Source organism: Zoogloea sp. GDB6, assembly GCF_056724105.1.
Genome location: NZ_CM161497.1, coordinates 1,887,738 through 1,945,408, shown reverse-complemented (window position 1 = coordinate 1,945,408; position 57,671 = coordinate 1,887,738). Strand labels below are relative to the sequence as shown.

The window sequence follows — 57,671 nt, the reverse complement described above, 5'->3', positions numbered from 1 at the left end:
TTGCCGGTGGTGGTCGGCGTCGGTCACGAGACCGACGTGAGCATCGCCGACTTCGCCGCCGACCTGCGCGCCGCCACACCGACCGCGGCGGCCGAACTGGTCAGCGCCGGCTACGTGGAAGCACAGGAGGGACTGGAACAACTGGCGCGCCGTCTCAAGCGGGCCATGGAGCGGCGCATAGAGAACGCGGCCCAGCGCGTCGACCGGGCCGCCGCGCGCCTGATCCACCCCCGCCAGCGGCTGCACGCCAGCCGGCTGCAACTGGAAAATCTGCAGCAACGCCTGCAGGCCCGCATCACCCAGCGGATTGCTGCCCAGCGGACACGGGTCACCACACTGGAACTACGCCTGGCCGCCCGCAGACCCGATCTGACCAGCCGGCAACAAAAGCTGAACATGCTGGAGCAAGGGCTGCAGCGGGCCATGCACAAGCTGCTCGCCGATCGCCGGACGCAACTCAACACCCTGGGCCAGCACCTGACCCACCTCGATCCTCGCGGCGTCCTGTCCCGCGGCTACAGCATCACACGGGATGCCTCGGGTCAGATCATCCGCTCCGCCAACGGGCTCGTTCCGGGAGATCTCATCCACGTCGAATTCCACGACGGCGTCGTAGATGCAAAGGTAGACAAGCATTCCGGCTAGTTGCGGTGCAAAATAGCGGGTGGAACCGGCGACCGGATGAGGTACGCCGAGGCCGATTGTGCAGAGAATCCAATCCCGACTAGAATAGTCGGACAATTTCCTATACCCCGGAGAAACAAATGGCTCATACCCTGCCCGAACTGCCCTACGCCAAGAACGCCCTGGTGCCCCACATTTCCGAAGAAACCTTCGAATACCACTACGGCAAGCACCACCAAGCCTATGTGACCAACCTGAACAACCTCATCCCGGGCACCGAGTACGAAAACCTGTCCGTCGAAGAGACCTTCCTGAAGGCCCCGGCCGGTGGCGTCTACAACAACGCCGCCCAAGTCTGGAACCACACCTTCTTCTGGAGCTCCCTCAAGCCGAACGGCGGCGGCGCTCCCGCCGGCGCGCTGGCTGACGCCATCAACGCCAAGTGGGGCTCCTTCGACGAGTTCAAGAAGGCCTTCCAGGCTTCCGCCGTCGGCAACTTCGGTTCCGGCTGGACCTGGCTGGTCAAGAAGGCCGACGGCTCCGTCGACATCGTCAACACCGGTGCTGCCGGCAACCCGCTGAAGAGCGGCGAAGGCAAGCCCCTGCTGACCATCGACGTGTGGGAACACGCCTACTACATCGACTACCGCAACGCCCGTCCCAAGTTCGTGGAAACCTTCCTGAACAGCCTGGCCAACTGGGACTTCGCTGCCGCCAACTTCGCCTGATCGCGAAGCGGCTGCAGCCACCGGGAGCCCGGCGGCCTCACGGTCGCTGCTCCCGAAACAGCCCCGACATCGGTTCACGCCGTGTCGGGGCTGTTCTTTTTGAGCACGTCTTGAAGCACGGAAACATGGCTTGTTGAGCTATCTGTATTTATATACAGTCAACTCATGCCCCAACAGGATCCTCCCGCTTTTGCCGAACTCTGTGCCCGCTCCAACTTCAGTTTCCAGACCGGCGCTTCGCATCCGGAGGAGCTCGTCGAGCAGGCTGTGGCCCTCGGCTATACCGCACTGGCGCTGGCCGACGAATGCTCCATGGCCGGCGTCGTGCGAGCTTACGCGGCCTGGCAGACGCACAAGAAACGGCTGCAGCTGATCGTCGGCACCCGCATCCAGCTCGAGGACGGCCCGCAGCTCGTATTGCTGGCCGAGAACCGGGAAGGTTACGGCCAGCTGTGCCGCCTCATCAGCCAGGGCCGGCTGGCGACGGAGAAGGGCCAGTACCACTTGCACCGGCACGATCTGAACGGCGGTCTCGACCACTGCCTGGCCCTGCTGATTCCGCCGGACACCACCTCCATCACGCTCATGGATGACGCCCGCTGGCTGGCCTCTCTCTTCCCTGGCAGTGCCTGGATCGCCGCCCTCCTCCCGATGGGCGCCGACGACCGCAGCCGGCAAGCGTGGATCGCCGAAGCAGCGCATACCGCCAACATCCCTATCGCCAGCACCTGCGCACCGTTGATGCACCACCCGTCGCGCCAGCCCGTAGCCGATGTGCTGAGCGCCCTGCGCCATCATTGCAGCCTCGACGAGGCCGGCTACCGACTAGGCGCCAACGCCGAACTCCACCTGCAGAGCCGACAACGCCTGGCCCGCCGCCACCCGCCGGAGTGGCTGGCCGAAACATTGGTGATCGCCGCCCGCTGCCACAGCCCGCTCGGCGAACTGGGCTATGAATACCCGGAGGAAATCGTGCCCCCCGACGCCACGGCGGGATCCCATCTGCGTGCGCTGGTGGACGCCGGCCTGCGGCGCCGCTACCCGCCAGCCGCGCATGAGCGGGATCGGGTTCCGGCCGACATCCGCGCCCAAGCTGACAAGGAGCTCGCGCTGATCATCGAACTCGGGTACGAGGCCTTCTTCCTCACCGTCGAGGACATCGTCCGCTTCGCCCGCAGCAAGACCATTCTGTGCCAGGGCCGCGGCTCGGCGGCCAACTCGGTGGTGTGCTACGCGCTGGGCATCACCGAGGTCAAGCCGGAGGAAGGGCATCTGCTCTTCGAGCGCTTCGTGTCCAAAGAGCGCCAGGAGCCACCCGACATCGACGTGGACTTCGAGCACGACCGGCGTGAAGAGATCATCCAGTACATCTACAACAAGTACGGTCGGGACCGGGCCGCCCTGGCCGCCACGGTGATCCGCTACCGTCCCCGCAGCGCCCTGCGCGACGTCGGCCGAGCCCTCGGCTTCGACCTCGGCCAACTGGAACAGCTCAGCCGCCGCCTGGCCTGGTGGGACGGCAGCCGGGTGGCACCGGAACGCCTGCGCGAAGCCGGCCTCGATCCGGACGCGCCGCGCACGCAGTTGCTGCTCGAACTCGCCAACACGCTGGTCGGCTTCCCCCGCCACCTGTCCCAGCACGTGGGCGGCTTCGTGATTTCCCGCGGCCCGCTGGCTGAACTAGTCCCGGTGGAAAACGCCGCCATGGCCGAGCGCACCGTCATCCAGTGGGACAAGGACGACCTGGAAACCCTCGGGCTGCTGAAGGTGGACGTGCTGGCCCTCGGTATGCTGTCGGCGATCCGCCGCAGCCTGGACCTCATCTCACGCTGGCGTGGCCAGCCCTTCACGGTAGCCGACATCCCGCGGGAGCAGGCGCCCGTCTACGACATGCTGTGCGAAGCCGACGCCATGGGCGTCTTCCAGGTGGAGTCCCGGGCCCAGATGAGCATGCTGCCGCGCCTGAGGCCCCGCACCTACTACGACCTGGTCGTCGAGGTGGCCATCGTCCGGCCCGGGCCGATCCAGGGCGGCATGGTCCATCCCTACCTGCAGGCGCGGGAAAAAATCGCCCGCCAGGAGCCCATAGAGTATCCCCGCCCGGAGATCAAGCCGGTTCTGTCTCGTACCTACGGCGTGCCGATCTTCCAGGAACAGGTCATGCAGCTGGCGATGGTCGCCGCCGGCTTCAGCCCCGGCGACGCCGACCAACTGCGCCGTTCCATGGGCGCCTGGGGCCGCCAGGGCGACCTGCAGCACTACCAGCAGCGCCTGACAGCCGGCATGCTCGATCGCGAGTACCCCCTGGAATTCGCCGAGGCGCTATGCCGACAGATCCAAGGCTTCGGCAGCTACGGCTTCCCAGAATCCCACGCCGCCAGCTTCGCACTGCTGGTCTATGTCTCCGCCTGGCTCAAGCGTTTCGAGCCGGCGGCCTTCCTGTGCGGTCTTCTCAACAGCCAGCCGATGGGCTTCTACGGGCCATCCCAGCTGATCCAGGATGCCCGGCGTCACGGGGTCGAAGTCCGCCCGGTCGATGTCAGCACCAGCGAATGGGAATGCACGCAGGAAGCCTCCAGCAGCGCCCCGGACATCCCCGCCGCCCGCCTCGGTCTGCGCCTCGTCAAGGGCTTCAATGCCGCCGCCGCAGAGCGCATCGTCGCCACCAGGCGGGACGGCGCCTTTCTGTCGGTGGACGACCTCACGCGCCGTGCTGGACTCGATCCCGGAGAGCTCCGCGCACTGGCGTCCTCCGGCGCCCTCGCCAGCCTGGCCGGCCACCGGCGCCAGGCCTGGTGGGCCGCCAGTGGCGCCCAGGCGGCTCCCGGCCTGCTCCACCAGGCGCCGCTGGCCGACGACAGCCTCGCCCTGCCCTCCCCCAGCGAAACCCAGGATCTGATCGCCGACTACGCGCGCCTGGGTTTCAGCCTGGGCCGGCATCCACTGCTCTTCCTACGTTCTCGCTTACGGGCCGAGCGCTTCCTGACCGCAGCAGAGATTTCCAACTGCCCGGACCGCAAGCTGGCCCGGGCCGCCGGCATCGTCACCTGTCGCCAGCGTCCGGGCACGGCCAAGGGCACGATGTTCGTCACCATCGAAGACGAAACCGGCTGGATCAACGTCATCGTCCGGCCCGAACTCCTGGAGGCCGAAAGACGAATCCTGCTGGGCACCAGCCTGCTTGGCGTCTATGGACAGATCGTCCGCCAGGACAAGGTGGTGCACCTGCACGCCAAACGGGTCGTAGACCGCTCCGCGCTGCTTGGCCAACTGGCCCCCAAGAGCCGGGACTTTCATTGAATCCCGCCGCCTTTCCGCGGTCTCACTCACACGAAGATTCCAACTCGCCCGGAGTGCCCATGCGTTTCAGCCCCCTGTCCGTAGTGACATTTCTCGTATCCTTCACGCTCCTCCTAACGGGCTGCGCGACCAGCACCATCAAGTCCAGCTGGCGGGATACCAGCGCGCCCGCCATCGTGCCCCACAGGATTGCCGTCTTCGTCTCAGTGAAGGACGACGAAAACCTGCGTAAGATGGCCGAGAACCGGATCGTCCAGCGCATGCCCAAGAGCGTACAGGCCACCGCCGGACACCTGCTCGGTCTCGAACCCCGGCCAGAAACCGACAGCGTCCGCCGGCGCCTGATCGAAGGCGGATTCGACAGTGCCCTCGTCGCCCGCCTGGTGTCCGTGGACAAGACACAGACCGTCGTTCCCCCCCAGACCCAATTCGGGCCCGACCCCTTCTTCTGGCGGATGGGGCCTTACTATCGGCCCTACTACAACCCCTTCTTCACCTACTACCCTTACACCTACGACACTCCCGGCTACACCGTCGACACCACCCGCGTCGTCGTCGAGACCCTGCTGTACCGCCTAGCGGACGCCAAGCCGGTGTGGTCCGCGGTCACAGAATCCATCAATCCGGAATCGTCCATCCGCCTCGTGGATGAGCTGATCGACCTGCTCGGCAAGCGCCTCAGGGACGAAAGACTGCTACCACCAGACTGAGAGCGATCCACTTTTTTCTCCCCGAGCAGCACAAAACACCCCTATTCAGGTCAGGGGCATTGACCATTTCGGGTTCCAGCTTTAACATAGGATTAATTCTCATTTGCGAATGAATCCTGTTTTACATTCGCAAACGCAAGCCAGCCAAGCGATTGGACCCGCCCAGCCAGCCAGCGAAGAGGACACAGCCTGCCCGGCCATCAGGCCGCCCAGGTCACTGCCGACGCCGACTGACTGGAGCCCTTCGATGCACCGCCTCGCCCGGATTACCCTATCCCTGTCCATGACCCTGCTGCTTGCGGCCTGTGGTGGAGGCGGAGGAGGAGGCAGCGGGGGAAGCGGCACAGACACTGCGGCGAGCAACCTGTCCGCAGCCGCCCAACTCGGCGAAAAGCTGTTCAATGACCCGATCCTGTCGAGCACCGGCGCCATGTCCTGCGCCACCTGCCACGTCAAGGCCAACCACTACGCCGCCGCCGACAGCCGCTCGGTGCCCGCCGGTGCGGATGCCGGCCATGAGGCCGGACGTCAGGCTCCGTCGCTCAAGTATCTCAAATTCAACACGGCTTTCTACTTCGCCAAAGACGGCACGCCCACTGGCGGCTTCACTTGGGATGGCCGCGCCAACACGCTCGGCGACCAGGCTTCAGGCCCCCTCCTCAATCCGAACGAGATGGCCAACACCAGCGCCGACGACGTCGTGGCCAAGCTCAAGCGTTCAGCCAATGCAGCGGAATTCATGAAGGTCTTCGGCAGTGACATATTCAGTCGCCCCGCCGACGCCTTCGCCCGCCTGCAGTACGCGCTCCAGCAGTACCAACTGGAAGACACCGATTTCGCACCATTCAGCAGCAAGTTCGACCTCTGGCTCGCCGGCAAGGCCCAGCTCACCGACGCGGAGATGCGCGGCTGGGCCCTGTTCAACGACCCGAACAAGGGCAACTGCACCGCCTGCCACGTGGGCACCGCGGCGGACGGTCATCCTCCGTTGTTCACCGACTTCACCTACGACACGCTCGGTGTGCCACGCAACATGGACATCACGGCCAACGCCGATGCCAGCTACTACGACCTCGGCCTATGCGGCCCGGTACGCACCGATCTGTCCGCCCGCACCGACCTGTGCGGCGCCTTCCGCGTGCCGACCCTGCGCAACATCGCCAAGACCGGCCCCTACTTCCACAACGGCGCCATCAAGACCCTCACCGACGCAGTCCGCTTCTACGTTCGTCGCGACACCAACCCCGAAGAGTGGTACCCCACGGACGCCAGCGGCACGGTGCAGAAGTTCAACGACCTGCCCGTCGCCTACCGCAAGAACGTGAATACCCTTGAGGTGCCGTACAACCGGAAGCCCGGCGACTCCCCCGCCCTCACGGAGAGCGAGATCGCCGACTTGGTGACCTTCCTGAACACCCTGACCGACGGCTACGCCCCCTGAACCAATACCGATTTCCACATTGAAGCCTGCTTGCTGATTCCGGAGAAACGACGATGAAGAGCACCCCGATCTGTCTGGCCCTCGCGGCCCTGTTCGCCACCGGCAGCGCTCATGCCGCAACCGACACCGAGCTGATGGCCAGACTCGACCGCCTTGCGGCCGAACTCGAAGCCGTCAAGGCTGAACTGAAGACCGTCAAGGCCCAGGCAACGGCCACCCAGGCCCCTGTGGCAGCCACCACCCCTACTGCAGCTCCGGCACCGGTTGTCGTCCCGAGCCCTGCCGCAGCACCCGCCCAGGCCTATCAGGCGCCCCTGGCCGTCAGCAGCTCCAGCGGCCAGACCAGCTTCTTCGGTTACGGCGAAGTCAATTACAACCGCCCCTTCCGCGACCAGAGCAACACCCAGATGGACGTCCGCCGCGCCGTGCTCGGCGTGACCCACCAGGCCTCCGAACGCACCCGCATCGTTGCCGAATTCGAGTTCGAGCACGCCATCGCCTCCTCCTCCGATCAAGGCGAAGCCGAAGTCGAACAGCTCTATGTCGAGCACCGCCTCAATGACAACGTCGGCCTGAAGGGCGGCCTGTTCCTGATCCCCCTCGGCTTCATGAATCTGAGCCACGAACCCACCTCCTACTACGGCGTGGAACGCAACTTCGTCGAGACGGCCATCATCCCGACCACCTGGCGCGAGGTCGGCATGTCCGCCTTCGGCGTGACCGATGCTGGCCTGCGCTGGGACTTCGGCATCACCAGCGGCTTCGACCTCAACAAGTGGGATGGCACCAGCTCCGAAGGCAAGGAATCGCCCCTCGGCGCCCTCCACCAGGAAGGCCAGCTCGCCAAGGCCAACAACCTGTCGGCTTACGGCGCCGTCAGCTGGCGCGGCACGCCCGGCCTGGACGTGGGCGCTGGCGTGTTCTCCGGCAAGGTCTCCCACAAGAACACCGCCGCCGACAGCACCAAGGCCGGCCTGTACGCCCCCGACGCCCGCGTGACCCTGTGGGATACCCACGCGCGCTGGACGCCCGGCAAGTGGGACCTGTCCGCCCTCTATACCCGCGGCACCATCACCGACACCAGCGAGTTCAACCTACAGTTTGCCGGCGGCACCCTGGTACCCAAGACCTTCTACGGCTGGTACACCCAGGCTGCCTACAAACTGTGGGAAGGCGGCGAATACCGTCTGAGCCCCTTCGCACGCTACGAGGTATTCAACACGGCGGCCAACTACGCGGCCATGCCGGCCGGCCTGGAAACCGACTCCCAGCGTGACGAGAAGGTCGTCACGCTGGGTGCCAACCTGCGTGTCGGCGACAACGTTGTGCTGAAGGCCGACGTGCAGCGCTTCCAACTGGAGCGTACCCGCGATCGCCTGAATCTGGGCATCGGCTACCAGTTCTGATCCGGAGACGAACGCGGTATCCTCCCACCCTGCCCGGCGGCTCTCCCCGACCCGCCGGGCTTTGTGCTTTCAACGAAGGAACAATGATGAGCAAGTCCTGTGACAGCTGGAGCACGGTCTCCCTGGTCAGTCTGGCCAGCGCCGGCCTGAGCGCTCTCTGTCCGCCCGCCGCCGAGGCCGCCCAGTACATGAGCGTCGAGCAGGCCGAAAAGGCGGCCTTTCCCGAGGCCGACCGTTTCGACGCACGCGTGCTGCGCCTGACGCCCGAGCAACTCCACAGCCTCGACGCGGTGGCCAGCGTGCGCCAGCGCGGCGAAGTCCGGCAGATCGACGCCTGGGCGGGCAACAAGCTGCTCGGCACGCTCTACGTGGACGATGTGCTGGGCAAGGTCGAGTGGGTGACCTACGCGGTGGCGATCGGTGCCGATGGCGCCGTCCGCTCGCTTGAGATTCTCGAGTACCGCGAGACCCACGGCTATGAGGTCCGCACGCCCAGCTGGCGCAAGCAGTTCGCAGGGCGTCGCCTGGACACGCCCTTCCACTTTGGCGACGACATCAAGAACATCAGCGGCGCCACCCTGTCCTGCTCCCACCTGACCGCCGGCGTTCAGCGCCTGCTGGCACTGCACGCCCAGCTCGCCAAATCTCGATGACCACCTGCACCTTGCGACGGATCCGTCCGTGGCTGGGAACTTATGTACATATCGACGTAACGGCGGCAGATGAGCATGTCGCCGAGACGGCGCTACAGGCAGCATTCGAGGAAATCGCCGCCGTTCACCAGGCAATGAGCTTCCACTCGCCGGACAGCGACGTGTCCCGGCTGAACCGGAAAGCCCATCTTCACCCCGTGGCCGTGGGCACCGGCACACGGGCCGTGCTCCTTGCCGCCCGCCGCTTCGCACAACTGTCCGGCGGCCTCTTCGACCCGACGATCGCTTCGGCGCTGGTCCAGCGCGAGATGCTGCCCAGCCCCTCGGCCCCCGATGCCGACAAGGGAGCGAGTTGGGAAGACATCGAAATCGACGACGACAGCGTACGCTTCCGACGCCCCCTATGGATCGACCTGGGCGGCATCGCCAAGGGCTACGCCGTCGACCGGGCGATCGACGCCCTGGAACGCCTCGGCGTGCAGGATGCCTGCGTGAATGCCGGCGGCGATCTCCGCCATTTCAGCCGCCTGGGACAACGCCATCCGCTTGCGGTCCGGCATCCCGGCGACGCATCCCAGTCCATCCCCCTCGGCCATATTGCGAACAAGGCGGTTGCCAGTTCGGGCGACTTCCTCCTCGGGCGCCGCGGCGACCAAGCGAACGCATCGCCCATTGTTCATCCCCGGCGTGGCGTTGCACAATCCCGCCCGCGCAGCGTGACGGTGATTGCCGGTACCTGCTGCGAAGCCGATGCGCTGGCCAAGATCGTCAGCCTGCTTGGCCGGGATGCCAGCCCCTTGCTGGTCGAACTGGGCGCCAGCGCCGCCATCATCGAGGCGCCGGATACCCTCCAGGCCAGCCCCGGCTTCTGGTCGGCGCTGGGCCATGACGCCCCCTTAGGACGACAGCCACTTCATGCATGAACATCCGCACTCACGCCCCCGGAAAGCCGTTCGACCGGGGCGCCGTCAACGCCACGCCGTCCACCTGAGCACACTGCTGCTACTGGGCAGCGGCATCGCCTGGATGTTGGCCCATTACCTGCTCCCGCTGCCGGAAGATGCCGCGCGCCATCCCGTTGAACCCTGGGCCATGCGTGCGCATGGCGCCGCCGCCATGTTCGGTCTGGCTGTGCTGGGCAGCATCTGGACGACCCACGTGCAGCCCGCCTGGCACCGGGGTATCCATCGGCTGTCAGGCGGCGGCCTGTTCCTGCTGTGGTGCGCCCTGACCCTGAGCGGCTATGGCCTGTACTACCTGGCCGACGAAGCGCAACGGGCGACGACCAGCTGGATCCATATGAGCTGCGGAATGCTCCTCCCCTTCGGGCTGCTGCTTCACATCGTGCAAGCAGTCAGGGCACGCAAGCGCCTGGTTTGATCAGCCCTGCTCAGTTGCCATCGGCCGCGGCCTGCTCGCGCCGGCGGTAGTGGATCACCGCGGGCGCAACAAGGAGCGCCCCCAGAGCCACGACGAGAAGCAAGGGCCACAACACGGGAGTATTCCACTCGCCGCGTTTCTGCTCCCTGGCAGCCACATCGATGCGCTGGTACTTCAGCGTATTGCGGATGATCTTGCCGGGCTTGCGGTTGTAGACCCAGCCGTGCTGCAGCGTGTAAGCCTTTTCGTAAAAGCCCCAGACCCAGGGTGCGTCATGCTGCAGGATAGCCAGCATGCGCTCGATGATGGCCGTCCGCTCGGGGCCGTCCGGCATCGCCTTCATGCGCTCGAACAGGCGATCGTACTCAGGGTTCTCGTAGTTCGACGCATTCTCCCCCTGGCTCTTGACCTTACCTTGGGCGCCATGGAGCAGAAACAGGAAATTCTCCGGATCCGGATAATCGGCGTTCCAACCCCAGTAGAAGAGCTGGGCATTGCCCTTGCGGATCTTGTCCTGGAAACGGTTGTAATCGGTCGCCCTGACCACCAATTGGATATCCAGTTTCTTCAGTTGCTTGGAGAGCCAGTCAACGGAGGACTTGTCTCCCAGGCCAGTACCGGTGGTGTCGAGGTTGATCACCAGCGGTTCGCCAGTCTTCTCATCCCGCCCGCCCGGATACCCCGCCTCGACGAGCAGGCGGCGGGCCTCATCCACAGACTTGCGGCTGGGTTTGCCATCGACCCAGTCATAGACATACGGGTTGATCCCGGCCTTGCCCTCCCGATACCCAGAAATACCGGGCGGAATCGGATGCATGGCCGGCAAGCCGCGCCCATTGAGGAATACGGAGATGAACTCCTCTTGGTCGATGGCGATCGACAGGGCCAGCCGAAGCTTGCGGGCCCGTTCGCTATTGCCGCCCACGACCGGGTCGAGCATGTTGAAGCCCATGTACATCACGGTCGGCGCCACCGATGTATTGAGCTTGATGCCCTTGGCCACCATGTCGTCGGACAAGGTCACATCGCCTTGCCCCCCCATCTGTACCGCCTGATCGAAGTTGTCCGACGAAACGCCGGATGCGTCGTAGTAGCCCTGCAGGAATTTGTTCCAGTACGGAATACTCTCCTTCTCCCGGGTAAACACCACCTTATCGACGAACGGCATCGCCTTGCCACAGTCGACAAGCAAACCCGCTTCTCGGTCTCCCCGCTCTCCCTCACAGGGATAGGTTTCCCCATGGAAATTCGGATTTCGAGCCAACACCATGCGTGCATTGGGATTGTTCTCCATCAGCATGTAAGGCCCAGTTCCAACCGGCCACCAATCCAGCGTCAGATTGCGTTCCGCCATACCAGGCTGGGAGAAGAAGCGATCAGCCTCATACGGAAGCGGTGCAAAGAAACTCATGGCCAGCCAGTAGGGAAACTGGGGGTATGTTCCCTTGATGCCGATCCGATAGGTGTAACGATCAACCACCTCGATGCCGCTCAACGGGTAGCGGCGCAGATCGATCCATCCCCCTTGCGGAGAAACCCGGCCCGCCTTCTCATCGGCCAGCAGGCGCGCCTGCAGATCCTTCAAACCAATAATGTAATCGCTCATCAACTCGAGCACTGGCGAATGCAGGCGAGGGTGAGCCAGACGCTTGATCTGATACACGAAATCATCGGAGGTAAGCTCACGCGTTCCCGTCTCTGGAAAATCACCGAGCCCGCGCTTCTCGGCAAGGTCCCTTTCTTGTAGCTTCCAATACACAGGCTCACCTTTTGCATCCACCGCAAAAGCCGGATGAGGTTGGTAATGAATCCCAGGCCGGATGTGGATCTCGTACTCACTGCGCGCAATCCTGGCCGGATCGCTGCCCTTTGGCAAAAGATGCCCCTCTGCATCGTATTCGCGAAGCAATGGCATCTGTACGGCCGCCATCGGTTCCAACTGGAAGGGGCGCTTCAAATAGTGGTACTGCAGCGGCGGCTCGTAGATCTGGCTCAGAAAAATCGCTTCGTCTTCACTGTAGGACTGCACCGGATCCAGATGCTTGGGACGCTGGGTGAAAGCCGTATAGAGGATGTTCTGCCCCCGCTCCGCCGCGGGGTAAGGATCGTTCCACACCTGGCCGCAACCAGCCACGAGCAGGGTGAAAGCAACCAGCCAAGAGTGATGAAGTGTCGCGCGCATGGACCTAAGTCTAACGGATCACCCCATCGTCCGCGGCAAAGCACACGCCGGACGCATCCGTTATAATCGTGCGGTTATTCACTGGAGACACCTTACATGGGCTTTCTCGCCGGCAAACGCATCCTCATCACTGGATTGCTGTCCAACCGCTCGATTTCCTACGGGATCGCCAAAGCCATGCACCGGGAAGGTGCCGAACTGGCGTTCACCTATCAGAACGAACGCTTTGTCGACCGCGTTTCCAAGATGGCTGCCGAATTCGGGACTTCACTGGTATATCCTTGCGATGTCCAGAACGATGATGAAATTGCCAAGCTGTTCGCCGAACTCGGCGCGCAATGGGACGGTCTGGACGGCCTCGTTCACTCCATCGCCTTCGCACCCAGTGAAGCCCTAGAGGGAGACTTTCTGGACAACGCCAGCCGCGAGGCCTTCCGGATCTCCCAGGAAGTCAGCGCCTACAGCTTCCCGGCACTGGCCAAGGCCGCCCGGCCGTTGATGAAAGGACGCAATGGGTCGCTGCTCACCCTGTCCTATCTGGGCGCGGTGCGCACCATGCCCAACTACAACATCATGGGTCTGGCCAAAGCCAGCCTCGAAGCCGCAGTTCGCTACATGGCCGTAAGCCTCGGACCTGAAGGCACGCGCGTCAATGCCATTTCCGCAGGCCCGATCAAGACGCTTGCAGCCTCCGGTATCGGCAGTTTCGGCAAGCTGCTGGCCTTCAATGAACGCAACGCACCGCTACGCCGCAACGTGACCATCGAAGAAGTCGGCAACGTCGCTGCATTCCTGTGCTCCGACCTGGCGAGCGGCGTCACCGGGGAAATCATGTACGTGGATGGTGGCTTCAACACAACGGCTTTGGGGAATCCGGACCAAGGCTGATCACCACTGACAGATGAAAAAAGCCCTTGTTAAACAAGGGCTTTTTATTTCTACAGCACGGACGTCCGATTACTTCTCTTTCGCTGGCTCCAGCGCTGCTGTGTTGATCTTCACGTCATAGCGCTTGCGCAGGGCAGCAACGTACGCAGAGAAGTCCTGCTCAGCCAGAATCCGCGAATACTGCTGACGCAAGGCATCGAGACGCGGGTCACTCTCAGCCAGGGTTGGACGACTGACCTTCTCGATGCGGAAGATGGTATATCCAGCTCCCGGCACCTGGGCTCCGACGTAGCTCGGGAGCTTGTCTACCGGGGCACGGAACACCGCTCTTACTGCATCCGGCGGCAAGTCCTGAGCTCCCCGCAGCAAGGCATGCGGCACTCCCCACGCCAGTTCAAGCGAATCGCCCTTAACGAGTTTGGCAAGCTTGGCAGCACCATCCGCCTCCGCCAGCTTGCTGGCCTCCTCGCTGATGAGCGCCTTGGCGATATCGGCCTTCACTTCTTCAAACGGGCGAATGGACGACGGCTTGAACTCCAGCACCCGGGCAGCCACCATGGTTCCGCTGCCAACATCAACGGCTTCCGTATTACGCTTGTTCTTGACGCTGTCTTCGGAAAAGAGTGCCGCGGCAAGCTTAGGATTATCAAACGGCGGCACCACCTTGCCTTCCCGCGCGAACCAGTCGGTAGTACGGATCTGTAGCTTGAACTTCTCGGCCGCCGGCTTGAGACTATCCGCCTGCTCATAGACCGTATTGCTGAACCCATCGACCAACTCGGCAAACTTCTTCGCAGCCTCCGTACGCTTGAGCTCTGCCGCAATCTCGGCTTTGACCTCGTCAAAGGCGCGCACCTTTTCCGCCTTCACACCAGTCAGCCGAATGATGTGAAAACCGAAATCCGACTGCACGACACCCGACAAATCGCCTTCCTTGGCCAGCGCAAAAACCGCCTCCTCGAAGGGCTTGACCATTGCACCGCGGGCGAAATAGCCGAGATCTCCACCCTTGTCTGCCGACCCCGGATCCTGGGAATTATCCTTGGCCAGCTTCGCAAACTCAGCGGGGTTCGCCTTGAGCTGCTTCAGCACCCCTTCCGCTTTGTCCTTGGCTGCCTTCAAAGCGGCTTCGCCGGCTGCTTTATCGGCCTTAATCAGAATGTGACTCGCACGACGCTCCTCACCCTGGCGGAAACGCTCGGGATGGGCGTCATACTCCTTACGGAGATCTGCATCACTGGGAAGCAGTTGGGAGGCCAGTTCGTCCTGGTTGAGAACAATGTACTCAGCCCGGACTTGGGCCGGCACTTCAAAACGCTTCCGGTTCGCTTCGTAGAACTTACGCTCGGCATCCTCGGGGAGCTTAACTGATGCAGCATAATTTGCAGCCCCCAGGCGTACCTCGCTAATCTGACGCTCCTCCTGTTGAACAGAGTAGACACCCTCCGCAGACTTGCGCGATACAAGGACACCTTCGGCCACGACACCGATCACCTGCTGCAAGGCCAGATCCTGACGCAAACGCGCCTCAAACACAGCCTGCGTCATCCCTTGGGCCTTCAGCACAGCCTCATAGCGCGGCAGGGAGAACTGCCCGTTATCCTGAAAGGCGGCAATCGATGTAATGGTGTCGCGAACACGTTGATCCGATACCGTCACATGCTTCTTGGCCAGATCAAGCGCCAACAGACGCTGATTCACCAGATTTTCCAGTACGGCACGACGCGCTTCCGCCGTCTCCATCATCGCCGGATTGAAATTGGCCCCCAGAGCCACACGCATGCGCTCCTGCTGCTCATGAAGCGCCTGCTGGAACTCAGCCTGGCCGATGGCTGAGCCCCCAACGGTTGCAAGCTCGCCGCCACCGCTCATGTTACGAACATAGGAGTCCACTCCCCAAAATGCGAAGGGCAGCGTAATTAGGAGCAGAAAAACCTGAACGATCTTCTTGTTGTTGCGTACAGCATCAAACATGCGGGGGTCCTTAGTTACTACGCTTATTGGCAAGCGACTCTCGGCTGGAGAATACAAAAAAGGCGAACCTCAGTTCGCCCTTTTCTCGCCTTACATTCGTGTGATCGCCGTTTGAGCGAATACGGCAAGAAACGAGGAGCATGCCAGCCCAACGTTCAATCAAACCGTAGCCACTGCATGAAAGGACGAGTCTACATGCAGGAATCGTAGGGGACAAGGCCCAATGAATGGTGAAAACAAAAAGAAAAAGGCCACTTGTCGTGACCTTTTTTATATAAACATCTTGATTTTGTTGGCGGAGTGGACGGGACTCGAACCCGCGACCCCCGGCGTGACAGGCCGGTATTCTAACCAACTGAACTACCACTCCATTTCGATTTCAGCCATCAAGTAGCTGGTGGGTGCTGACGGGGTCGAACCGCCGACATTCGCCTTGTAAGGGCGACGCTCTACCAACTGAGCTAAGCACCCGGATATCGAAGACTTCTCGAAATCAAGAGGTAATTATTGTAGTGCATCTTTCAATGCTTTACCAGGCCTAAATTTAGGAATTTTTGCCGATCCAATCTTGATCGCGGCACCTGTCCGCGGATTTCTGCCACTTCGTGCAGCACGCTCGCCTACGTGGAAGGTTCCAAAACCAACCAAGGTTACCGTCCCACCCTTTTTCAGGGTTTGCTTGACTGCACCAATAGCAGCATCCAACGCTCGCCCCGCAGCAGCTTTCGAAATGTCGGCACCAACAGCAATTTGGTCGATCAGTTCGGATTTGTTCATACAAGCCCCCTCGTTATCAGACAAACAGACAGGAAACCCCGACGACAAATGCTGGCGCAATATTGCGAGACCGCGGATGCGCACAGAGATTGATTCTATATAGCGCGCTAAAAATCAAGATGTCAAGACAAGAGCCATGAAGACACCATCAGCAATGCTCAGCTCCCATCTCGGAAATGCAAAAGACCGCGTAAACGCGGTCTTTTGCACACATACGTTGCTGCAATGCATGCCCTTTGAGGGTCATGCCGCACATCAATCGATATGCTTAAGCTGCAGCAACAGCACCCATCGCCTTGATGGAGGCAGACAGGCGGCTCTTGTGGCGAGCGGCCTTGTTCTTGTGGATGATTTTCTTGTCAGCGATGCTGTCGATGGTACGCTGAGAAACCACAAAAACTTGCTGAGCCACTTGCTTGTCACCAGCCACGACTGCCTTGCGAACAGCCTTGATAGCGGTGCGCAGACGCGAACGCAGGCTCATGTTGAGGGCGCGGGCCTTGACTGCTTGACGGGCGCGCTTACGGGCTTGTGCCGAGTTGGCCATCTTTGAGTAATCCTAAAATAAATGCATTAAAGGCGGGATTTTAATGGCAAGGATGTTCTTATTGCAAGGCCTTTCGAACCTTTCCCAAAACGAAAATGCCCCGCACGCTCCCGTGCGGGGCATTAAAACTACCTGAAAACTCAGATGCGCTCGAAGATTGTTGCGATGCCCTGCCCGCCGCCGATACACATGGTCACCAGCGCATAACGGCCGCCGATGCGCTCGAGTTCGTACAGAGCCTTGGTCGCAATGAAGGCACCAGAACACCCAACCGGGTGGCCTAGAGCAATCGCCCCGCCGTTCGGGTTCGTCTTGGCCGGATCCAGACCGAGTACCTTCGAGACCGCCAAGGCCTGCGCCGCGAACGCCTCGTTCGACTCGATGACATCCATCTGATCAAGGGACAGACCAGCCTTCTTGAGCGCCAGACGCGATGCCGGGATCGGGCCTTCGCCCATGACGTCGTTCGGCACGCCGGCAACCGCGTAGGACACGAGGCGTGCGATCGGCTTGTAACCCGCATTGACCGCCGTGGAACCATCAGCCAGCACAAAGAACGCAGCACCGTCGTTGATGCCGGACGCGTTACCGGCAGTCACCGTGCCGTCCTTCTTGAACGCCGGCTTCATCTTGGCCAGGGACTCCATCGTCGTCCCGCGCTTGACATGCTCGTCGGTATCGAAGACGACCTCGCCCTTACGGGTTTGCTTGACGATCGGGACGATCTGCGACTTGAAGCGACCTTCATCGATGGCCAGCGCAGCGCGGCGCTGGGACTCGACGGCAAACGCGTCCTGCTCTTCACGGCTGATACCGTGCTTGGCAGCCAGATTCTCAGCGGTGATACCCATATGGCCAACGCCAAACGGATCGGTCAGGACCGCGACCATGCTGTCGATAGCCTTGGTGTCGCCCATTCGTGCGCCGGAACGCAGCGCCGGCATCAGGTAGGCAGCCTTGGACATGACCTCGACGCCACCACCAACACCATAATCAGCATCGCCGAGCAGGATGTTCTGAGCCGTAGTGACGATCCCCTGCAGACCAGAGGAACACAGACGACCGACCTGCATGGCGACAGACTCCATCGGCAAGCCTGCCTGAATGGAAGCCACGCGAGGCACATAGGCGTAGCGGGAATCAGTAGGCATGCAGTTGCCCACAGTGACATAGTTGATCAGCTGAGGATCCACACCCGAGCGGACAACCGACTCCTTCATCACGATACCGGCCAAATCGCTCGAATCGAATTCCGCCAGCGCGCCTCCAAAGGCACCAATAGCAGAACGTACTGCGCTCAAAACCACCACTTCACGATTAGCCATGTGAACTCCTCCTCAGAATTACTACGGTTAATTACCAACCCATCCGGCAACGCCCAACAGCGCCAGCACAAGACACAGCAGCACCAGCGTACGCCAGATCAGGCCGATAGTACTTTGCATGAAATCGGCGTCAGCTTCATCTCCAACCCCCATTTCCGGACGCTCCAATACATCTCCGGACTCGTGTATCGGCATACCCAGACGTACTCCCAGAGCCCCTCCACCGCTTGCAAGAAGGATACCGGAAGCCTTGTCCTTCCACTGTGAAGCCTGAGCTCGCCAACAATACACACCATCCTCGAAATCGCCGACGATCGAAAAAGCGATCGCGGTCAACCGCACCGGCAGCCAGTCAAGAATAGCGAAAATCTTGCGGGAGAAGTCTCCGAAGTCGCCAAACTCGTCAGACTGCTCCCGACCTCCCCACGCCTCATTGAAAAAATGCGCAAGTCGGTAAAAGACAGCACCGCTGGGCCCGGGCATCAGGATGAACCAGAAAGCTACCGCAAAAACATTACGGTGCGACGCGACCAGCGCCTCTTCGATTGCCAGCCTTGCCACTTCACTGGAACTCGCACCGTCGTGACTGCGCCCGCGCCACTCGGCGATCAGCCGCCTTGCTTGAGGAAGCTCTCCCATGCGCAACGCCAACTGAATATCGGTGAAGAAATGGCTGACCTGACGGAAACCCATCGTCAGGTAAAGCACCAGCACATTGAAGGCAAAAGCCAGCACAGGATGCACATGCCAGAGGATGAAATACATCAATGCCGAGCTGAAGCAGGCGATAGTGATCGCCACCCACCATGCAACGGCGCCATGGCGTGCCTCACCGTCGTTGAAACGATCCTCGAGAAAACGGGCAAAAACGCCTAAGGGGGCTTTTACGAAACGCTCTACAGGGAGCGGACGAAGTTGCTCCAGGAGCAAGGCGGCAATCAGCGAAAACAGGGTCATGCTGCGGGGGGCTTTGATGGGCCCTCATGGTTCAAGCCTATAAGATATGGCCCAAGATACCACCAAACTGACACAACACAAACGGAGAGGCTCATCTGAACAGGAAACGGTGAAGACTAACGAGCATTCCCGCAGTAGCTCCCCAAATGAAGTAGTCACCATAAGGCATCGCATAGTATTCACGACGAACACCGCGCACCTCCGTCGAATGCAGGCGATGATTTGCGTCATCCAGCAAGAATGAGAGCGGGACCTCGAAGGCCTCGGCAACTTCAAAGGCATCCAGCGCAAGATCCAGCGGGGGACTCACGAGCCCCACCACCGGCGTCACGTCGAAGCCCGTCCCGGTCCGGTACTGAGGCAGGCATCCAAGCAGTTCCACCTTTTCGCGAACCAGGCCAATTTCTTCCTCAGTCTCCCGCAGAGCCGTATCAACTGGCGATGTATCGTGCGCCTCGACACGGCCACCAGGAAAGCTGACCTGGCCAGGATGGTGGTGCAGATGATCAGTGCGGCGCGTCAGCAAGACCGTCGGCTCCCGTTCGCGCAAGATGATGGGCACCAGCACCGCCGCCGGCGTCATCGCGCCCCCCGCACCGCTCTCCTCCACCGACACATCCTGCACGGCCCCTTCAGCAAAACAGGCGCGCAGCCACTCGACTGAAGCAATTTTCGACAAATCGGGAGCCATCATCACAGAAACCATCATCAATAACGTTGCCGCAACTGGAGACTGGGGCCATCGTGCCGCATCTCCATGCGACTGAGAAAACTCATGCCAAGCAGCGCAAAGGGCATATCCGTCCCCTGCACGATACCGTCCACGTTGCGCAGGACGACATCGCCAACACGCACGGAATCCAGCTTGACCTTCCATGCCTGCGCGACACCGTTGGCAGTCTGCATCATGACAGGCTCGGCCCGGCTGACATCAATACCCGCCCTCGACGCATCTCCACGCCCCAAGGATACATAGGTTGCGCCCGTATCAACCACAAAACGGATTGCAGAACCATTGATGGAGCCCGGCACATGAAACTGCCCCCGACTATCCGCCTGCACCGTCACCGAAACACGCCGTCCATCACCACCAAGGTTCAGGGCCTGCTGCCCCACGATCAGGCGCTGGCGACGCCCATCCACCTCGACCACGGCGCCATCGCTATCCACCGCAATGACCCTGACCCCTTCCTGCGTCGTAGCTCCGACCGGCAGCGCGCGGGGACTCCCACCGTTGATAACTACTAGCACTTTGCCGGGAAAAACCCCGGCCAATGCGACCTCGGTGGCCTCCGCTGGGATCACTAGGCAGGCCAGGAACACGCCGCTACACTGCAGCCAACGATCAATAAAGAGAGTCTTCATGAAACCGGTAGCAATCATTCGACATAGCAGGACGGAAGGGCCGGGTCATTTTGCCACATTCCTGGATAACCACTCCGTCCCATGGCAACTGTTCCGCATTGATGCTGGCGATGTTGCGCCAACACCATCACGGGCAGATGAATTCTCCGGCCTCTGTTTGATGGGCGGCCCCATGAGCGTGAATGACGATCTGCCATGGATCCCGCCGCTCCTCGCATTCATCCGAAGCATGATCGACGCCGACCGCCCGGTGATTGGTCACTGCCTGGGAGGGCAATTGATCAGCAAGGCGCTGGGCGGAGTCGTTACCCGCAACCCGGTCAAGGAGATCGGCTGGGGTCTGGTCAACGCTGTCGACGGACCACAGACATCTGACTGGCTGGGCGACTTGCAACAGTTTGAGAGCTTCCACTGGCACGGAGAGACTTTCTCGATTCCGCCAGGAGGAACACGCATCCTCGCAAGTGCTGCGTGCCCCAACCAGGCTTACGTGGTGGGCAACAAGCACCTGGGCATGCAATGTCACGTGGAGATGACCGCCGAGATGATTCACGACTGGTGCCAGAGCGGTGCAGAAGAGATTGCCACCTGCCCCCCCTCTGCGACGGTTCAGACGCCCGAGGAAATGGCTGAAAACCTTGATCACCGCCTAGTGGCCTTGAACTGCGCCGCCGAGCAGTTGTACTCGCAGTGGATCAAGGGACTGGAGACGGCCACATGATTAGGTTCAGACAAATAAAAACCGGCCTTGGGCCGGTTTTTATTTGTCGAGCGCACTCACGCAAAAGTATCGACCGATCTTCCTACCGTGGCGGTAGGGTCGGCTGCAGCGACGGGCCTGGGAATCGCCTCCAGCATCTGCGCTGCACTCTGCTGCTGCATATCGAGCGCCTTTCGCAGCATGAGGATCGAGGTCGTATCCTGCGCCTGCACCTGTGACGTGGACGCCAACGCGGAAATACTCATCGTTCAGTCCCGGAAGTTACCGTACTGCAAAGGATAATCCGTCACATCCTTGCGGACCAGGGTAATACATTCCTGCAGGACATCCCGCTTCGCCCCGCTGACACGGACAGCCTCGCCCTGAATACTGGCCTGGACTTTAAGCTTGCTATCCTTGAGCAGCTTGACGATCTTCTTGGACTGCTCCTGCTCGATCCCGACCCGAACGGTAAGCTCCTGCTTGACCTTGTTGCCGCCGACCTTCTGAATATCTCCGTGCTTGAGGCAACGCACGTCGATCTTCTTGGCCGTCATCTCGGGCAGCAGGATCGCCAGCATCTGCTCCAACTGGAAATTGCTGTCGCCGTGGAGAACCAGGAGCTTCTCCTGCTGCTCCACGCGGGCGTCCGTGCCCTTGAAGTCGTAGCGGCCGGAGATCTTACGATTCGCCCCTTCAACAGCATTCTTCAGGGCAACCATGTCGACTTCGGACGTGATGTCGAAAGATGGCATGGACGCCTCCCGATCAGCCGAAGTAACAGACGTAGTGATAGGGCTCGCCGCTCACTTCGATATCGAAGCTGGAATTGCCCGGCACATTGAAGCTCTCGCCAGCCGCGGACACCTTCCATTCGGTCTCGCCTTTAAGGCGATAACGGCAGGAACCCGCCACCGTTTCCATCACTTCCGGCTCGCCGGTATTGAAGGTCAGGCTGGCAGGCAGGATCACACCAACGGTCTTCTTACTGCCATCGGCAAAGATGACCGTGTGGCTGACGCACTTGCCGTCAAAATAAACATTTGCCTTCTTGACGACGGAAACGCCATCGAACTGAGCAGACTGGGTCATATTTCCACCTTCACAAATTTATTCAATGCCTAACAGCTTCTGGATGATGCCTTTGGCCATGAAGCCAATGAAACCCACACCAAGCCCCACGAACATCCAGATCGCGCCGTATTTTCCCGCCTTAGATTCCCAGGCAAGTTGGCCGATGATGAAAATCATGTAGGCAATCAAGCCGCCTACACACACCTTGAGGGAAATGTCCTCGAACTCGGCTACGGTCAGACCGAATATCAGTGGGGCATTAGGGTCCATTTCTTTCGATCAACCCCGCTTCGCCTTGGCGTTGGCGGCGATCCGCATGCGCAGCGCGTTGAGGCGGATGAAACCGTGGGCATCCTTCTGGTTGTAGGCGCCCTGGTCATCCTCGAAGGTCGCGATCGTCGGGTCAAACAGGGAATCAGTCTTGGAGTCGCGGGCAACAACGATCACATTGCCCTTATAGAGCTTGATACGAACCCAGCCATTGACGGTCTGCTGAGTGTGGTCGATCAGCGCCTGCATGGCCTGACGCTCAGGACTCCACCAGTAGCCGGTATAGATCAGGCTGGCGTAGCGAGCCAGCAGATCGTCCTTGAGGTGGGCGACTTCACGATCCAGCGTGATGGACTCGATGGCGCGATGGGCACGCAACAGGATGGTTCCGCCCGGGGTTTCGTAGCAGCCGCGGGACTTCATGCCCACATAGCGGTTTTCGACCAAGTCCAGACGGCCGATACCATGCTTGCCGCCCAACTCATTGAGCTTGGCAAGCAGTTCATGCGCCTTCATGCGGGTGCCGTTAATGGCAACCAGATCGCCCTTCTCGAATTCGAGATCCACATACTCGGCAGCGTCGGGAGCAGCCTCTGGCGACACCGTCCAGCGCCACATGGACTCCTCGGCCTCGGCGGCCGGATTCTCCAGGTGGCGGCCTTCGAAGGAGATGTGCAACAGGTTGGCATCCATGGAGTACGGGGAGCCGCCCTGCTTGTGCTTCATCTCGATGGGGATACCGTTCTTTTCGGCATAGGCCAGCAGCTTCTCGCGGGACAGCAAGTCCCATTCGCGCCACGGTGCGATGACCTTCACATTCGGCATCAGCGCGTAATAGCCCAGTTCGAAACGGACCTGATCGTTACCCTTGCCGGTAGCGCCGTGGGAAACCGCATCGGCGCCAGTCTGACGGGCGATCTCGATCTGGCGCTTGGCGATGAGCGGACGCGCGATCGAAGTGCCGAGCAGGTATTCACCCTCGTAGATCGCATTGCAGCGGAACATCGGGAACACGAAGTCGCGCACGAACTCTTCGCGCAGATCGTCGATGAAGATGTTCTCGGGCTTGATGCCGAATTGCAGCGCCTTCGCACGTGCCGGCTCAAGCTCCTCACCCTGACCGAGGTCAGCCGTGAAGGTGACCACTTCGCACTGGTAGGTGTCCTGCAGCCACTTGAGGATTACCGATGTATCCAGCCCGCCCGAGTAGGCAAGCACAACCTTCTTTACGTCGCTCATGTCCCGCTTTCCGAATATGAGTAATTGAGTCTTAACCGCTTCCGACCACGCTATGCGCAGTCACCCTCGATCTTTCCGATCAGGAGGTATTCCATCAAGGCCTTCTGCACATGCAGGCGATTTTCCGCCTCGTCCCAGACGACGGACTGGGGTCCGTCGATGACCTCCGCGGATACCTCCTCACCACGATGGGCAGGCAGACAGTGCATGAACAACGCGCCGGGATTGGCCACCTTCATCATGTCTTCGTCCACCTGCCAGTCGGCGAAGTCGCGCATCCGCTCTTCGTTCTCTGCCTCGAAACCCATGCTCGTCCACACGTCCGTGGTCACCAGGTCGGCGCCGCGGCAGGCGTCCATCGGATCGTCGAAGTGCGCATAGTGATCCGTGCCGTACAACCCGGCCCGCTCGGGTTCGACTTCATACCCCGGCGGCGTGGACACATGGACATGGAAATCCAGTACTTCGGCCGCCTGCAGCCAGGTGTTGCAGACGTTGTTCGAATCCCCGACCCAGGCCACCGTCTTACCCTTGATCGAACCACGATGCTCGATGAAAGTGTAGATGTCGGCCAGGATCTGGCAGGGATGGTATTCGTTGGTCAAACCATTGATCACGGGCACCCGCGAATACTCCGCGAAACGCTCGATGATGGATTGCTCGAACGTGCGGATCATCACGATATCGCTCATGCGCGAGATCACCTGCGCCGCGTCTTCCACCGGCTCGCCGCGCCCCAGTTGGGAATCCCGCGTATTCAGGTAGATCGCCGACCCACCGAGCTGCTGCATCCCGGCCTCGAAAGACAGCCGCGTCCGCGTGCTGGCCTTCTCGAAGATCATCACCAGTGTTCTGTCGAACAGCGGATGATGAGGCTCGTAACGCTTGAAACGCTCCTTGATCCAGCGCGTGCGGGAAAAAAGGTAGTCGTATTCAGCGCAGGAAAAATCGTTGAACTGTAAGTAATGTCTCGGTGCGTTCATGGCACTCGTTCTTCGTTATTGTGCTGCTAGAAATCCCTTGATGAGCGGCACCAATCCTTCCACCAACGCGGCCGCCTCCCGTTCGCTGAAATTCAACGACGGCAGCAAGCGCACGACCTTGTCGGCGGTAACATTGATCAGATAACCCGCTTCAAGAGCCTGCCCCACCAAAGCACCGCAGGGACGATCGAGCTCGATACCGATCATGAGACCGGCCCCCCGGATCTCAAGCACTCCGGGAACACCCTTGAGGGCCTCACTGAAAGCGTCACAGATATGACGTCCAATCCGCTCAGCATTTCCAAGCAGATCTTCCTCGTCGATAACAGACAAGGTGGTCAGCGCCGCAGCACACGCCAGCGGATTTCCACCAAATGTGGACCCGTGATTACCGGGCTGAAAAACACCCGCAGCCCGTCCGGAAGCCAAGCACGCGCCAACCGGAACGCCAGAGCCAAGCCCCTTTGCAAGGGACATCACATCCGGCTTCACACTTGCATTCTGATGACCGAACCACTTGCCGGTCCGCCCGACGCCACATTGCACCTCATCAAACATCAGCAACAACCCACGCTCATCACACAGCGCGCGCAGGCCCCTCAGATAATCATGCTGAGCGACATGAACGCCGCCCTCACCCTGAACGGGCTCGAGCAGAACTGCAACCACGTCAGTCCGGCCTTCAAGGCTCTGCTCCACTGCAGCCAGATCATCAAAGGGAGCCCGCAGGAACCCCTCCACCAGCGGCTCGAAACCGACCTGCACCTTCTTGTTGCCTGTGGCGGACAGGGTAGCAAGCGTACGGCCATGGAAGGAATGCTCCATGACGATGATCACGGGCTCTGCAACACCGCGTTTGTACCCATAAAGACGAGCCAGCTTTATCGCTGCCTCATTGGCCTCACAGCCAGAATTGCAAAAGAACACCTCGTCCATGCCCGACAGCTCGGCCAACTTGTCGGACAGCGCCTCCTGCAAAGGAATCGCGTACAGATTCGAGGTGTGGATGACACGAGAAGCCTGCTCTGCGATAGCCTTGACCAGCCGGGGGTGATTGTGTCCCAGAGTCGACACCGCGATTCCGGACAGAGCATCGAGATAACGTTTACCGGATAGATCAAACAACCAAGACCCCTCCCCGTGGCTGAATGCCACCGGAAGCCGTCCGTACGTGTTCATCAGGTGAGACATGAAGCAACCTTGTCGATGTTCGCCAACCATTGACGCAGACAACCGCGTCGGAGCCAGAAAGGCGAAACGGCGACTTTCGCCGCCGTCGAATAAAGAAAACCGCTTGAGGATTCTAAGTGATATCCGTCTTGTTGTACAGGAACACGGCCGCAGCCTAACGACGCCCCATCGACATTTGGCACGTTCCTCAGCAAACCCGCCGGCTAACGCTCATTGGGACAGGCCCTCCGCCCCGGGAGGCGCAACCTTCTCTTCAGCTGAACCAGACTCCGCTGATATGGCTGACTTCCGTGGCAAGGCCTGCCACTTTCCAACCTTCTCCAACTTTTGTCTCAACCCCGGCAACTGATAGCCCATGCCATACGCCGCGTGCGCGGCCGCCAATGCCTCATCATACCGCCCAAGAGCAAACCACCCGAGGCCAAGATTGTACTGTGCATTAGGATTATCCGACGGCACTGACGCCTGAGCCGCTGTAAGCTGCGCTTCGGCCCCCTTCTTGTCTCCGGCCTCTGTCAGCCATACACCGTAGAGTAGATGAACCACCCCATCATTCGGAGCAAACCTTAGCGCCAAATCGAAGTAACACTCTATCGAGCGCTCCATTCCAAGCGGCCTATGAGTCCTATCCCTCTTGGCCAACCTAACGAGCGTTGCGAGGGCTCGATGGTGATTTGGAAAATGGCTTAATACATAAGCTAAATCCGGGCCGACAGTCGCGGCGGTCACCCCTCGCACCAGGGCCTCCACCTGTGGCGAGAAATGATACTTCTCCACCACATGCAACATATCATTAGCCGGAGGCGTCCGATAATCGAATGGACCGGTCATCGGAGGCTCCAAAGGCAAACACCCCCAGTTGTCTTCTGCAAAAGCTACCCTAGAAAACACACCGAGCACAACCAAGCCGATCACCAAGGTCAAATAGCTTCCAAGCCTAATCTTTCTCATACGCCCACACATTTCAATAAGCCCCCTGGTTCAACCCGCACCACATCAAATCGCCCCCATGACCGAGGCATTGAGTTGCTGTGCATTGACACGCAGAAAATTCTGGGCCAATCGAAGCGAAAACCGTGTCGGAGTACGCTCCCACGGCGTAAAGCGAGGCAACTCAAATCGATCGCTCTCCTTACCGACAGAGCCGCTCGACGTGGTAAAAGCCGCCTCGTAACCCGCGCGTCTAACAATCCGCACGTCCCGCGCCAAATAATCCATCCCTGGCTTTCCGTTAGGGTAAGCAAAGAAGCGCGGCGAATGGCCCAAAATCTGCGTCAGATGTGCCCGATTCGCCACGATTTCGTCTTCTGCTGCCTGATCATCGAGAACAGCCAAGATAGGATGATTCATCGTATGGCCACCAATTTCCATCCCCCCATCTCGCAGAGCGCGCAGCTGCTCCGACGACATCATCAGATCAACGGGCCTATCAACCCGGGCTTCCGACATCAACCTCGCCAATGCCTCTTCACGCTCCCGCAAGGACAGATATTTGACCTTGAGCAAGACTTCGTTCGTTACGCTCCTTCGCCGAGGAAGGTCGGCGATGCTTAGCCTCCCCAGTCCAAGCCATCCCAGATCGATTTCGTCCAGCTGCGTACGCCTCAGGGACTCAATGACCAAATCATTGAACATCACCCCGCCGTCCAGATACCCGCTGGCAATAAAAAACGCCGCTTCCACGCCATGTTTGCGCAAAATCGGGTATGCAACAGTGAAGTTATCCGCGTAACCGTCATCAAAGGTAATAACCAATGCCCGCGGGGGCAAACGCCCATCCCGCCACAAAGCAATCGCCTCTCCTACCGGCAACACATTAAAACACCTGACCAAGACACTCAAAAGTTCATCAAATTTTTCGGCGTAGACTTCCGATGGATAAAACGGATCCTGCACGGGGAAGACCCGGTGAAAGATCAAGGCGCTAAGCCGGGTGGCTTGCCCACAAAACAAAGACGCGACACCATCGCAGACAAGGGGTAAGACGGGAATGGACACTCAGCTAGACCTCTTCAGCAACACATCAGCATTCGCAAAGTACGGGTGAAACATCATGCCTTACCTTCTCGCCAGTCACGGTGAATATAAGCAAGCCGTAAAACGGATCCACCACTCCGCTTACCGTCTAGCGCTTGACGTGACTCACAACGTACCGGCTCTTTCCCGACTTCTCAGGCGGAATCTCGGGCACTTCAGAGATATCCACTTGCACGGACTCACCTAACCTAGCAGCGAAGTCACGACGGATACGCTGACGCTCCGCTTCGCCGAAACGCTCGTCGATGACGACCAGAACTTCCGTACGTTCGATGCTGTGCTGAACGATCTTGAAACGCTGAACACCGGGCAGGTCACGTACAGTGTAGATCAGAGCCAGGGCATGGATGACTGTCCCGTCAGCAGCGACCACGAAATCAGTGGTGCGCCCCTGGACCTGGGACAACACCGGCAATTTCACCCCGCAGCCACACTCCTGACTGCCCATCACGGCCACATCGCCAGTGCGATAGCGAACAAAAGGAAAACCCCGCGTGGCCGTATGGGTAACCACGATCTCACCAGCCGTGCCAGGCTCGACCGGAAGCCCTTCTGAATCAATGATCTCGACAACAATGTCTTCGGCCGAGAGATGAAGACTGCCATGAGAACACTGATGAGCAATAAAGCCCGCATCGCGTGAGCCATATCCGTTTGCCACCGGGCAGCCAAACACTTCGGTGATGGACTTCTTCTGATGATCGTAGAGCATCTCTGAGGTGACAAAAGCCACCTTGATTCCCAGATCATTCATAGGAATCCCCCATGACCGAGCCCTCTCTGCGATGTGAGCGAAGGCCGACGGGTAGCCGAAAAGCATTCGCGGCCGCAACGAACGAATGGTCGCCAGCATGTTGCGAACTTTTTCATCCGACATTTCAAACGCCGGTAGCAGCGTAGTCCGCAAGATGCGGTCTCGCACAGCCCTCACACGATCCTGAGCCCCCAACTCGATGGGGGACCCCCACAACACGACCTCTGGATCGCCGATATCCACCCCCCACCATCGGGTAGCCCGCCACTTGGCGGCAATATCATGGCTCTTGCGCTCTTTACCTATATAAAAAATAAGCGGCTCGCCGCTGGACCCACCGGTGTTATAACGCATCAGACCGGTCGCGTCATCGGCGCGCAAGATTTCAGCATTCTCGCGAATCACCGGCTTGGTCATGAACGGCAGCCGCTTCAGGTCCTCGACACCACGGCATGAAGCCGGATCAAAGCACAGTTCTTTGAACTGCTGCCGGAAATAAGGGACGTGGGTTCCGATATCAATCAGAAAGCTGCGAAGACGCTGTGCCTGAATAGCCAGGATCTGCTCCAACGGTAGATACTGGCTCCGCTCCAACTCATGCAGACGTTGCACCGAGGTATGGGATTTCATTTTTTCATGGAGAGGAAAAATCACTCCCGAACACAAACGTGTGTACAAACCCATTTCCATTATCCCTTGGCAAGCATCGCTTCGTGGTAGGCCGCAAGCCACTTCTCTCGAATCACAGGCCATGCGTACTGTTCAACTTCCTCTCGCGCAGCAGCGGCGAGCCGCTGTGCCGTATACCCATCCAGCAAAAGTTCCAGCATTGCTTCTGCCATGCGCTCAGGTGAACGAGCGGGAATCAGCAACGCGGTGCGCCCGTGCTCGGCAATGAAAGGCACCCCACCAACGTCCGTTGAGACCACCGGAACGCCACTGGCGAAGGCTTCCAGAATCGATATAGGCATATTGTCGACCGTACTGGGATTCAGCATCAGATCCGCAGAGGCATACAGTGCTGGAATTTTCTCGTTGTCAATACGACCAGCAAAAGTCACGGCAGCCGAGATTCCCAAATCTCTAGCCATACCTTCCAGGCGTCCCCTCTCCGGACCACTACCAGCGATGGTCAAGGTCGCCCCAGGAATGTGCTTCAATACATGAGCAAACGCCATCAACACTGTTGGAATGTCATAGATTGGCTCAAGATTACGCGTCACTACCACGTGCGGACTCTGACGCCCAACAGCACGCTGCACCGCAAAACGCTCCAGATTGATGATGTTTGGCACAATTCGGGACTCGAAGCCGAAGCGCCGAAAGCACTCCTCAAGAAAAGCCGAAGGCACAACCAGCGCACTGGCGCTACGCAGCGTACGATGAACGAAGCGTGGTGCCGCAGCAAAGAACGATTCGGCCCCGCCGCCTCGATAATTGACGACTATGGGGGTCCCCCGTAGGCGCGCAATCCAGATAGCCGGCGCAGCAAATAGATGCCAAGACCACCCCGAGTTGGCCAACACATGCATTACGTCACTACGTCCTGCGGCTCGCCACAAGGCAAATAAATACGGTAACAAACGGGCTACAGCCCTTAACACCGGAATCTGTCCAATCCAGGCCGGCCGATAGACTTCATTGGTACGCACCAGCTCCACATGAACCCCCTCGCCCTCCATCAGCCCAAGCAACTGCTTGCACTGATTCGCCATGCCGCCGGAAGGTGGCGGAAGCGGCCCCACTATGGTCAGACGTAGCCCCGAGTATCGATCACCGTCCATCACTGTAATTCACACTCAGCATCTTCAAAGAGGGAGTAGTCACGACATCCCATGGAAATACGGCCCAACCGGCCGCAAACGAGTTTAGCGCTGACGCAGATTGAAACGCGTGACACATCGCTCAATGACATCATCAAGACGCTCCATTGCACGTGACCAAGTGTGCCGGGCAAGCATTCGTTCACGGCCCGCGTGGCTCAAGCGTCGGCGCTCGCCTGGGCTGGAGAGAATCTGAAGGATTGCCGATGCATACTCTGAAGGCGTGTCTGCCACCAAGAAATGGACATCTTTGTCCGCATCCACTCCCCCCGCGGCGATAGAGCTGGTCACCACCGGCACACCCATGGCCATCGCCTCCAGGATCTTATTCTGAGTGCCACGAGCGATATTAAGCGGGGCTACAGTCAGCGCCGAGCGCCACACATATGGCCGCACATCGGGCACGGAGCCAGTCACCGTCACTCCCGGCAAGTCCCCGAGTTTGCGCACTCCCGCCGAGGGTTCGGCCCCGACGATGAATAGCTGAAGCTTGGGACGCTCCGTCTGCAACAGAGGGAGAGTATTCTGGCAGAAGGTTCGCATACACTCTTCGTTCGGGTAGTAATCCATTCGCCCGATGAAACTGATGATGTTCTCGTCGTACTCGTCCTTGGAAGGAATAAAGAAATCGGTATCTACACCATTCGGAAACCAACCCGACAGCACTCCAGTATTGAAGCTGTCCAGTGTTCGTTGTTCGGCAACGGTTGCGACCGCCCCCAGATCGAACTTTCGGGCGATTCGCTTTTCTGCGTTGAGGATCTTACGGCCCTCCAACCAGTAACCGGCTGATACCGGGAAACGCCTGTAGCGCACGTATTCCAACCACTTCTGGGAATCCATGTCGCAGTAGTCGAGCAATTTAGGAATGTGATTCACATTTTCTACATAACGTGCGACAGACGAGCAATGAACAACGATCAGATCCCACGACTTCTCTTCAAGAAGAGAATCAATACGGCCCTGCAACTCGGGCGAATAGAAAAAGGCTTCTGAGGCGGAACCCGGAGTAACCAGGCTAGTCACCATCCGCAATACCTGCACAGGGCCTTTCACGACGGCCATCTCGAACCCTTCACAGAAAGGAGCGATTCCCTTCCCCTCCTTCACCTCATCCTCGGAACGCGCCAGGGAACAGACTGTCACTCTGTGCCCTTGTCCCGACAGATGGCGGATCATGTGGAAGGCCCGGACCTTTGCCCCACCAACAGGGGGGTACGGGAAACGATGGCAAATAAAAAGGATATTCATGCGCGGCAATACTTGACGGCGACGAGTCTATTCAGACCTTCAGTGCGACAGAGAACGTCCATGAGCGGCCAACGCACGGCCGTAGACATCCACATAGCGCTCAACACTTCCCTTCCAAGTTCGCTCGACCTCGACAAAATAACGAGCCTGGGTGCGAATCTTCGGCCACATGTCGCGCTTGCTCAATATTTCTTCGATCGACGCTGCCAGGGCCTGTTCGTCGCCGGCCTTGAACAGGAAACCGGTTTCACCATGACGCACCAGTTCCCTGTGCCCGCCCACATCGGATGCAACGAACATCCGCCCCTGAGCCATCGCCTCAAGGGGCTTCAGTGGCGTCACCAACTCGGTCAGGCGGATGGGAATGCGCGGATACGCTAGCACGTCGATCAGATCGTAGTAGTTCTGGACGTCAGCATGGGGCACCCGACCTGTAAACACGACCCTGTCAGCAATGCCAAGGGCCGCCACCTGGGCTTTCAGATTGGCGTCCTGAGGTCCTCCGCCCACCAGCAACACACGTAAATTGGGACGTTGTGCAAGCAATCTGGCCGCAGCGGACACCAGCAGATCCAGGCCCTCATAACCATAGAAGGAGCCGACAAACCCCACCACGGTCATGCCTTCCAGCCCCAACTGCTGACGCAGCGCAAGATCCGCCTCACCACGCAACTGGAAGGAGTCAACGTCTACCGCATTGGGGATCACGGTAATCTTGTCCGGAGCAATACCCCGCGCCGAGATGTCCCTGCGCAGCCCTTCACAAATGGTGGTCACTTGGTCGGCTCTCCGCAACGCATAGGTTTCCAACGCACGCGTCAACCGATAGCGCAGACTGCCTTCGGATGTCGTGCCATGGTCTACCGCCGCATCCTCCCAGAATGCACGCACTTCGTAGACCACAGGAATCCCATGCTTCTTCCCCACTCGCAGGGCTGGCAGCGCGTTCAACACCGGAGAATGGGCATGCAGGATGTCCGGACGGATTTCGCGCACCAACTCGTCGAGACGCCGGGTGGTCAGGCGCATCTGGCTGACCAGCCCCTCGTTTCCCTGGTTCGGCGTACGGTGGAATACCCAACCGCCTGCCACTTCCGATCCCCCTTCGCTGAGCCCCTGCTTGGGTGTAGTCAGATGAAAGGTCTCCCAACCACGCAAACCTTGCTGCTTGAGAATGGAGGCAGTACGAAAAGTGTAGCCACTATGCAGCGGCAGGGAATGGTCCAGAATATGAAGAATACGGGTCATACCGCCACCCCTTTATCGACCAAAGGCGTGACGCTTCTCATGCTATTGCGGACAAAAGCTTCAAACATCAAGATGGTCCAGATCGTCGAACTGTAATCACGAGCGCCGGACTGATGGGCGTCAACCACGTGACGGAGATACTTGTCGTTGAAGAGGCCCGTATTTCTCAGCACATCGCCGAACAGGGCGCTCTCGACCCTTTCCTTGAGCGGACCACGGAACCACCGGGCCAATGGCACAGCAAAACCCATCTTCGGACGGTAGAGCACGTCGTTCGGCAACATCGGCTCCATAGCCTTCTTGAACAAGAACTTCCCTTCCTGCCCCTTGATCTTCAAATGGGTAGGCAGACTGGCGAGCCACTCCACGAGTGGGTGATCCATCAACGGCTCCCGCACTTCAAGCGAATGAGCCATGCTGGCCCGATCGACCTTGGTGTTGATGTCGCCAACCAAATACGTCTTGATGTCCAGATACTGCACCAAGGCCAACGCATCGTCGGTACCGGCGTTGGCCGCATGTCGCCGGAACACTTCGACGGCGTTATAACCGGCAAGTTGATTACGGAAGGTCTGGGAGAAAAGCTGACGACGCATGTCGTCACGCAGAATGGAGACCGAATGGAAATACGCCTGGACAGAGTCCCGCGCCAATGCCTGAAAAGTAGTCTTCGCGCGAAACACCCGCGGAGCCCAATCGGCCTTGGGATACAGACGGCCCAGGAGGCCAAAAACCGGTTTGCGCACCGAATGGGGCAGGCCACTTCGCATTTTTTCTTCCATCATGTGGAAGCGATAACGCCGGTACCCCCCCATGTTCTCGTCCCCCCCATCTCCGGACAGAGCGACCGTCACATACTTGCGTGCCAGTTGACAGACCCGGTAGGTTGGAATCGCCGAACTATCGGCATAAGGCTCGTCATAGAGGGCGGCCAGCGTATCGATCAGATCGAAATCATCTGACTTCACGGTTTCCAGACGATGGTTGGTGCGGTAACGCTCAGCCACCATCTGTGCAAATGCGGACTCATTAAAGGCTGGATCATCAAATCCGATCGAGCAAGTATTCACAGGTTCGCTCGAAATCCCAGCCATCGTTGCAACGACTGCACTGGAGTCGACGCCGCCAGAAAGGAAGGCGCCCAATGGCACTTCAGAAATCATGCGCAAGCGCACTGACTCCCGGAGACGATCCGTCAGTTCGGCGGCGGCATCCGGGAGGCTCAGGTGGTTGTCGAGCGTGAAGCGTACATCCCAGTATGGCTTAGGTTCAGGAAGCGGTTGGCCATGACGAATGGTCAGGGAGAAGCCCGGGTCGAGCTTGCGTGCGCCCTTGAAGATAGTGCGCGGCTCTGCCACATAACCAAGCGCAAAATATTCCTCGACGGCCAGCGGGTCCATGGTCCTGTCCAGCCCTGGATGCTGCATCAGAACCTTCAACTCGGAACCGAACAATAGCGTGCCATCGGACAGCACTGCGTAATACATCGGCTTGACGCCCATCCGATCCCGGGCCATGAAGAAGGTCTGCCGGTTTCGATCCCACAGGGCAAACGCAAACATGCCACGGAATCTCTTGACGCATTCCTCACCCCAAGCCTCCCAGGCGTGGACGATGACCTCCGTATCGCTACGGGTATGGAAACGGTGCCCCAATGCCGTCAGTTCGGGAATCAACTCCTGGAAATTGTAAATTTCCCCATTGAAGACTACGACAACCGAACCGTCCTCATTGAACAGCGGCTGCTGACCGGTCGAGATGTCGATGATGGACAGGCGTCGATGAGCAAACGCAATACCCGGCTCAAAGTGATAGCCTCCCTCGTCAGGCCCCCGGTGCTGCTGAATGTCGTTCATGCGCTGAATGAGATCTCGCGCAAACGTCTGCTTACCTCTCGTATCGACGAGCCCGGCTATACCGCACATAATTCTCTTACCTGTTGTCCATCGAGCCGGTACATGACCACATCTCAATGCCTATTGAATGATTCCGCCGGGGCGGGATTCTACCCTTAGTCACAACGATATTTGAAAATGCGGAAAGCATTCTCGATTCAAACTGCCAGAACAGTGCCTCTGCCTCAGCCCGACGCACCAAGTGCGACCAAGGCATCGATCAAATTCGTGCCATTGTCACGTCGAAACGCTTCCAATTGCTCATCCGCCCCTCTTTCATCAGAAGCACTTGCCCAGACGGCCACATAAGCCGACGTATCCGGACGCCCTTCCAACTTTATCAATGCAAGCAAAGCCTTAGCCATATAGTCATTCGTCACCAGACGACCATTAATCCAGTATCCCGACAAGACCGTGATTGATCTGCCCCGCCCCGCCAACACCGAGTGTAACCAAGGGCCACTCCCCCAATCCGGTCCTCGCACCTCAGCCACCCGGCTCCAGTTCTCGTTCGAGGGCTGCAGCAGCTGGTTCGACGTATTCACCAGCTCTCTACCATTTCCCTGCTGTGCATAAACAGCGACATAGACAGAGACACGATTCCGGCCATCCGTAAAATGACGCAACACTTGCTGTTGAAATCCCTGAAATGAGGGCTTGAAATCCCCCGACGCCCCTGCAGCCGACTCCTCCCAGCGCCCCGTCAAACGCATTGCGGGAACCTCAGACAAGGACTGATGCTGTGCAGCATCGGGACGTTCAAGCGCGCCTAGTAGCAGTGGCCAGACAGCCACTGCAACGGCGAGCGGCGCCACACGTAGCGCCAAGGCAGAAAACCCCGGCATATCGGTGGTGATGGACCGAAGGTCAGGCGCCGCAACGCCGGGCGCAAGATCCTCCCGCCAGCGCCCTCCAATCCAGAACATCAACATGATCACAATGCCGAAAAACAACCATCCATAAAGGATGTGATCAACCCCTGTAGCTATAGCGTTGTCACTCAAGTAGCCAAGCATAACGATCATGTACGCGCGCAGCCAATTGGCCACGACGGGTACGACGATCGCGCAGGCGACAAAAAGCAGTCGTCTCTTCAAGCTTCGATAACTGAGATAAGCGTAAAGCGTCCCCACCATGAGAGACGCTATCAGGTAGCGCACGCCACTACAGGCCTCAACGACTGACCAGCGTCCATTGGGCACCACGAAATGCAACCCTTCCTGATAGACGGGAACACCGGACATCCGCACGGCTGCGACTGTAAATAGCGCGGTGTACTTCATCATGGTCGGAAGCAGGAACTCCCCGATCGGCACACCGAAGAAAAGAAACAGGATCGGGAAAGCCAGTACCCGCGCCAGACTCAGCCCAAGAACTCCGATCAGACTGAAAATGAGCAGCAAGGCCAACGCCACATGGGTCACAGAAGCGACACTAGAGAGTTCGCCCAAAAGCCAGATCGTCCCTGCAAATAAAATAAGCAGCGACATTGCCCAGCACGGGCGCACAGGCTCCCCAACCAGCCGATCAGTACTTCGCCACACCAGCCAAGCAAATATTGGCAAAACGAGCAGTCCGTGCGCAAAAGTCTCCGAGCGCCACCAGATATTGAGGATCTCTGCCGACGTGTCGTGATACCACACGATAACCCAGGCGAACACGGCGCCCAGTGCAATGAGAACTTGTCGAACCGAAGCGTTCATCAGGCTTCTCCCCAATGCACCCGCCGGACAGAAAACTTCATGAGATCCATATCCCTAACCCAGATTGCGGACCAAAACGGGCCCCAACCAATTAGCCACCCCAAGGGGAAGGCGCTTCCATAGCGCGATAAAGGCTCGATACTTGGGATTCATGGGATTATTCTGTGGAACAGAGTCCCGCTTGAAAAGGCGGTACTCGTAGGACAGTGGCGTGGGCTCGAACCCCCAGTTCTTCTTGAAGTGATAGGGCCCCGTTCCGACCTTGCTACGCCCGTAGTCAAAAATACGGCATCCGCGCAAAGCCGCATGACGCATCAGCGCCCAATACTTGAAGTCATTGGCGGCCAGATCGCGAGCAGCAACATCGTCTCCGGCGTAATAAGGCAGAATCTCGTCACGGAAATAGAAGGTGAGCACGGAAGAGAGCGGTCTTCCATCATTGGTAGTCACCGTCATGATGTCGCAATCCTTACCGAAAGCCAGTAGCAAGGCCTCAAAGAACTTCTTGGGCAACGCCGGAGTACCGTGCCTCAGTACATTATCGGAATACAAGGTAAAAAAACGATCTGCAGAATCGTCAATAGCGCTACGCAACCCGTTCTTGATGCCCTTGCGCACCATGGCCCTCTGCTTGCGCGGGATGGCCTGCATGTTCGCCTCATCGTCTGCCTGGATTTCCTTGCGGAAAGTCACATACAAATCCTGCCTCGGCCACTCAGGATGACGTTCGTGGAGATTCCTATACTCCAGATGCTGGACGCCAACCTTTTGCGCCAGATCCTCGGCAGCTGCCTCCAGGGCGCACACCGCCTCTCCGTCATTGCCCGCCACTCCCCCATAGACAGCGAAAGGCAACGATGTGAGCGCATGACCAAACAAAGTGCTCTTTACTTCAACCAAAGGCAGGACAGCGACAATTTCTCCACCGCGCTCTGCCAACCAGTAGTGTGTTCGATGCCGGAAAATCCTCTGCATCAGATCCCGCCATTCGATCCTATGGAAAAAAGTCGCATCGGGACTGGCGAACACAAATTCGTTCCAGCGCGCTGCATCACTGTCCACAAAGGGACGCACAATCACATCAGACATCGCAGAACCTTAAACAATCGGCTTGGCCAAGGGGAGAAACACTTCATCCATCCGCCCCCAGGCAAAATCCCCCAGGAGACGCTGCAGACGTGCCTCAGTACGTGAAAGGTTCACGTAATGCCGAAAACGGGTCTTGGCACTCGCTTGGGATACGACTGGCTGCCCGGGATCAATCTCCCATGGATGAAAATAAAAGATTGCCGGCTTACCGTCGGCCTCATTCACTTTCCGGATTCCCCAGGAAGAGACGAAATAAGGCAGAAGCCGAAAATAGCCCCCGCCGCCCACCGGCCAGTTCCGTCCAAATTGACGCACAGTACTGATCGGGATCTCGACGAGCCCTCTGCCAACTACATAAGGGAAGCGAGGTGCATCTGGCACTCCGTAATGATCATGCTTCACGGGATAGACGCTTGAACTATAGCGATATCCTGCTTCTTCAATACAAGCGTGCGCCCATGGATTAGACTGACCAATAGAAAAACTCGGAGCGCGATAACCGCTTACCTGGCAACTCGCGATATCCTCCAACACCACCTTAGCTAACTTGATGTCTGCCAGGAAGGCCTCGGGAGTCTGCGCACTGGCCCTCTCATGGCCGTATCCATGACTCGCTAGTTCATGGCCCTCCGCCGCAATCAGACGAATTAGCATCGGATAGCGCTCGGCGATCCAGCCTAATGTAAAGAAAGTTGCTTTGGCGCCTTCCTCATGGAGCATCTCAAGAATCCTCTGAACGTTCCGCTCCACTCGGCAGGGCGTATCGTCCCAGACATCCTTTGGGAAATGCGGAGCCAAGGCCGACACCTGGAAATAATCTTCCACATCGATGGTCAACGCGTTTCGAACAGAAGGTCCGCTGAAATTCTTCATTGTGACCCCGCGTCACTTTCCGGCCCGGAAGCCTCCTGCGCAGTTCCAATCAACTGAGAAAGTGCATTCAATGTTATCGACAAGGTCCGCTCCAATAGCGCAATACGCTCCTCGATACGCACCACGTCGTAACCCGGACCAATCTCTGCCAATGCTCGTGCAGCCCTAGGATTAGCCAAGATAGCCTGCAGATCTACGCCAGCAGCCAGCAGCCCCATCACCTGTCGCGGGGAATCCGCCGAATCGGAACCACTTTCGGGGACGACCTGTTCTTCACGCATCTCGGCCGCTGTCTGTTCGACGATTTCACCTGAGATTCGCCGCTCATCCCCAAGAAAGGCAGCTAGCATAATCCTGTCACACAGTGCGTTGATACGACGTGGGATCCCCTGGCTATATTTGAAAATTGCGGTCATTGCCTCCGAGTCAAAGGCAGGATTTCCGTTCCAGCCAACACAAGTCAGCCGGTGCTCTACATACGCCTGCGTCTCCTGCAGATCCAGGGGCCCCAGATGATAAGAAGCAATGACCCGTTGGCGAAGCTGGATCATTTCTGGACTCTGCATGATCTTTCGGAACTCAGGCTGCCCGACCAAGAAACTCTGCAACAATGCGTGGTCTTCTAGCTGAAAATTGGAGAGCATGCGCAACTCTTCCACAGCTCGTGGAGTGAGATTCTGCGCCTCATCCACAATCAACAGTGCTCGTTTCCCCTTCGCCGTAGTGGAAACCAGAAAAGACTCGATTGCCAACAGCAGGTCACTCTTGGAGAGGTTTCTGCTCGGAATGCCGAAAGAGGCAGCAACCAGCCGAAGGATATCGTCCGCATCGATCTGAGTACTTACAAGGTTCGCCGCAATAATCTTGCTCGGATCCAACTTCTCCAGCAAGCTGCGCACCAAAAGGGTCTTACCCGCCCCAACTTCACCCGTTATGACTATGAAACCTTCGTTTTGATGGAGCCCATATTCCAGGTAAGCCATTGCCCGGCGGTGACCACGACTGCCGTAAAAGAAACTTGGATCGGGATTAAGTTGAAAGGGCTTTCCCTTGAGACCGAAATGGGCTTCGTACATATACAGAGTCAGAACGTAATAAAGACGGAGCCAACAGCGGCATTCTCACTATAGTTACTGGCGCCCTCACCCCGAACATTCCGAAGAGTCAGAATACCATTTGCCCTTCTACCCAACCTGGAAACGAGGTCCGTAGATACGCGGCGCATACGCATCGTCGGATCAAGCCCCGCATCAGTTGTGTCACGAGAACTATTACTGACGGTCAGACCCGCGTTAGCAGACATGTCCGCCGTCAACTTGTGACTGAGCACGACTGAAGCACTGTTTTCCCTGACACGACTTGCATTTTGAAAATCGCCGCCAAAAGCAGAAAAAGACTGCTCGGAGAAGCGATTTCTTTCTGAATGAAAAGCGGAAAAAACCAAGGTATTACGCACACCGAGAAGGCTCATCTCGACACCCACGCGTCGGTCCAGAAACAATCCATTCGACAACACGGCCTGACTGACACCGACGTTTTGTGGCAGGCCCTGGGCTGTAATGAACTGACGAACAAATGCATCACGCTCTACAACATTGGGATGACTACTCTGCGTCAAGGACATCAGGAGATCATAGGTGCTGATAGCCGAAAACGCCGACAGTGACTGGCTCGTGGAGTTGACGTCCTTCGAATACGTGAGCTTGGCTGCATACAGTGGACCACGATGTTCGGCAGAAAGCTGAAATCCGGGGCCAAAAAAACGATCCTCCCAAAGTGCCGACAACTTGGTCACCGGGCTTGGCGTCCAGTCGGCTCCAGCACCGTATATGCGCGAACGTTCCGTATTAGCGGAGTTAATATTATTACCTTCAACCCCCCCGATAAGCCTTAATTGAAGCTGCGGCGTCATTTTCAATTGACCGGTAAAACGGACAATCTGCTGCTTCAAATCGCGCGCACCCGACGTGGACATAACACTGTCCGACCCGGCCAAGGACCAGCCAATATTTCCAAAAGCCGCTGGATCACCAATATTGAAAGAGAGGGCGTTGTTCCTGCTTGATTTGAACCCAGCCCCCGAGCTCGTCGTCTCACCAAGCAGGTAGCGAATTTCAACGCTTCCTGCATCTCCAAAGTGCTCAATGAAGGTAGGCGCTACCGAGAAATTACGAACCTCGCCAATATTGTTGGTCCCTGTGACCGAATCGGCAGCTTGGGGGGCGAAGACAGACAGGGTCTCCCGAGTGACGGATGCATTCAAATCGATGAATCCATGCTGCCTCCACGCCTCTACGCGACCAGCGCCGCGCATGGTCAGAAAGCCTTGATTGCGGCTCGAATCCTCACCGTAGAAGGTTCCATTAAACGCCGCCTGCAAATTGCCCTGTATGACACCGGCTCCGGAACTGACACTCACCGTCGGGCTAACTTGCGTAATGAAATCCGAACGAGCCTCGGATCTCTTAGACAGCATGACGTTGTCCGTGACGGTTTCGATCAGCGCAACAGACGGGACAATGCTCAACGGGGAACGCGACATATCTGAATCAGCTCCCCTTGCGCCAATAGCCACGGGAACCTGTTGCGCATACGCCAACCCACTGATGGAAACGGCCAGAACTGTCAGACAATACGGAAACGATGACAACTTGCGCATCGATTGACGACGAACTCTCACGTCTTATCCTTCGATCCGTGTCCGTAGCCATAGCCGTAGCCATAACCATAGCCGTAGCCATAGCCGTAAGAATCACTCCCGGCATGCTGGGTTTTATTCAACAACATCAAACGTACTGGACAACTATCAATGGTCGCCAAGGCTTGCGTAACTGCAGCCCGAGTTGTCTTATGGGCTTCAACAACCATGACGATCTGCCCCATATGGGTTGCAAGCACCCGAGACTCCGTAGTCACCAGCAGCGGCGGAGAATCGAAAACGATGATGCGATCCGAATAGCGCTCCGCCAGCTCCGCCAAAAGGCTATTCATTGCATCGCTAGCCAGAAACTCGGTTGCCCGCGGATGAGGCGTTCCTGCGGGTAGGAGGCTCAATTTCTCAATATTGGTCCTAAGCAAGACGTCACCAAGTTTGACATCAGTCGATGTCATTACGTCCATCAACCCTTTTCGAGGCGGCAAACCGAGCACGTTCAGAACTGACGGCCTTGACACATCCGCATCGATCAACAGCACGGTATGGTCGAGTTCCATCGCCATGCTGATCGCAAGATTGATCGAACTGAAGCTCTTGCCCTCGCCCGGCAGCGAGCTGGTCACCATGATCAGATTCGCGTTCTTGACTTCTGCGGCCCCTTTGCCCTGCACGTTCCGCAAAAGAGGACGTTTGATGATCCGGAACTCATCACCAATCAACGAGCGCGGCGCATTCGGGGTCACGATTCCGACTGAATTCAATCGGTCGAGATCGATTTCTACGTAGCGGTCATTCGCACTGCTAGTGCTGATTGCAGGAGCGGAATCAGCTGACTGGGGCTCTGTACTCGGCGCCCCCTCCGATGGAGCAGCCACTACGATCGGAGCTGGAGTCGGCTCCGCTCCCTCCTCATTCAGGATCTCTGTTTGAGGTGCATCGCTTGCACCGGCTTTCTGAAGCTGCTCAAGCCGTTCGACAGCCTTCTCGATAATGCTCATGTTTTACCTCAGCCCATCCTGGTCAATATCAGGGAGACGGTCATCGCACCAAACAGGCCGATAAGTCCTCCTACTGCACACAGGAATGCGATCTTTCCACGGCGCTGCTTACGCAAGAATTCAGAATCGGCCAGCCTGCTCACAGATCCAAGCACCGCTAGTCCCGTTACCTCCCGCAGAGCGGAACTGTCAGCAAAAGTCGGGCGGATCTGACTCATCAGGAAAGTCACTACGGCCCCCAGCAATAGGGCTGCTCCGCCACCTGCAGGCATCAACAGCAAACGATTGGGTGCCGTTGGCTTGCTCGGAACAGTAGGTGGATCAATCAGACGAAAATCAGCCACACCAGACGTTGCGCCCATTTCCACGGCCATCGCGGCCGACTCACGCCGAGCAACCAGGGCATCGTAATTGCGCTTATTGATGTCGTAGTCCCGGTTGAGCTGAGTAAACTCAGCCTCAAGTTGCGGCAACATCCGGGAGGATGCGGTCAACGCCTGCACCCGGCTCTCATATTCCGCCACCCGAGCCTTCAGCGAAGCAACATTGGCTTCCGCCTCTGCCAGCGACATCTTCAGTTGCTGGTACACAGGGTTCGCATTTACGGAAGGCACATGTGCCCCCCCGCTTGTCGCCGCCGCTTTACGACGCGCCTGAACCTCGCTGGCCTTTTGAGCCTCCAGGCTTTCAATCATCTTCCGCGCGCCAACAACGTCAGGATGCTGCTCCGTATAGCGTTGAAGCAGGGAGTCCAGATTTTTTTTCAATACTTCAATACGCCCGTCCAACTCCGGAACGGATATGGAGGATAACGTTGAGCTGGATGGATTCTCCGGTAAAAAAACAGGCTCTTCACCGGTAATCTGGCGCTTCAGGGCATCCCTTGAATTCTCTGCCTCACGCAACGCAAGCCGCGCCTGATTGAGTTGCTCATGGACTTCACTCATTCTTCCGAAATAGTCACGCCCACCGCCGCCTACGCTGTTCAGATTACGTAGCTTATATTCCTTCAGACGGTTCTCCGCCTCTTCGAGCTTTTGCTCATAGCTCTTGATTTGCTCTTCAATAAATTTCCGAGCTGTGTCGGAATCCCTCCGTTTATCACCCAGACCCGATTCAACAAACATGGAAACGAGCGACTGGACTACACGCTTGGCACGCTCCGCATCGGTATCGGTATAAGCCAGCGTATATAGATTATCCTGGCCCGCAATACGAATCTCCAAAGACTTAGTAACCTTTGATATGAGATTCTCACGCTCCTCCTTGCTCTTGACAGCCAGATCAAGGTCGGCCATGCGGATTAATTTCTCCACATTTGGACGACTGATAAGCGTCCGGCTCAGGATAACGATTTGCTGGTCGATGTTAGGCTGCACTGCCAGACCGGACATCAGCGGCTTGAGGATGGATTGCGTATCAACGTATACACGGGCCGATGACTCGTAGCGATCAGGCAGCATGTAGACCGTTGCAGCCGCAATGGGGCCAACGATCCAAGCCACGGCCAAACCCCACCAGCGGTATAGCCACATACTGCGCAGAACGCTCGACAACTGTCGGAGAATGTCTTCCATTAGGAATTTCCGAAAACTGCCCCGGGATATCCCGGGGCGACATCAAGAGAAGAATCAGAACCAGCTTTGAGGAATGATCAACACGTCGCCCGGCTTCATTTCCACATTGGCTGATACATCGCCACGCTTGATGAGATCTTTCAGACGAACCGTGTACTGCTTGTTACCCTCAGTGGTTCGCAGTAAGGTCGCATGATTGCCGTCCGCAAAGTCGGTGATGCCGCCAACCGCGATCATCACATCCAGCAACGACATTTGCTGGCGGTATGGCAGAGTCTGAGGTTTGGTGGCTTCGCCCAGTACGCGGATCTGCTCGGAGTAGGGCCCGACAAAATTCCCCACAATCACAGTGACAACCGGATCACGGATGTACTTCGCCAACGCCTTCTCGATCTCCCGGGCCAACGCCGTCGAATCACGACCGGAAGCAGGTAAATCTTCAACCAACGGGGTGGTGATCTTGCCATCGGGGCGAACGGGAACCGACATCGACAACTCGGGGTTACGCCACACGACGATGTTCAGTGAATCACCAGGGCCGATCAGGTAATTGTAGTCACTCGTTGCTGCCGTCGCCGGTGCAGGCGGGTAGGTTGTGGCACACCCCACCAAACCCGCGGCGACACAAGTCAGCACAGTCATCGTGAAAACACGTTTCATAAGGTCCATCCCCTTAATTCGGCCAACCCACAGCCGTCGAATGATAACAATCGGATATTACGGCAGCCCGCTGAGCGCCTCCGGAGAAAAACATCACGCCAACAGGAAAAGGCCCAGAAGTCAAGCCGCCGACCATCCCGAAGACATTAATTCAAGCAAACGTCCTACGAAACGACCAAGCATTTCAAAAATACCAGCGCGCTTCGGTGTAGACCCGATCCTGATGATCATATCGGCCAAACATTCCTTGTGGTTTGCCACCGAAAACATCTGCGCCAAACGTAAGCCTCCAGCTCTTGGATGCCGACCAGATCACCTTCGGGCGGAACATGTAATCCGTGCGATTGAGCATCGAGACCAATAATGCCTCAGCCTCCCATGCTCTGTTGAGCTTGGTGTTGAGAAGCACGCTGGCCCCTCCCTCAGTACGCTCCAGCCCCGTAAACGGATCGTGATTGAGCATGCGACGGGCGAAATACTGGAGATTCACCCGCCCATCATTGAACGCGGGGATGTCAACGCCCACAACATAATCGACAGTATTTTGAGCCGTAAGACCAAACGGGGCCGCAGGATTGTAACTATTGAATTTCCGGCCTCGGGTTTGAACGACTTCGCTCTTCAGCACAAAATCGCCGAAGTCTTTGGCAAGCGTTCCACCGGTCTGACTGATGCGCTCATGGCGGGGCTCGAACTCGTTCGCCCCAACCATGTAGAAGGTCTGTGCCACATCTTCGCTACGATAGTAGAAGCCCGACAGATCCCAACCGCCAACCAGACGGGACAGTCGCCCCCCCCAGTTGGTGTTGCCCAGCGATGAATCCGGCTTGACCTCGCCACGGACATTCGCCCCTTTCGGCAAGGGATAGAATTCGGCACCAGGTTTACCGATCTTGTCGTAACTAGGCACGGGAATCCAGATCAGCTCTGCATGCGTATCCCCAAAATAGTATTCGGCGCGGGCAGCCCATTGAGGGATACGGAGTTGTTCGAAGTCAGGCAGGTAGAAGGTCCGTAGATCACGCGCAGACACGACGTCGGCGAAGAACAGACCGACCATTTCCCCCCAGACGATGTGCTGGCGACCGATCCGGAAGTCCACGTCACCGGCGGAAAAGTCTACGAAGGTTTCCCGAAAATTGAACTCATATTGCTGGTCCCGCCTGACCGCATCGGGATAGAAACCGGAGTCGATCCCGAAAACTGCGTCCGCATCAGCCCGGCCGGAGATTTTCCATTTGAAAACATCTCCTCCCCCTTGCGCCGTCAGCTCGGCACGCCCCCGCGCCATAGACCAGTGCTCCGGCTTTGCATACGTCCGCGCCAGATCGAACTGCAGATGGCCACTCGTCTGGACCGACTTGGAGTCCTCAAGCTCATCGACACTGAGATCCGGCTCTGCCGCAAATGCATGCCCTCCAGCAAACAGCCAAGCCAATGCCAGCCCGAGGCCGCCAGGTTTCAAAGTGAAACGCATCACTTTCCCCTTGTTCTCTCGTCTCAAATGAATCAAATATCAGGGTCGTCACCAGGCGTGCGACGGTCCTGCACGAAGATCCACGCGCCGTCCCGCTTCAGGCCGAGCGCCGTGATTTTCCCGTCCTCCATGCGCACCAGACGGTCGGCTCGATTCATCACCCTCTTGTCGTGGGTCGAGAAGACAAATGTCGTGCCCGAGTTCTGATTGATGTCACGCATCAAATTGAGGATGCTCTCCCCGGTTCTACGGTCCAGGTTGGCGGTAGGCTCGTCCGCCAGCACAACCCGCGAGTTCGTGACCAGGGCCCGTGCAATCGCCACACGCTGGCGCTGCCCGCCAGACAACTGGTTGGGCCGATGACGGGCATACTTGCTGAGACCCACCATCGAGAGGTAACGGGCGACCCTCTCCTGTCGTTCTTCCTTCGAGACTTCCGACATCTGTAACAAGGGGTACTCGACGTTCTCCTCGGCGGAAAGGACAGGCAGCAGGTTAAAGGTCTGAAAAATAAAGCCGATGGTTCTGGCCCGGACTCCAGCAAGTTCGTCGGGCGTTTGGCCGGAGACATCCTTACCTTCGATTTCCACCGAACCTTTGCTTGGCGTATCGATACATCCCATGATATTCAGAAGCGTGGACTTCCCGCTCCCCGAAGGGCCTGCAATCGCCATGAACACGCCAGGCTCAACGGTCAGCGACACCCCCTCGAGAGCTGTAACTTCCTGCTCACCGAGTTGATATACCTTGCTTACGTTGTCAACACGAATAATTGGCATCGGTGCGCGAGTCTATGTTGTTTGCTTTTCAAGGATAACATTATGAGCCTCAAATTTTGCCTTCCTCGCGCGCTAGCGCGCTTTGCAAGCCTCGCGCTTACAGCTTCAGCCCTTGTCGGCAGCGGAATATCCCATGCCGATGACACCGATCTCGCCCGCAGCGTCGTCGCCAAGGCGGATGAAGTACGCTTCCCCCGTGACGGCTTCCAGGTCGTCATCGACATCAACTCCAATAGCCCAGGAGAACAGGCAGAAGAGCGGAAATACCGGATCCTGTCGAAGGGCAACGAAAACACGATCGTCCAGACCCTGGAGCCTGCCAGCGACAAAGGCCAGGCCATGCTGATGCGCGGACGCGATCTCTGGGTCTTCATGCCCAACGTTTCGCAACCGGTGCGACTATCGCTGGCCCAGCGCCTGACCGGTCAGGTTGCAAACGGGGACTTGGCTCGTGCCAACTTCGCCGGCGACTACGAGCCCAAGCTGCTGAGGACCGACACCATTGACGGGGAGAAGATGTACGTGTTCGAACTCACCGCCGTCGACCGGGGCGTCACGTATGCAAAAGTCTTGTACTGGGTACGCCAGGCCAACAACTGGCCCCATCGGGCGGAGTTCTACTCCCTGTCCGACCGCCTGCTGAAGGTCTGTCGCTACGAGAAGTTCCAGACCCTGGGCGGACGTGTGCGCCCCACCCAGCTGATCATGGAAGATGCACTCAAGAAGGGGGATGTCTCGGTGCTGCGCTACACGCAGATGGGACCAAAGGATCTGCCTGACCGGGTGTTCACCAAGCAATACATGGACAAGCTCAATCGAGTTGACTGAACTCAGGCCAGATTGTCGGACAGGCCCGACGGGTAGTCCGACAATCCATCCAGCACTTGCCCCACAGCCGTTTCCAGCGCATCCAGGGACAGCGGCTGTGGCGCCAACGCCCAACGGCGGAAGACACCGCCCACGCGGGCATCGACCCCCTCGCAGTCCACGCCAAGAAGCTCGACGCCAACCGGCACGCGCCGAGCCAGCCGTGCCAACAAGGTCTGCTCTTCAAACCCACTAAGGGCCAAGGGCAAGGCCTCCACGTCACTCCACCCCATCCTGCCGAAACCCGCAATGAAGCGAACTTTGAGCGGATCCAGCCGGTAGAACCGGAAATCCCCAAGCGCAAGATAATCCGCAGACTCGGGGCTGTAGCGAAGAAAGCGGCTACGTTCAGCCTCATCCAACTCCAACATTTCCAGCCGCCCGAGCAGGGTCATGCGCACCTGCCGGAGTGGCCCTCCCCCGCCATCCGCAACCAGCAGGCTGACTCGCGGATCGGATAGGACGTTGCGCGTATGCTCAGCCAGACCACTCAGCAGAAAGAGCGGACGACACTCCCCATCCAGAACATAGGGGAGCAGGGTCACATAGGGATAGCCCGGCTCGGCTACCGAGTGGGAACCGAGAGCCCCACTGCTGCACTGACGCAGTAGGCGCCGGGCCTCCCGGTAACCGATCTTCATGCTCAGGCCCGCTGGCGGCGCGCCTCGAACAGGCAGAGGCCGCTGGCGACGGACACGTTCAGGCTCTCGACGGTGCCGTACATCGGAATGCTCACCAGTTCATCACAGGTCTCGCGGGTCAGGCGTCGCAGGCCATCCCCTTCTGCGCCGAGAACCCAGGCGATGGAGCCCTTTTGGTCCACGGTATGAATGGTTTTTTCGGCCTCACCGGCCGCACCCAGCACCCAGACGCCGGCCTCCTGCATCTCCCTCAATGCACGCGCCAGATTGGTGACGGTGATGTAGGGCACCGTGTCGGCTGCGCCGCTGGCCACCTTCACGGCAGTGGCGTTAAGGCCGACAGCCTTGTCCTTCGGTGCGATGACCGCATGGGCGCCCGCGGCATCGGCAACCCGCAGACACGCACCGAGGTTGTGGGGATCCTGGATGCCATCGAGCACCAGCAGCAGCGCCGGCTCAGTGAGGCCATCGAGCACGTCGGGCAGCTTGAGCTCCTTGCGACGGGAGTCGATGCGGGCCACGACCCCCTGGTGCCGCCGGGTGCCCACCATCTTGTCGAGGCGCTCCCCTTCGGACGGGATGACCCGTGTGCCGAGTTGTTGGGCGTGGCGCAACAGATCCCGTGCTCTGGCGTCGTTACGCTGCGCATCGGTAAAGATTTCGAAGATGCCCTCGGGGTCATGGCGGAGCTTTGCCAGCACCGCATGAAAACCGTAGATGAGGCGGGAATTGGACTGATCAGACACGAACTTTCACTTTCTTCTTGGTGCCACCGGCAGCGTTCTTGCGCGGCTTGGCGGCCTTGGTCGTCTTGGCAGACTTGCTTACCTTGGTCTTGCGGGGCTTCGGCGGAGCGGACTCCGTCTTGCGGCTCCCGGCCTTTTTCTTGGGCGCGCCAGGAGCCGGCGGCTCCACAGGCGCGGGGGCAACATCCTTGACGACGCGCCGGCGCGGTGCAGCCGGAGCCTCCGCGGCGGCCCGCTCCCGTTCCTTCTCCGTCTTGCCGACCCTCTCGGTAACCCGCTGCGGCCCCTGGATCAGACGGAAGTCGATCTTGCTCGCCTCCATATTGACCCGCACCAACTGCACACGCACGCGGTCCGACAGCCGATACCGTTCGCCGGTCCGCTCTCCGACCAGCGCATGCTGCGCATCGTCAAAATGGAAGTAATCGCTCCCCAGGTCGGAAATATGTACCAGACCTTCGACAAAAACGTCATCGAGGGCAACGAAGAGGCCGAAAGGTACCACCGCCGAGACGCTACCGTCGAACTCCTCGCCGATGCGGTCCTGCATGTAGTAGCACTTGAGCCAGTTCTCAACGTCCCGGTCGGCTTCGTCCGCACGCCTTTCGGTCATCGAACAGTGCAGACCGATCTCGTCCCAGACACCGCCCTCCTGGGCCGGCGTGTATTGCTCGCCTGCCAGCACCGCCTTTATCGCCCGGTGAACAAGCAGATCAGGATAGCGGCGGATCGGCGACGTGAAGTGGGTGTAGGCCTCGTAGGCAAGGCCGAAGTGCCCCACATTGTCGGGGCTGTACACGGCCTGGCGCAGGGAGCGCAGCATCACCGTCTGCAATAGCTGCAGGTCCGGGCGGTCCTGGATCTTTTCGAGCAGCTTGGCGTAATCAGAGGCAAGGGGCTCCTCACCCCCACCCAGCTGCAGACCGAACTCGCCCAGGAATTCCCGCAGCTTGGCCAGCTTCTCCGGCGTCGGCCCTTCGTGCACCCGGTACAAGGCCGGATGCTCATGGGTGCTCAGGAATTCAGACGCACACACGTTAGCCGCCAGCATGCACTCCTCGATCAGGCGGTGCGCATCGTTGCGACTCTCCGGCACGATCTTCTCGATCTTGCCGTTGTCGTCGAAGATCATCCGGGTTTCCTGGGTCTCGAAGTCGATCGCACCACGCTTGGCCCGCGCCTTCAGCAGCACGCGGAACAATTTGTCCAGGTTCTGCAGATTGGGCAGCAACTCACCGACACTGTCGATCGCCGCCGGATCCTGCTCGTAAAGGGCAGCCGCGACCTGGTTGTAAGTCAGGCGCGCCTTCGAGAACATCACGGCCGGGTAAAAGCGGTACTGCTTGATCGCCCCGGTCTGGGAGATCGCCATGTCGCACACCATGCACAGGCGCTCCACCTGCGGATTGAGCGAACAAAGCCCGTTGGACAGCTTTTCCGGCAGCATCGGGATCACCCGTCGCGGGAAGTAGACCGAATTGCCGCGCTCGTAAGCCTCACCGTCCAGTGCGGAGCCCACCTTCACATAGTGGGACACATCGGCGATCGCCACCACGAGGCGGAAGCCACGACCCTGCTTTTCACAGTAAACCGCGTCGTCGAAGTCCCGCGCCGTCTCGCCGTCGATGGTCACCAAAGGCAGGGCCGTGAGGTCCTCCCTGCCCTTCCAGTCCATCTTGCGCACCTTGTCGGGCAGGCGCCGAGTCTGCTCCTTGGCCTCCTTGGAGAACTCGAAGGGCAGTTCGTGCTTACGCAGCGCAATCTCGATCTCCATCCCTGGATCAGCGTAGTTGCCAAGCACCTCAACCACCTGGCCGATCGGCTGCGCATAACGGGTCGGCTGCTCGATCAGCTCAACCACCACCACCTGCCCGGCCGTCACCTTCTTCTTGCCGCCGGGCGCCAGCAGCACTTCCTGCGCGATGCGCCGGTTCTCCGGCACCACCCGGGTCACACCGTGCTCGACCAGCACCCGACCGACGATGCGCGTATTGGCGCGCTCCAGCACCTCGACGATCTTGCCCTCGGGCCGTCCGCGCCGATCGACACCGGCCAGACGGACCATCACCCGGTCACCGTGCAGGACTTCCCGCATCTCGTTCGGGCTGAGGAAGACATCCGGCCCTTCCTCGTCGGTCACGACGAAACCGTAACCATCCGGATGCCCCTGCACGGTGCCGCGGATCAGATCGGCCTTGGACGGCAGCAGATAGTCGCCGCGCCGGTTGCGCATGACCTGCCCATCCCGCTCCATCGCAAACATGCGGCGCTCGAAGAACTCGAGTTCAACCGGCAGGATGTCCAACGCGGTAGCCAGATCCGGAAACGCCAGCGGAACGCCGTGCTCGGCGAGCGTCTGCATGATGAATTCCCGGCTCGGCAGCGGGAAGTCGTACTTCTCGCACTCGCGCTCGAAGAAAGGATCGCTGCGGCGCAGCTTGCTCAGTTTTTTTGTGTTTTTTGATTTAGATATTGACACGGATAATTTTTACTCTATAATTCTCGGCTCGTTGCCCAGATGGCGAAATTGGTAGACGCGCTAGTTTCAGGTACTAGTGCCGCGAGGCGTGGAGGTTCGAGTCCTCTTCTGGGCACCAAGATTACAAAAGCCGGTCCATGTGACTGGCTTTTTGTTTGTTTGTTCAACGCGCAATGCATTGGAACAGGCTGAAAGCGGGCTTGTCTCGTTTCTCACTGCAGGAAAGTTCTCTTGAATAGCTTGCATCGGGATCAACTTGTTCTATAATAGCGCTTTCGTTGCCCAGATGGCGAAATTGGTAGACGCGCTAGTTTCAGGTACTAGTGCCGCGAGGCGTGGAGGTTCGAGTCCTCTTCTGGGCACCAAAATTCAAAAAGCCGGTCGTTTGACCGGTTTTTAGTTTGCAGGATTCGTCGAAGTATCAATTTGACGAATACAAGCGGGGAAAGTTCAAAAAGAACTTGCAATAAAAAAAAACCTGCCTATAATGGCGGTCTTCGCTGCCCAGATGGCGAAATTGGTAGACGCGCTAGTTTCAGGTACTAGTGCCGCGAGGCGTGGAGGTTCGAGTCCTCTTCTGGGCACCAAAAATTCAAAAAGCCGGTCATTTGACCGGCTTTTTTGTTTTTCAGCTCGCCCCTTCCATCCATTGGCAAAGCAGCGCACACTGATATAGCCGACTGTCGCATACGCGCCGCACGGGAGAGCAATGATGAACAGGACTTCTGCCGAGCGCCAGGAGGGTATCTGGCGTCTCCTGTATCGCTACCTCTGGCCATTCCCCTACTTCCGGGACGTAAGTCGCGGCACGTTGCTCGAACGGCAACAGAACTATCGTTACAACCGGCGCATGGGCATTCACCACCTGCCCGGCTTTGTCGCAAAATGGGTGTGCCTGACGCTGTTCTTCTTTGTCCTCGGTGTCCTTTGTGAACAATTACTCGAAGTCGTCCTCCCCGCGGCCTGCTGCTATGTGACAGGAACCTGGACGCTGACCATCGTCGTGCAGCTCTTGGTTGCCTGGTTATGGCTATGGCGCTTTCCCGAATTGAGCCGATAAACCGCCCCGTCACGCAGCTGGCGCGGCCGGATGCATACAAGGTTCGATCACTTCACGCTGATATCCCTTTTTGGGTTGTGGAAATCCCACCATCAGAGTTAGGCTCTGCCGCCGCTGAAGAGTCCGTCATCGCTCGCGGCACGAGCTGCGGAGCCTGAACGGCTACACCGTAGAATCCAACCTGTCACAACAATGTCCGTCCGACATGAGCGCCGGACGCCGGGGAAGCATGGCAGACAATCCGCGTGGCAATGAAATGCTAGGCTGGCTCAGGAACCGGCACGCATCTGCCTCATACCTACTGCTCCTCGTCGTCTGCGTCGGTGGCATCCTCCTCTCGGTCCTCCTCGGCCGCCTGGATTCAGAGCGCCAGGCGAGCGATGCCCGCGCCAGGGCAACCGGCGAACTGGCCCGCATCAGCGCCATGCTCGAAGGGCAGGTCCGCAGTACCTTCGGAACGGCCGAAGGCATTTCGCACATACTGAGTATCGACGGCGACATTTCCGATGCGCATTTTTACGGCATGGCCAGGATGGCCATCGCGTCCGCGTCGCACATTCGCAGCATCGCCCTCGTTCCCGACGACGTGATCCAAAGGATCTATCCCCGGGCAAACAACGAGAAGGCCTTGGGAACAAACCTCAAAACGATTCCGGAACAATACGCCGCGATACAGCGTGCACGAAACAGCCGTCGCGCGCTGCTTGCCGGTCCCCTCAAGCTCATTCAGGGCGGAGTCGGGTTGATCTACCGGCAGCCCATCTTCACCCATCCCCTCCGCGGAGCACCTCGTTACTGGGGTACGATGTCGATCGTCACAGACTTGGAAAACCTCATCCGGGCCAGCGGAATCTCCAACGATGCCTCGCTTCGCCTGCTGCTGCGCGGCAAGGATGGCCTGGGTGGCGCCGGTGAGGTGATCTGGGGCGACACAGCCATTCTGACCGAACACCCCGTCAGCCTGACCGTGACGGTCCCCGGCGGCGTCTGGCAACTTTCTGCCATCCCGCGCAATGGTTGGCCCAGCCAGGCACCGGCTGAATCCCCTCTGTTCCTGATCTCGATCGCCAACACGGCCCTGGTGCTTTTTTTCATCGCCCAGTTGATGCGGCGCAACACCCTGATCAGGCAACGGAACCTCCGCCTGTCCCAAGAAATCGCCGAGCGCGAGGAGGCCGAATCCTCGCTTGCACAAAGCGAGGTCCGCTTCCGTACCTTGTTCGAGCACTCCCCTGACGCAACGTGGGTCATCGATGGCAGCGGTCGCTTCATCGAAAGCAACGACGCCGCACTGGCGCTTTTCGGCTTCTCCGACCACGCTCAGTTCCGGGGCATGACTCCGATTCAACTCTCTCCAGAACGGCAAGCCGATGGCAGCAGCTCTCCCGAAAAGGTGCGGGAGATCCTCGACATCACGCTCCGGGCTGGGCTGCACCGCTTCGAGTGGCTCCACCGCCGCAACGATGGGCATTGCTTCCCAGCGGAGGTGACGCTGTGCGTGATCCCGCTCAGCGACGGCCCCATGATCTACGCGGTGGCCCGGGATATTTCCGAGCGCAAGGCGACCGAGGAGGCGTTGGGTTTGCAGCAGGCCCTGCTGCAAACCGTTGTCGATCATGCGCCGTCATTGATCTACGTCTTCGACAAGGACGGCAATCTCCAGTGGTCGAACCGCTGTTTCGAAACGGTCATCGGCTCCGCACTGGACTCCCTGCGAGGCATGCCGCGGGAGCGGTTTCAGCCGGCCGACCTCGCTCGCCAGCAGCGCGCCAACGACCTGGCCGTGCTGGCGAGCGGCCAGGCCATGCGCTTCGAGGAACAACTGGACGATCACGGGCATCAACGTACCTACCTGACGACTAAGTGCCCGCTCCCTGGCGCCGATGGGCAGCCCCAGGCGATCCTGGCGATCTCCACGGACATCACGGAGATAAAGCAGACCACGGAGCAACTGCGCTTGGCCGGCGTTGTCATCGCCAATACTGCCGACGCGGTGATGATCACCGACGCCCAAAGCATCATTTTATCGGTCAACCGTGCGTTCACCGATATCACCGGCTACAGCGCCGAAGAGGCCATCGGCCAGACGCCCCGTCTGTTGCGCTCCGACCACCAACCGCCCGACTTCTATCGGGCCATGTGGGAGACCCTCCGCAACACAGGGGGCTGGCGCGGCGAAATCTGGAACCGACGCAAGAATGGCGCACTCTACCCCGAGTGGCTCACTATCAATGCAGTCAACGACGACGCCGGACATCATGTGAACTACGTCGCCGTCTTTTCCGATATCTCGGCGATCAAGCATTCCCAGGCCGAACTGGAGCGTTTGGCCCACTACGATCCGCTGACCGACCTTCCCAATCGGACCCTATTCCACCACCAGCTTCAGCACGACCTGGACCGCGCGCTCCGCTATGAGCGCCAGCTCGCCGTACTGATCCTGGATCTGGACGGCTTCAAGACCGTGAACGACAGCCTGGGCCACCCCGTGGGCGATTGTCTGCTGCAGCAGGCCGCAGAGCGCTTCAAGCGCTGCCTGCGGGTCGAGGATACCGTTTCCCGTCTTGGTGGCGATGAATTCGCGGTGATCCTCGGCGATCTCGGACAGGACACTGACGCCGTCGCCGTCGTCAAGAAGATCCTTCAGACCCTACAGGAACCCTTCGACCTGGACGGCCACGCCGCCCTAGTCACCGCCAGCATCGGAATCGCGATTGCACCCACCGATGGCCGCACGCCGGAAGAGCTGGTCCGCAATGCCGATACCGCCATGTACGGTGCCAAAGAAGGCGGCCGCAACAGTTACCGTTTCTACCAGACAGAGATGACCCGCCGGGCCCAGGATCGCCTGACCCGCGAACGGGCACTGCGACGGGCACTGGAGGAAAAGGAATTCGAACTCTGGTATCAGCCCAAGCTCGACCTGAAAAGCGGCCGCGTCAGCGGCGCAGAAGCCCTGCTGCGCTGGAGGGATCCCGAGCATGGCATGGTATCCCCGGCCGAGTTCATTCCACTGGCAGAACGCACCGCACTGATCATCCCGATCGGCGAACTGGTGCTCGACACCGTCTGTGCACAAATCCGGCAGTGGCGGGAGACCGGGCTGGAGACGGGCCGAATCGCCATCAACGTCGCCGCCCTGCAGATCGAACGCAGCGACTACGTGGATGCGCTGGCCTGTGCCCTGGCCCGCCATGGGCTACCTCCCGAGGTGCTTGAAGTGGAAGTCACCGAGAGCCTGATCATGGAAAATCCCGAGCATGCCCGTCAGGTGATCCATGCGATTCAGGATCTGGGAATCACGACCGCCGTCGATGATTTCGGCACCGGCTACTCCTCTCTCGCCTATCTGAAGGTACTACCGATCAATAACCTGAAGGTGGACCGCGCCTTCGTCTCCGATCTACCCCACGACGAAAATGACGCGGCGATCACCCGTGCCATCGTAGGCCTTGGCCAGACCCTGGGCTTCGAAATCACCGCAGAAGGCATCGAGACCGTCGAACAACTCGAGTTCCTGCGCAGCATCGGCTGCAACCACGGCCAGGGCTATCTGTTCGGCAAGCCCATGCCCTTCCCGGAATTCGAAGACTGGATCATCCGCGGCCAGCACGGTGGTGGCATTTAAGCAGCGGCCAACTCAAGGGCACCATGCGTCGCCAGCCAGCTAGGAAAACGCTCAGCTTCGATCGGCCTAGAAAACAAATAGCCCTGCCCTTCGTGGCAGCACATATTCTGCAGCACAGCCACCTCGGCCGACTTCTCAATCCCCTCGGCAACAATCTCCAGCGATAGGCTGTTTGCCAAGGCCACGATGGCCCGGGCGATCGACTCATTGACAGGGGTACTATCAATGTCACGCACAAAGGATTGGTCGATCTTCAGGCGATCGATAGGGAAGCGGCGCAGATAACTGAGGCTCGAAAAGCCGGTACCGAAATCGTCGATGGCCAGACGGACGCCGAGCGCCTTGATCTCATTGAGGGTGCGCAGCATCTCCTCGACGTCCTTCATCAACACGCTCTCGGTGAGCTCGAGTTCAAGCAGGCCGGGCTCGATGGCGCACTCGGAGAGCTGCGCCTTCAGGAAGCCCACAAAGCCCTTCTGGCGGAGCTGCAAGGCCGAAATGTTGACCGCCACCGGCAACGGTTCCACCCCCTGTGCCCGCCAGGCATTCAGTTGAGCCAGCGCCTGCCTGACCACCCATTCGCCAAGCTGAATGATGAGCCCGCTCTCCTCGGCCACAGGGATGAACTGCATCGGCGGAATCAACCCGCGTCGCGGATGATGCCAACGCACCAGCGCCTCCACCCCGCGAACCTTGCCGCTGGTCAGATCGACCTGGGGCTGGAAGAACAACACCAACTCATCCCGCTCGATGGCTTTGCGCAACTCGCTTTCAAGCGACATGCTGGCCGGATTGTAGGTATGCATCTCCGGCGAGTACGAACAGAAACCATTGCGGCCGGCTGACTTTGCCTCGTACATCGCCGCATCGGCCTTGCTCAGGATGTTATGGATCTGGTCATCGTCGCGCGGGTAGATCGCGCTACCGATACTGACCGTGGCCACCAGGGAATGGCCGAGCATCTCGATCGGCTCCTGCATCGACGCCACGATCCGGTCTGCCACCAGTTCGGCCTGCCCAGGGCTCGACAGGTTCTCCATCAACACCACGAATTCGTCTCCGGCCAGCCGGGCCACGGTATCCACCTGACGGGCGGATGCCTTCAACCGGGCCACGATGCGACGCAGAACCTCGTCACCGGCGCTATGGCCAAGGGAGTCGTTGATCTGCTTGAAGCGATCCACGTCGATGAACAACAGTGCCACCAGGCTACCCTTGCGATCAGCCTCCAGGCAGGCCTGCTCCAGACGGTCGGCCAGCAGCGCCCGGTTGGGAATTCCGGTCAGAGCATCGTAATGGGCCAGGTAATACAGCTCGGCCTGCTTGCGCTGGGTGATGGTGTTGAGCAGATCATGGCCATTGGCAACCCCCACATAGCGCCCCTGCCGACCGACGATGAACCCCGTCACCATGTGCTGCATGCCGGCATCGATGATCATCCGCGCCGCGTCCTCCACAGTGCAGCCTTCATCCACGATCAGCGGGGCCGTACTGTCGTACTGCTCATAGGCGAGCAAATCGACGATGCTGCGGCGGCCGAACAATTCCCTGATGTAAGGACGCCCGAAAAACTCGACGAAGGACTTGCGATCCAGCAGGGCCACCGGCCCCATCTGCCCATCCACGACAGGCAGCGCGTACAGGCCCGCATCCACGAAGAAGCGATCAAGCGCGCACTGGCATGACGCACTCTCAGACAAGGGCTCCATGGTGCGC

At 59.0% G+C, this 57,671-nt stretch carries 51 protein-coding genes and 5 tRNA genes (2 of these 56 cut by a window edge); 18 read left to right on the top strand and 38 right to left on the bottom strand.

The genetic code is table 11. The features are described from left to right. The 9 genes from xseA to AC1PQG_RS08775 form a co-directional block, all read left to right on the top strand. Nucleotides 1-645, top strand: the final stretch of a protein-coding gene (gene xseA, locus AC1PQG_RS08815) for an exodeoxyribonuclease VII large subunit (protein ID WP_481122207.1). Its footprint begins 714 nt before the window's first position; 645 of the gene's 1,359 nt are visible here — the last part of the coding sequence; the start codon falls outside the window, past its left edge; it ends in the stop codon at nucleotides 643-645. Nucleotides 646-764: 119 nt separating this feature from the next. Beyond that, on the top strand, nucleotides 765-1,352 hold the full coding sequence (locus tag AC1PQG_RS08810; RefSeq protein WP_481122206.1) for a superoxide dismutase: 588 nt from the start codon (nucleotides 765-767) through the stop codon (nucleotides 1,350-1,352). Between the two features lie 165 nt (nucleotides 1,353-1,517). Continuing rightward, entirely contained in the window at nucleotides 1,518-4,652 is a 3,135-nt protein-coding gene (locus tag AC1PQG_RS08805; RefSeq protein ID WP_481122205.1) for an error-prone DNA polymerase, read from the top strand. A 59-nt stretch (nucleotides 4,653-4,711) separates the two neighbouring features. Beyond that, nucleotides 4,712-5,362 (top strand): DUF4136 domain-containing protein, encoded by a 651-nt coding sequence (locus tag AC1PQG_RS08800; protein WP_481122204.1) that lies wholly within the window; start codon nucleotides 4,712-4,714, stop codon nucleotides 5,360-5,362. 247 nt (nucleotides 5,363-5,609) lie between these two features. Continuing rightward, complete coding sequence (locus tag AC1PQG_RS08795) at nucleotides 5,610-6,803, top strand: cytochrome-c peroxidase (protein ID WP_481122203.1); 1,194 nt, start codon at nucleotides 5,610-5,612, stop codon at nucleotides 6,801-6,803. 53 nt (nucleotides 6,804-6,856) lie between these two features. Then, nucleotides 6,857-8,209: a porin gene (locus AC1PQG_RS08790; protein WP_481122202.1), complete on the top strand. Its 1,353-nt coding sequence runs from the start codon at nucleotides 6,857-6,859 to the stop codon at nucleotides 8,207-8,209. An 86-nt stretch (nucleotides 8,210-8,295) separates the two neighbouring features. Then, nucleotides 8,296-8,862: an FMN-binding protein gene (locus AC1PQG_RS08785; protein ID WP_481122201.1), complete on the top strand. Its 567-nt coding sequence runs from the start codon at nucleotides 8,296-8,298 to the stop codon at nucleotides 8,860-8,862. Beyond that, entirely contained in the window at nucleotides 8,859-9,785 is a 927-nt protein-coding gene (locus AC1PQG_RS08780; protein WP_481122200.1) for an FAD:protein FMN transferase, read from the top strand. Before AC1PQG_RS08785 ends, AC1PQG_RS08780 begins: the two co-directional genes overlap by 4 nt. Next, complete coding sequence (locus tag AC1PQG_RS08775; RefSeq protein ID WP_481122199.1) at nucleotides 9,778-10,242, top strand: hypothetical protein; 465 nt, start codon at nucleotides 9,778-9,780, stop codon at nucleotides 10,240-10,242. Before AC1PQG_RS08780 ends, AC1PQG_RS08775 begins: the two co-directional genes overlap by 8 nt. Before the next feature lie 10 nt (nucleotides 10,243-10,252). On the opposite strand, the gene AC1PQG_RS08770 is transcribed toward AC1PQG_RS08775, so the two are convergent. After that, nucleotides 10,253-12,424 carry an ABC transporter substrate-binding protein gene (locus AC1PQG_RS08770; RefSeq protein ID WP_481122198.1) on the bottom strand — a complete coding sequence of 724 codons (2,172 nt, stop codon included), beginning with the start codon at nucleotides 12,422-12,424 and terminating at the stop codon, nucleotides 10,253-10,255. A 96-nt stretch (nucleotides 12,425-12,520) separates the two neighbouring features. On the opposite strand from AC1PQG_RS08770, the gene fabI reads away from it, so the two are divergent. Beyond that, nucleotides 12,521-13,312 carry an enoyl-ACP reductase FabI gene (gene fabI, locus AC1PQG_RS08765; protein ID WP_481122197.1) on the top strand — a complete coding sequence of 264 codons (792 nt, stop codon included), beginning with the start codon at nucleotides 12,521-12,523 and terminating at the stop codon, nucleotides 13,310-13,312. Between the two features lie 69 nt (nucleotides 13,313-13,381). Here the strand turns inward: fabI and AC1PQG_RS08760 are convergent, their stop codons facing one another. From AC1PQG_RS08760 to AC1PQG_RS08720, 9 genes are all read right to left on the bottom strand, one after another. Beyond that, complete coding sequence (locus AC1PQG_RS08760; RefSeq protein ID WP_481122196.1) at nucleotides 13,382-15,286, bottom strand: SurA N-terminal domain-containing protein; 1,905 nt, start codon at nucleotides 15,284-15,286, stop codon at nucleotides 13,382-13,384. A gap of 293 nt (nucleotides 15,287-15,579) precedes the next feature. Then, nucleotides 15,580-15,656, bottom strand: a tRNA-Asp gene (locus AC1PQG_RS08755). Nucleotides 15,657-15,681: 25 nt separating this feature from the next. After that, nucleotides 15,682-15,757, bottom strand: a tRNA-Val gene (locus AC1PQG_RS08750). Between the two features lie 33 nt (nucleotides 15,758-15,790). Then, nucleotides 15,791-16,063 (bottom strand): HU family DNA-binding protein, encoded by a 273-nt coding sequence (locus AC1PQG_RS08745; RefSeq protein WP_079433439.1) that lies wholly within the window; start codon nucleotides 16,061-16,063, stop codon nucleotides 15,791-15,793. A 268-nt stretch (nucleotides 16,064-16,331) separates the two neighbouring features. Further along, entirely contained in the window at nucleotides 16,332-16,610 is a 279-nt protein-coding gene (rpsT, locus tag AC1PQG_RS08740; RefSeq protein ID WP_481114735.1) for a 30S ribosomal protein S20, read from the bottom strand. 140 nt (nucleotides 16,611-16,750) lie between these two features. Continuing rightward, a complete protein-coding gene (locus AC1PQG_RS08735; RefSeq protein WP_481114736.1) occupies nucleotides 16,751-17,935 on the bottom strand; it encodes an acetyl-CoA C-acyltransferase family protein in 1,185 nt (394 codons plus the stop codon). Nucleotides 17,936-17,962: 27 nt separating this feature from the next. Continuing rightward, entirely contained in the window at nucleotides 17,963-18,892 is a 930-nt protein-coding gene (locus tag AC1PQG_RS08730) for a CobD/CbiB family protein (protein ID WP_481122195.1), read from the bottom strand. Between the two features lie 91 nt (nucleotides 18,893-18,983). Continuing rightward, on the bottom strand, nucleotides 18,984-19,586 hold the full coding sequence (locus AC1PQG_RS08725; protein WP_481122194.1) for a CoA pyrophosphatase: 603 nt from the start codon (nucleotides 19,584-19,586) through the stop codon (nucleotides 18,984-18,986). Nucleotides 19,587-19,600: 14 nt separating this feature from the next. Continuing rightward, entirely contained in the window at nucleotides 19,601-20,275 is a 675-nt protein-coding gene (locus AC1PQG_RS08720; RefSeq protein ID WP_481122193.1) for a retropepsin-like aspartic protease family protein, read from the bottom strand. Here AC1PQG_RS08720 and AC1PQG_RS08715 point away from each other — a divergent pair. Next, a complete protein-coding gene (locus AC1PQG_RS08715; RefSeq protein ID WP_481122192.1) occupies nucleotides 20,256-20,978 on the top strand; it encodes a type 1 glutamine amidotransferase in 723 nt (240 codons plus the stop codon). The genes AC1PQG_RS08720 and AC1PQG_RS08715 overlap by 20 nt on opposite strands. A 56-nt stretch (nucleotides 20,979-21,034) precedes the next feature. On the opposite strand, the gene AC1PQG_RS08710 is transcribed toward AC1PQG_RS08715, so the two are convergent. From AC1PQG_RS08710 to AC1PQG_RS08595, 24 genes are all read right to left on the bottom strand, one after another. After that, nucleotides 21,035-21,223, bottom strand: coding sequence for a YjfB family protein (locus AC1PQG_RS08710; RefSeq protein WP_481122191.1), 189 nt, complete (start codon nucleotides 21,221-21,223; stop codon nucleotides 21,035-21,037). A 3-nt stretch (nucleotides 21,224-21,226) separates the two neighbouring features. Beyond that, entirely contained in the window at nucleotides 21,227-21,712 is a 486-nt protein-coding gene (locus tag AC1PQG_RS08705) for a YajQ family cyclic di-GMP-binding protein (RefSeq protein ID WP_481114742.1), read from the bottom strand. Between the two features lie 13 nt (nucleotides 21,713-21,725). Next, nucleotides 21,726-22,049 (bottom strand): pyrimidine/purine nucleoside phosphorylase, encoded by a 324-nt coding sequence (ppnP, locus tag AC1PQG_RS08700; RefSeq protein ID WP_481122190.1) that lies wholly within the window; start codon nucleotides 22,047-22,049, stop codon nucleotides 21,726-21,728. Nucleotides 22,050-22,067: 18 nt separating this feature from the next. Beyond that, complete coding sequence (locus AC1PQG_RS08695) at nucleotides 22,068-22,301, bottom strand: DUF2788 domain-containing protein (RefSeq protein WP_481122189.1); 234 nt, start codon at nucleotides 22,299-22,301, stop codon at nucleotides 22,068-22,070. 9 nt (nucleotides 22,302-22,310) lie between these two features. After that, on the bottom strand, nucleotides 22,311-23,540 hold the full coding sequence (locus tag AC1PQG_RS08690) for an argininosuccinate synthase (protein ID WP_481114745.1): 1,230 nt from the start codon (nucleotides 23,538-23,540) through the stop codon (nucleotides 22,311-22,313). A gap of 50 nt (nucleotides 23,541-23,590) precedes the next feature. Beyond that, complete coding sequence (gene argF / locus AC1PQG_RS08685; RefSeq protein WP_481122188.1) at nucleotides 23,591-24,523, bottom strand: ornithine carbamoyltransferase; 933 nt, start codon at nucleotides 24,521-24,523, stop codon at nucleotides 23,591-23,593. Nucleotides 24,524-24,538: 15 nt separating this feature from the next. Continuing rightward, nucleotides 24,539-25,714, bottom strand: a complete 1,176-nt coding sequence (locus AC1PQG_RS08680) for an acetylornithine/succinylornithine family transaminase (RefSeq protein WP_481122187.1) — start codon at nucleotides 25,712-25,714, stop codon at nucleotides 24,539-24,541. A gap of 210 nt (nucleotides 25,715-25,924) precedes the next feature. Beyond that, a complete protein-coding gene (locus AC1PQG_RS08675; RefSeq protein ID WP_481122186.1) occupies nucleotides 25,925-26,665 on the bottom strand; it encodes a tetratricopeptide repeat protein in 741 nt (246 codons plus the stop codon). A gap of 45 nt (nucleotides 26,666-26,710) precedes the next feature. After that, a complete protein-coding gene (locus tag AC1PQG_RS08670; RefSeq protein ID WP_481122185.1) occupies nucleotides 26,711-27,712 on the bottom strand; it encodes a polysaccharide deacetylase family protein in 1,002 nt (333 codons plus the stop codon). A 127-nt stretch (nucleotides 27,713-27,839) separates the two neighbouring features. Continuing rightward, nucleotides 27,840-29,135, bottom strand: a complete 1,296-nt coding sequence (locus AC1PQG_RS08665) for a phenylacetate--CoA ligase family protein (protein ID WP_481122184.1) — start codon at nucleotides 29,133-29,135, stop codon at nucleotides 27,840-27,842. A 59-nt stretch (nucleotides 29,136-29,194) separates the two neighbouring features. Then, a complete protein-coding gene (locus AC1PQG_RS08660) occupies nucleotides 29,195-30,220 on the bottom strand; it encodes a glycosyltransferase family 4 protein (protein ID WP_481122183.1) in 1,026 nt (341 codons plus the stop codon). A gap of 153 nt (nucleotides 30,221-30,373) precedes the next feature. Next, nucleotides 30,374-31,579 (bottom strand): TIGR03087 family PEP-CTERM/XrtA system glycosyltransferase, encoded by a 1,206-nt coding sequence (locus tag AC1PQG_RS08655; RefSeq protein WP_481122182.1) that lies wholly within the window; start codon nucleotides 31,577-31,579, stop codon nucleotides 30,374-30,376. 39 nt (nucleotides 31,580-31,618) lie between these two features. After that, entirely contained in the window at nucleotides 31,619-32,827 is a 1,209-nt protein-coding gene (locus AC1PQG_RS08650; protein ID WP_481122181.1) for a TIGR04063 family PEP-CTERM/XrtA system glycosyltransferase, read from the bottom strand. Then, the gene (locus tag AC1PQG_RS08645; RefSeq protein ID WP_481122180.1) at nucleotides 32,824-34,752 is read right to left on the bottom strand and encodes an XrtA/PEP-CTERM system amidotransferase; all 1,929 of its coding nucleotides are present in this window, start codon (nucleotides 34,750-34,752) and stop codon (nucleotides 32,824-32,826) included. The genes AC1PQG_RS08650 and AC1PQG_RS08645 overlap by 4 nt, the downstream gene beginning before the upstream one ends. 155 nt (nucleotides 34,753-34,907) lie before the next feature. Then, nucleotides 34,908-36,425: an exosortase A gene (xrtA, locus tag AC1PQG_RS08640; RefSeq protein ID WP_481122179.1), complete on the bottom strand. Its 1,518-nt coding sequence runs from the start codon at nucleotides 36,423-36,425 to the stop codon at nucleotides 34,908-34,910. Nucleotides 36,426-36,479: 54 nt separating this feature from the next. Then, the gene (locus AC1PQG_RS08635; protein WP_481122178.1) at nucleotides 36,480-37,514 is read right to left on the bottom strand and encodes a FemAB family XrtA/PEP-CTERM system-associated protein; all 1,035 of its coding nucleotides are present in this window, start codon (nucleotides 37,512-37,514) and stop codon (nucleotides 36,480-36,482) included. A gap of 9 nt (nucleotides 37,515-37,523) precedes the next feature. Then, nucleotides 37,524-38,387: an XrtA system polysaccharide deacetylase gene (locus AC1PQG_RS08630; protein ID WP_481122177.1), complete on the bottom strand. Its 864-nt coding sequence runs from the start codon at nucleotides 38,385-38,387 to the stop codon at nucleotides 37,524-37,526. Then, nucleotides 38,384-39,463, bottom strand: a complete 1,080-nt coding sequence (locus AC1PQG_RS08625; RefSeq protein WP_481122176.1) for an XrtA/PEP-CTERM system-associated ATPase — start codon at nucleotides 39,461-39,463, stop codon at nucleotides 38,384-38,386. Before AC1PQG_RS08625 ends, AC1PQG_RS08630 begins: the two co-directional genes overlap by 4 nt. An 8-nt stretch (nucleotides 39,464-39,471) precedes the next feature. Further along, the gene (locus AC1PQG_RS08620) at nucleotides 39,472-41,067 is read right to left on the bottom strand and encodes a TIGR03016 family PEP-CTERM system-associated outer membrane protein (protein WP_481122175.1); all 1,596 of its coding nucleotides are present in this window, start codon (nucleotides 41,065-41,067) and stop codon (nucleotides 39,472-39,474) included. Next, nucleotides 41,064-42,041 carry an XrtA-associated tyrosine autokinase gene (locus AC1PQG_RS08615; protein ID WP_481122174.1) on the bottom strand — a complete coding sequence of 326 codons (978 nt, stop codon included), beginning with the start codon at nucleotides 42,039-42,041 and terminating at the stop codon, nucleotides 41,064-41,066. Before AC1PQG_RS08615 ends, AC1PQG_RS08620 begins: the two co-directional genes overlap by 4 nt. An 8-nt stretch (nucleotides 42,042-42,049) precedes the next feature. After that, nucleotides 42,050-43,618, bottom strand: a complete 1,569-nt coding sequence (locus tag AC1PQG_RS08610) for an XrtA system polysaccharide chain length determinant (RefSeq protein WP_481122173.1) — start codon at nucleotides 43,616-43,618, stop codon at nucleotides 42,050-42,052. Nucleotides 43,619-43,672: 54 nt separating this feature from the next. Next, nucleotides 43,673-44,278 carry an XrtA/PEP-CTERM system exopolysaccharide export protein gene (locus AC1PQG_RS08605; protein WP_481114762.1) on the bottom strand — a complete coding sequence of 202 codons (606 nt, stop codon included), beginning with the start codon at nucleotides 44,276-44,278 and terminating at the stop codon, nucleotides 43,673-43,675. A gap of 184 nt (nucleotides 44,279-44,462) precedes the next feature. Then, a complete protein-coding gene (locus AC1PQG_RS08600; RefSeq protein ID WP_481122172.1) occupies nucleotides 44,463-45,755 on the bottom strand; it encodes a DUF1302 family protein in 1,293 nt (430 codons plus the stop codon). Between the two features lie 32 nt (nucleotides 45,756-45,787). Then, entirely contained in the window at nucleotides 45,788-46,534 is a 747-nt protein-coding gene (locus tag AC1PQG_RS08595) for an ABC transporter ATP-binding protein (protein WP_481114764.1), read from the bottom strand. Between the two features lie 42 nt (nucleotides 46,535-46,576). Here AC1PQG_RS08595 and AC1PQG_RS08590 point away from each other — a divergent pair, with 42 nt between their 5' ends. Continuing rightward, on the top strand, nucleotides 46,577-47,362 hold the full coding sequence (locus AC1PQG_RS08590) for an outer membrane lipoprotein-sorting protein (RefSeq protein WP_481122171.1): 786 nt from the start codon (nucleotides 46,577-46,579) through the stop codon (nucleotides 47,360-47,362). A 2-nt stretch (nucleotides 47,363-47,364) separates the two neighbouring features. Here AC1PQG_RS08590 and AC1PQG_RS08585 read toward each other — a convergent pair whose 3' ends face one another. Genes AC1PQG_RS08585 through rnr form a run of 3 tightly spaced genes read right to left on the bottom strand, consistent with a single transcriptional unit; the run spans nucleotide 47,365 to nucleotide 51,150 of the window. Beyond that, nucleotides 47,365-48,042, bottom strand: coding sequence for a HugZ family pyridoxamine 5'-phosphate oxidase (locus AC1PQG_RS08585; protein ID WP_481122170.1), 678 nt, complete (start codon nucleotides 48,040-48,042; stop codon nucleotides 47,365-47,367). Between the two features lie 2 nt (nucleotides 48,043-48,044). Next, a complete protein-coding gene (gene rlmB, locus AC1PQG_RS08580) occupies nucleotides 48,045-48,788 on the bottom strand; it encodes a 23S rRNA (guanosine(2251)-2'-O)-methyltransferase RlmB (RefSeq protein WP_481122169.1) in 744 nt (247 codons plus the stop codon). Further along, nucleotides 48,781-51,150, bottom strand: coding sequence for a ribonuclease R (gene rnr, locus AC1PQG_RS08575; RefSeq protein WP_481122168.1), 2,370 nt, complete (start codon nucleotides 51,148-51,150; stop codon nucleotides 48,781-48,783). The genes rlmB and rnr overlap by 8 nt, the downstream gene beginning before the upstream one ends. 150 nt (nucleotides 51,151-51,300) lie before the next feature. On the opposite strand from rnr, the gene AC1PQG_RS08570 reads away from it, so the two are divergent. The 5 genes from AC1PQG_RS08570 (at nucleotide 51,301) to AC1PQG_RS08550 (ending at nucleotide 55,955) form a co-directional block, all read left to right on the top strand. Further along, a tRNA-Leu gene (locus tag AC1PQG_RS08570) sits at nucleotides 51,301-51,385 on the top strand. Nucleotides 51,386-51,547: 162 nt separating this feature from the next. Beyond that, a tRNA-Leu gene (locus AC1PQG_RS08565) sits at nucleotides 51,548-51,632 on the top strand. 137 nt (nucleotides 51,633-51,769) lie between these two features. Beyond that, nucleotides 51,770-51,854, top strand: a tRNA-Leu gene (locus AC1PQG_RS08560). 122 nt (nucleotides 51,855-51,976) lie between these two features. Then, nucleotides 51,977-52,327 carry a hypothetical protein gene (locus AC1PQG_RS08555; protein ID WP_481122167.1) on the top strand — a complete coding sequence of 117 codons (351 nt, stop codon included), beginning with the start codon at nucleotides 51,977-51,979 and terminating at the stop codon, nucleotides 52,325-52,327. Between the two features lie 205 nt (nucleotides 52,328-52,532). Next, the gene (locus tag AC1PQG_RS08550; RefSeq protein WP_481122166.1) at nucleotides 52,533-55,955 is read left to right on the top strand and encodes a bifunctional diguanylate cyclase/phosphodiesterase; all 3,423 of its coding nucleotides are present in this window, start codon (nucleotides 52,533-52,535) and stop codon (nucleotides 55,953-55,955) included. Here the strand turns inward: AC1PQG_RS08550 and AC1PQG_RS08545 are convergent. Next, on the bottom strand, nucleotides 55,952-57,664 hold the full coding sequence (locus AC1PQG_RS08545; protein WP_481122165.1) for a putative bifunctional diguanylate cyclase/phosphodiesterase: 1,713 nt from the start codon (nucleotides 57,662-57,664) through the stop codon (nucleotides 55,952-55,954). The genes AC1PQG_RS08550 and AC1PQG_RS08545 overlap by 4 nt on opposite strands. Here AC1PQG_RS08545 and AC1PQG_RS08540 point away from each other — a divergent pair. Next, nucleotides 57,663-57,671 carry the 5' portion of a hypothetical protein gene (locus AC1PQG_RS08540; protein ID WP_481122164.1) on the top strand. 255 nt of this gene lie beyond the right edge of the window, so only the first 9 of its 264 coding nucleotides appear in the window; its start codon is at nucleotides 57,663-57,665; its stop codon lies off the right edge, out of view. The genes AC1PQG_RS08545 and AC1PQG_RS08540 overlap by 2 nt on opposite strands.

Bases quoted from the DNA above. Each gene is read 5' to 3' on its own strand.
- AC1PQG_RS08655 (WP_481122182.1), bottom strand. From the start codon at position 31,579: ATGAATATCCTTTTTATTTGCCATCGTTTCCCGTACCCCCCTGTTGGT.
- AC1PQG_RS08550 (WP_481122166.1), top strand. From the start codon at position 52,533: ATGAGCGCCGGACGCCGGGGAAGCATGGCAGACAATCCGCGTGGCAAT.
- AC1PQG_RS08605 (WP_481114762.1), bottom strand. From the start codon at position 44,278: ATGAAACGTGTTTTCACGATGACTGTGCTGACTTGTGTCGCCGCGGGT.
- AC1PQG_RS08645 (WP_481122180.1), bottom strand. From the start codon at position 34,752: ATGTGCGGTATAGCCGGGCTCGTCGATACGAGAGGTAAGCAGACGTTT.
- AC1PQG_RS08600 (WP_481122172.1), bottom strand. From the start codon at position 45,755: ATGCGTTTCACTTTGAAACCTGGCGGCCTCGGGCTGGCATTGGCTTGG.
- AC1PQG_RS08780 (WP_481122200.1), top strand. From the start codon at position 8,859: ATGACCACCTGCACCTTGCGACGGATCCGTCCGTGGCTGGGAACTTAT.
- AC1PQG_RS08775 (WP_481122199.1), top strand. From the start codon at position 9,778: ATGCATGAACATCCGCACTCACGCCCCCGGAAAGCCGTTCGACCGGGG.
- AC1PQG_RS08730 (WP_481122195.1), bottom strand. From the start codon at position 18,892: ATGACCCTGTTTTCGCTGATTGCCGCCTTGCTCCTGGAGCAACTTCGT.
- AC1PQG_RS08610 (WP_481122173.1), bottom strand. From the start codon at position 43,618: ATGGAAGACATTCTCCGACAGTTGTCGAGCGTTCTGCGCAGTATGTGG.
- ppnP (WP_481122190.1), bottom strand. From the start codon at position 22,049: ATGACCCAGTCTGCTCAGTTCGATGGCGTTTCCGTCGTCAAGAAGGCA.
- AC1PQG_RS08665 (WP_481122184.1), bottom strand. From the start codon at position 29,135: ATGAAATCCCATACCTCGGTGCAACGTCTGCATGAGTTGGAGCGGAGC.
- AC1PQG_RS08810 (WP_481122206.1), top strand. From the start codon at position 765: ATGGCTCATACCCTGCCCGAACTGCCCTACGCCAAGAACGCCCTGGTG.
- AC1PQG_RS08630 (WP_481122177.1), bottom strand. From the start codon at position 38,387: ATGAAGAATTTCAGCGGACCTTCTGTTCGAAACGCGTTGACCATCGAT.
- AC1PQG_RS08625 (WP_481122176.1), bottom strand. From the start codon at position 39,463: ATGTACGAAGCCCATTTCGGTCTCAAGGGAAAGCCCTTTCAACTTAAT.
- AC1PQG_RS08690 (WP_481114745.1), bottom strand. From the start codon at position 23,540: ATGAGCGACGTAAAGAAGGTTGTGCTTGCCTACTCGGGCGGGCTGGAT.
- argF (WP_481122188.1), bottom strand. From the start codon at position 24,523: ATGAACGCACCGAGACATTACTTACAGTTCAACGATTTTTCCTGCGCT.
- AC1PQG_RS08735 (WP_481114736.1), bottom strand. From the start codon at position 17,935: ATGGCTAATCGTGAAGTGGTGGTTTTGAGCGCAGTACGTTCTGCTATT.
- AC1PQG_RS08800 (WP_481122204.1), top strand. From the start codon at position 4,712: ATGCGTTTCAGCCCCCTGTCCGTAGTGACATTTCTCGTATCCTTCACG.
- AC1PQG_RS08585 (WP_481122170.1), bottom strand. From the start codon at position 48,042: ATGAAGATCGGTTACCGGGAGGCCCGGCGCCTACTGCGTCAGTGCAGC.
- AC1PQG_RS08720 (WP_481122193.1), bottom strand. From the start codon at position 20,275: ATGATTGCTACCGGTTTCATGAAGACTCTCTTTATTGATCGTTGGCTG.
- AC1PQG_RS08705 (WP_481114742.1), bottom strand. From the start codon at position 21,712: ATGCCATCTTTCGACATCACGTCCGAAGTCGACATGGTTGCCCTGAAG.
- AC1PQG_RS08595 (WP_481114764.1), bottom strand. From the start codon at position 46,534: ATGCCAATTATTCGTGTTGACAACGTAAGCAAGGTATATCAACTCGGT.
- AC1PQG_RS08710 (WP_481122191.1), bottom strand. From the start codon at position 21,223: ATGAGTATTTCCGCGTTGGCGTCCACGTCACAGGTGCAGGCGCAGGAT.
- rnr (WP_481122168.1), bottom strand. From the start codon at position 51,150: ATGCAGACGCTCGCCGAGCACGGCGTTCCGCTGGCGTTTCCGGATCTG.
- AC1PQG_RS08660 (WP_481122183.1), bottom strand. From the start codon at position 30,220: ATGGCGAATCAGTGCAAGCAGTTGCTTGGGCTGATGGAGGGCGAGGGG.
- rpsT (WP_481114735.1), bottom strand. From the start codon at position 16,610: ATGGCCAACTCGGCACAAGCCCGTAAGCGCGCCCGTCAAGCAGTCAAG.
- AC1PQG_RS08680 (WP_481122187.1), bottom strand. From the start codon at position 25,714: ATGTCTCACCTGATGAACACGTACGGACGGCTTCCGGTGGCATTCAGC.
- AC1PQG_RS08695 (WP_481122189.1), bottom strand. From the start codon at position 22,301: ATGGACCCTAATGCCCCACTGATATTCGGTCTGACCGTAGCCGAGTTC.
- AC1PQG_RS08715 (WP_481122192.1), top strand. From the start codon at position 20,256: ATGAAACCGGTAGCAATCATTCGACATAGCAGGACGGAAGGGCCGGGT.
- AC1PQG_RS08805 (WP_481122205.1), top strand. From the start codon at position 1,518: ATGCCCCAACAGGATCCTCCCGCTTTTGCCGAACTCTGTGCCCGCTCC.
- AC1PQG_RS08770 (WP_481122198.1), bottom strand. From the start codon at position 12,424: ATGCGCGCGACACTTCATCACTCTTGGCTGGTTGCTTTCACCCTGCTC.
- AC1PQG_RS08725 (WP_481122194.1), bottom strand. From the start codon at position 19,586: ATGATGGCTCCCGATTTGTCGAAAATTGCTTCAGTCGAGTGGCTGCGC.
- AC1PQG_RS08785 (WP_481122201.1), top strand. From the start codon at position 8,296: ATGAGCAAGTCCTGTGACAGCTGGAGCACGGTCTCCCTGGTCAGTCTG.
- AC1PQG_RS08675 (WP_481122186.1), bottom strand. From the start codon at position 26,665: ATGAGAAAGATTAGGCTTGGAAGCTATTTGACCTTGGTGATCGGCTTG.
- AC1PQG_RS08795 (WP_481122203.1), top strand. From the start codon at position 5,610: ATGCACCGCCTCGCCCGGATTACCCTATCCCTGTCCATGACCCTGCTG.
- AC1PQG_RS08790 (WP_481122202.1), top strand. From the start codon at position 6,857: ATGAAGAGCACCCCGATCTGTCTGGCCCTCGCGGCCCTGTTCGCCACC.
- AC1PQG_RS08745 (WP_079433439.1), bottom strand. From the start codon at position 16,063: ATGAACAAATCCGAACTGATCGACCAAATTGCTGTTGGTGCCGACATT.
- AC1PQG_RS08760 (WP_481122196.1), bottom strand. From the start codon at position 15,286: ATGTTTGATGCTGTACGCAACAACAAGAAGATCGTTCAGGTTTTTCTG.
- AC1PQG_RS08635 (WP_481122178.1), bottom strand. From the start codon at position 37,514: ATGTCTGATGTGATTGTGCGTCCCTTTGTGGACAGTGATGCAGCGCGC.
- AC1PQG_RS08615 (WP_481122174.1), bottom strand. From the start codon at position 42,041: ATGAGCATTATCGAGAAGGCTGTCGAACGGCTTGAGCAGCTTCAGAAA.
- AC1PQG_RS08545 (WP_481122165.1), bottom strand. From the start codon at position 57,664: ATGGAGCCCTTGTCTGAGAGTGCGTCATGCCAGTGCGCGCTTGATCGC.
- fabI (WP_481122197.1), top strand. From the start codon at position 12,521: ATGGGCTTTCTCGCCGGCAAACGCATCCTCATCACTGGATTGCTGTCC.
- xrtA (WP_481122179.1), bottom strand. From the start codon at position 36,425: ATGAACGCTTCGGTTCGACAAGTTCTCATTGCACTGGGCGCCGTGTTC.
- AC1PQG_RS08590 (WP_481122171.1), top strand. From the start codon at position 46,577: ATGAGCCTCAAATTTTGCCTTCCTCGCGCGCTAGCGCGCTTTGCAAGC.
- AC1PQG_RS08650 (WP_481122181.1), bottom strand. From the start codon at position 32,827: ATGACCCGTATTCTTCATATTCTGGACCATTCCCTGCCGCTGCATAGT.
- AC1PQG_RS08555 (WP_481122167.1), top strand. From the start codon at position 51,977: ATGATGAACAGGACTTCTGCCGAGCGCCAGGAGGGTATCTGGCGTCTC.